Source organism: Ideonella flava, assembly GCF_051857595.1.
GTDB lineage: Bacteria > Pseudomonadota > Gammaproteobacteria > Burkholderiales > Burkholderiaceae_C > Ideonella.
The window spans coordinates 504987-559859 of record NZ_JBPZHD010000002.1; the positions used below are offsets into that span (position 1 = coordinate 504987).

At 68.6% G+C, this 54873-nt stretch carries 52 protein-coding genes, 1 pseudogene and 1 riboswitch (2 of these 54 running past the window's edge); of the genes and pseudogenes, 14 read left to right on the forward strand and 39 right to left on the reverse strand.

The genetic code is table 11. The features are described from left to right. Both ACS5PM_RS06005 and ACS5PM_RS06010 read left to right on the forward strand, forming a co-directional pair. Positions 1-926, forward strand: partial view of a CHAT domain-containing protein gene (locus ACS5PM_RS06005; RefSeq protein WP_439386518.1) — the 3' portion only. 1426 nt of this gene lie to the left of the window's left edge; 926 of the gene's 2352 nt are visible here — the last part of the coding sequence; its start codon lies off the left edge, out of view; the stop codon is at positions 924-926. Continuing rightward, entirely contained in the window at positions 923-2185 is a 1263-nt protein-coding gene (locus ACS5PM_RS06010; RefSeq protein WP_439386520.1) for a metallophosphoesterase family protein, read from the forward strand. Before ACS5PM_RS06005 ends, ACS5PM_RS06010 begins: the two co-directional genes overlap by 4 nt. A 202-nt stretch (positions 2186-2387) precedes the next feature. Here the strand turns inward: ACS5PM_RS06010 and ACS5PM_RS06015 are convergent, their stop codons facing one another. After that, on the reverse strand, positions 2388-2801 hold the full coding sequence (locus tag ACS5PM_RS06015) for a response regulator (protein WP_439386522.1): 414 nt from the start codon (positions 2799-2801) through the stop codon (positions 2388-2390). A 227-nt stretch (positions 2802-3028) separates the two neighbouring features. On the opposite strand from ACS5PM_RS06015, the gene ACS5PM_RS06020 reads away from it, so the two are divergent. The 6 genes and pseudogenes from ACS5PM_RS06020 to ACS5PM_RS06045 all read left to right on the forward strand — a co-directional run bounded on the left by ACS5PM_RS06020 (position 3029) and on the right by ACS5PM_RS06045 (position 9066). Continuing rightward, positions 3029-4156: a sensor histidine kinase gene (locus ACS5PM_RS06020; RefSeq protein WP_439386524.1), complete on the forward strand. Its 1128-nt coding sequence runs from the start codon at positions 3029-3031 to the stop codon at positions 4154-4156. 245 nt (positions 4157-4401) lie between these two features. After that, on the forward strand, positions 4402-4854 hold the full coding sequence (locus ACS5PM_RS06025; RefSeq protein ID WP_439386526.1) for a DUF2703 domain-containing protein: 453 nt from the start codon (positions 4402-4404) through the stop codon (positions 4852-4854). A 405-nt stretch (positions 4855-5259) separates the two neighbouring features. Then, positions 5260-7155: a hybrid sensor histidine kinase/response regulator gene (locus ACS5PM_RS06030; RefSeq protein WP_439386528.1), complete on the forward strand. Its 1896-nt coding sequence runs from the start codon at positions 5260-5262 to the stop codon at positions 7153-7155. A gap of 459 nt (positions 7156-7614) precedes the next feature. Then, positions 7615-7686, forward strand: a pseudogene (locus tag ACS5PM_RS06035) (integrase); the annotation flags it as partial. A 353-nt stretch (positions 7687-8039) separates the two neighbouring features. Next, positions 8040-8621 carry a hypothetical protein gene (locus ACS5PM_RS06040; protein ID WP_439386530.1) on the forward strand — a complete coding sequence of 194 codons (582 nt, stop codon included), beginning with the start codon at positions 8040-8042 and terminating at the stop codon, positions 8619-8621. A gap of 10 nt (positions 8622-8631) precedes the next feature. Then, positions 8632-9066: a hypothetical protein gene (locus ACS5PM_RS06045; protein WP_439386532.1), complete on the forward strand. Its 435-nt coding sequence runs from the start codon at positions 8632-8634 to the stop codon at positions 9064-9066. 407 nt (positions 9067-9473) lie between these two features. On the opposite strand, the gene ACS5PM_RS06050 is transcribed toward ACS5PM_RS06045, so the two are convergent. From ACS5PM_RS06050 to ACS5PM_RS06135, 18 genes are all read right to left on the reverse strand, one after another. Further along, on the reverse strand, positions 9474-10733 hold the full coding sequence (locus ACS5PM_RS06050; protein WP_439386534.1) for an aromatic ring-hydroxylating oxygenase subunit alpha: 1260 nt from the start codon (positions 10731-10733) through the stop codon (positions 9474-9476). A gap of 19 nt (positions 10734-10752) precedes the next feature. Further along, positions 10753-11715 carry a PDR/VanB family oxidoreductase gene (locus tag ACS5PM_RS06055; protein WP_439386536.1) on the reverse strand — a complete coding sequence of 321 codons (963 nt, stop codon included), beginning with the start codon at positions 11713-11715 and terminating at the stop codon, positions 10753-10755. Then, a complete protein-coding gene (locus ACS5PM_RS06060) occupies positions 11712-13364 on the reverse strand; it encodes an AMP-binding protein (RefSeq protein ID WP_439386538.1) in 1653 nt (550 codons plus the stop codon). The genes ACS5PM_RS06055 and ACS5PM_RS06060 overlap by 4 nt, the downstream gene beginning before the upstream one ends. After that, positions 13364-14476, reverse strand: a complete 1113-nt coding sequence (locus tag ACS5PM_RS06065) for an acyl-CoA dehydrogenase family protein (protein WP_439386540.1) — start codon at positions 14474-14476, stop codon at positions 13364-13366. Before ACS5PM_RS06065 ends, ACS5PM_RS06060 begins: the two co-directional genes overlap by 1 nt. Before the next feature lie 14 nt (positions 14477-14490). Beyond that, positions 14491-15702, reverse strand: coding sequence for an acyl-CoA dehydrogenase family protein (locus ACS5PM_RS06070; RefSeq protein ID WP_439386543.1), 1212 nt, complete (start codon positions 15700-15702; stop codon positions 14491-14493). Positions 15703-15721: 19 nt separating this feature from the next. Next, positions 15722-17122: an aromatic ring-hydroxylating oxygenase subunit alpha gene (locus ACS5PM_RS06075; protein WP_439386545.1), complete on the reverse strand. Its 1401-nt coding sequence runs from the start codon at positions 17120-17122 to the stop codon at positions 15722-15724. A 103-nt stretch (positions 17123-17225) separates the two neighbouring features. Next, positions 17226-18374 (reverse strand): thiolase family protein, encoded by a 1149-nt coding sequence (locus ACS5PM_RS06080; RefSeq protein ID WP_439386548.1) that lies wholly within the window; start codon positions 18372-18374, stop codon positions 17226-17228. Further along, positions 18371-18904, reverse strand: coding sequence for a Zn-ribbon domain-containing OB-fold protein (locus tag ACS5PM_RS06085; protein ID WP_439386550.1), 534 nt, complete (start codon positions 18902-18904; stop codon positions 18371-18373). The genes ACS5PM_RS06080 and ACS5PM_RS06085 overlap by 4 nt, the downstream gene beginning before the upstream one ends. Further along, complete coding sequence (locus ACS5PM_RS06090) at positions 18901-19632, reverse strand: TetR/AcrR family transcriptional regulator (RefSeq protein ID WP_439386553.1); 732 nt, start codon at positions 19630-19632, stop codon at positions 18901-18903. Before ACS5PM_RS06090 ends, ACS5PM_RS06085 begins: the two co-directional genes overlap by 4 nt. Positions 19633-19690: 58 nt before the next feature. Then, a complete protein-coding gene (locus tag ACS5PM_RS06095; RefSeq protein ID WP_439386555.1) occupies positions 19691-20482 on the reverse strand; it encodes an SDR family NAD(P)-dependent oxidoreductase in 792 nt (263 codons plus the stop codon). Continuing rightward, entirely contained in the window at positions 20479-21291 is an 813-nt protein-coding gene (locus ACS5PM_RS06100) for a 2-oxo acid dehydrogenase subunit E2 (RefSeq protein WP_439386557.1), read from the reverse strand. Before ACS5PM_RS06100 ends, ACS5PM_RS06095 begins: the two co-directional genes overlap by 4 nt. Beyond that, positions 21291-21524 carry a lipoyl domain-containing protein gene (locus ACS5PM_RS06105; protein WP_439386559.1) on the reverse strand — a complete coding sequence of 78 codons (234 nt, stop codon included), beginning with the start codon at positions 21522-21524 and terminating at the stop codon, positions 21291-21293. The genes ACS5PM_RS06100 and ACS5PM_RS06105 overlap by 1 nt, the downstream gene beginning before the upstream one ends. 5 nt (positions 21525-21529) lie before the next feature. Then, positions 21530-22531 (reverse strand): alpha-ketoacid dehydrogenase subunit beta, encoded by a 1002-nt coding sequence (locus tag ACS5PM_RS06110; RefSeq protein WP_439386561.1) that lies wholly within the window; start codon positions 22529-22531, stop codon positions 21530-21532. Continuing rightward, positions 22528-23514 (reverse strand): thiamine pyrophosphate-dependent dehydrogenase E1 component subunit alpha, encoded by a 987-nt coding sequence (locus ACS5PM_RS06115; RefSeq protein WP_439386563.1) that lies wholly within the window; start codon positions 23512-23514, stop codon positions 22528-22530. The genes ACS5PM_RS06110 and ACS5PM_RS06115 overlap by 4 nt, the downstream gene beginning before the upstream one ends. A gap of 124 nt (positions 23515-23638) precedes the next feature. Continuing rightward, positions 23639-24418, reverse strand: coding sequence for an enoyl-CoA hydratase/isomerase family protein (locus tag ACS5PM_RS06120; RefSeq protein WP_439386564.1), 780 nt, complete (start codon positions 24416-24418; stop codon positions 23639-23641). After that, positions 24415-24612 (reverse strand): hypothetical protein, encoded by a 198-nt coding sequence (locus tag ACS5PM_RS06125; RefSeq protein WP_439386566.1) that lies wholly within the window; start codon positions 24610-24612, stop codon positions 24415-24417. Before ACS5PM_RS06125 ends, ACS5PM_RS06120 begins: the two co-directional genes overlap by 4 nt. A gap of 13 nt (positions 24613-24625) precedes the next feature. After that, a complete protein-coding gene (locus ACS5PM_RS06130; RefSeq protein WP_439386568.1) occupies positions 24626-25813 on the reverse strand; it encodes an acetyl-CoA C-acyltransferase family protein in 1188 nt (395 codons plus the stop codon). A 370-nt stretch (positions 25814-26183) separates the two neighbouring features. Continuing rightward, on the reverse strand, positions 26184-26510 hold the full coding sequence (locus ACS5PM_RS06135; RefSeq protein WP_439386570.1) for an antibiotic biosynthesis monooxygenase: 327 nt from the start codon (positions 26508-26510) through the stop codon (positions 26184-26186). Between the two features lie 70 nt (positions 26511-26580). Between ACS5PM_RS06135 and soxR the strand changes: the two genes are divergently transcribed. The 3 genes from soxR (at position 26581) to ACS5PM_RS06150 (ending at position 28572) form a co-directional block, all read left to right on the forward strand. Then, positions 26581-27057 carry a redox-sensitive transcriptional activator SoxR gene (gene soxR / locus ACS5PM_RS06140; protein ID WP_439386572.1) on the forward strand — a complete coding sequence of 159 codons (477 nt, stop codon included), beginning with the start codon at positions 26581-26583 and terminating at the stop codon, positions 27055-27057. Between the two features lie 445 nt (positions 27058-27502). Next, positions 27503-27865, forward strand: coding sequence for a CidA/LrgA family protein (locus ACS5PM_RS06145; protein ID WP_439386574.1), 363 nt, complete (start codon positions 27503-27505; stop codon positions 27863-27865). Further along, the gene (locus tag ACS5PM_RS06150) at positions 27862-28572 is read left to right on the forward strand and encodes an LrgB family protein (protein WP_439386576.1); all 711 of its coding nucleotides are present in this window, start codon (positions 27862-27864) and stop codon (positions 28570-28572) included. Before ACS5PM_RS06145 ends, ACS5PM_RS06150 begins: the two co-directional genes overlap by 4 nt. Positions 28573-28810: 238 nt before the next feature. On the opposite strand, the gene ACS5PM_RS06155 is transcribed toward ACS5PM_RS06150, so the two are convergent. The 6 genes from ACS5PM_RS06155 to ACS5PM_RS06180 all read right to left on the reverse strand — a co-directional run bounded on the left by ACS5PM_RS06155 (position 28811) and on the right by ACS5PM_RS06180 (position 34731). Then, complete coding sequence (locus tag ACS5PM_RS06155) at positions 28811-29962, reverse strand: mandelate racemase/muconate lactonizing enzyme family protein (RefSeq protein WP_439386578.1); 1152 nt, start codon at positions 29960-29962, stop codon at positions 28811-28813. Next, a complete protein-coding gene (locus ACS5PM_RS06160) occupies positions 29959-30915 on the reverse strand; it encodes an NAD(P)-dependent oxidoreductase (protein ID WP_439386580.1) in 957 nt (318 codons plus the stop codon). Before ACS5PM_RS06160 ends, ACS5PM_RS06155 begins: the two co-directional genes overlap by 4 nt. Continuing rightward, a complete protein-coding gene (locus ACS5PM_RS06165; RefSeq protein WP_439386582.1) occupies positions 30908-31801 on the reverse strand; it encodes a fumarylacetoacetate hydrolase family protein in 894 nt (297 codons plus the stop codon). The genes ACS5PM_RS06160 and ACS5PM_RS06165 overlap by 8 nt, the downstream gene beginning before the upstream one ends. Beyond that, complete coding sequence (locus tag ACS5PM_RS06170; RefSeq protein ID WP_439386584.1) at positions 31801-32949, reverse strand: mandelate racemase/muconate lactonizing enzyme family protein; 1149 nt, start codon at positions 32947-32949, stop codon at positions 31801-31803. Before ACS5PM_RS06170 ends, ACS5PM_RS06165 begins: the two co-directional genes overlap by 1 nt. An 8-nt stretch (positions 32950-32957) precedes the next feature. Further along, positions 32958-33941 carry a Bug family tripartite tricarboxylate transporter substrate binding protein gene (locus ACS5PM_RS06175; protein WP_439386587.1) on the reverse strand — a complete coding sequence of 328 codons (984 nt, stop codon included), beginning with the start codon at positions 33939-33941 and terminating at the stop codon, positions 32958-32960. Between the two features lie 100 nt (positions 33942-34041). Further along, positions 34042-34731: a GntR family transcriptional regulator gene (locus tag ACS5PM_RS06180; RefSeq protein ID WP_439386589.1), complete on the reverse strand. Its 690-nt coding sequence runs from the start codon at positions 34729-34731 to the stop codon at positions 34042-34044. A 241-nt stretch (positions 34732-34972) separates the two neighbouring features. On the opposite strand from ACS5PM_RS06180, the gene ACS5PM_RS06185 reads away from it, so the two are divergent. After that, positions 34973-35245 (forward strand): hypothetical protein, encoded by a 273-nt coding sequence (locus ACS5PM_RS06185; protein WP_439386591.1) that lies wholly within the window; start codon positions 34973-34975, stop codon positions 35243-35245. Here ACS5PM_RS06185 and ACS5PM_RS06190 read toward each other — a convergent pair. From ACS5PM_RS06190 to ACS5PM_RS06245, 12 genes are all read right to left on the reverse strand, one after another. Continuing rightward, entirely contained in the window at positions 35212-36477 is a 1266-nt protein-coding gene (locus tag ACS5PM_RS06190) for a choice-of-anchor tandem repeat GloVer-containing protein (protein WP_439386593.1), read from the reverse strand. The genes ACS5PM_RS06185 and ACS5PM_RS06190 overlap by 34 nt on opposite strands. A gap of 146 nt (positions 36478-36623) precedes the next feature. Beyond that, positions 36624-37040, reverse strand: coding sequence for a TolC family protein (locus tag ACS5PM_RS31980; RefSeq protein ID WP_500684344.1), 417 nt, complete (start codon positions 37038-37040; stop codon positions 36624-36626). After that, positions 36946-38322 carry a TAXI family TRAP transporter solute-binding subunit gene (locus ACS5PM_RS06200; protein WP_439386597.1) on the reverse strand — a complete coding sequence of 459 codons (1377 nt, stop codon included), beginning with the start codon at positions 38320-38322 and terminating at the stop codon, positions 36946-36948. Before ACS5PM_RS06200 ends, ACS5PM_RS31980 begins: the two co-directional genes overlap by 95 nt. Before the next feature lie 409 nt (positions 38323-38731). Then, positions 38732-42346, reverse strand: coding sequence for an urea carboxylase (gene uca, locus ACS5PM_RS06205; protein ID WP_439386599.1), 3615 nt, complete (start codon positions 42344-42346; stop codon positions 38732-38734). Between the two features lie 81 nt (positions 42347-42427). Further along, positions 42428-43066 carry an urea amidolyase associated protein UAAP2 gene (locus ACS5PM_RS06210; protein ID WP_439386849.1) on the reverse strand — a complete coding sequence of 213 codons (639 nt, stop codon included), beginning with the start codon at positions 43064-43066 and terminating at the stop codon, positions 42428-42430. A 24-nt stretch (positions 43067-43090) separates the two neighbouring features. Further along, positions 43091-43789, reverse strand: coding sequence for an urea amidolyase associated protein UAAP1 (locus ACS5PM_RS06215; protein WP_439386850.1), 699 nt, complete (start codon positions 43787-43789; stop codon positions 43091-43093). Between the two features lie 102 nt (positions 43790-43891). Next, a complete protein-coding gene (locus ACS5PM_RS06220; RefSeq protein WP_439386601.1) occupies positions 43892-44740 on the reverse strand; it encodes an ABC transporter ATP-binding protein in 849 nt (282 codons plus the stop codon). Between the two features lies 1 nt (position 44741). Continuing rightward, positions 44742-45524, reverse strand: coding sequence for an ABC transporter permease (locus tag ACS5PM_RS06225; RefSeq protein ID WP_439386603.1), 783 nt, complete (start codon positions 45522-45524; stop codon positions 44742-44744). Positions 45525-45531: 7 nt separating this feature from the next. Further along, the gene (locus ACS5PM_RS06230) at positions 45532-46539 is read right to left on the reverse strand and encodes an ABC transporter substrate-binding protein (RefSeq protein WP_439386606.1); all 1008 of its coding nucleotides are present in this window, start codon (positions 46537-46539) and stop codon (positions 45532-45534) included. A 64-nt stretch (positions 46540-46603) separates the two neighbouring features. Then, positions 46604-46716, reverse strand: a riboswitch (guanidine-I (ykkC/yxkD leader). A 377-nt stretch (positions 46717-47093) separates the two neighbouring features. Continuing rightward, positions 47094-48539, reverse strand: a complete 1446-nt coding sequence (gene adeC / locus ACS5PM_RS06235; protein WP_439386608.1) for an AdeC/AdeK/OprM family multidrug efflux complex outer membrane factor — start codon at positions 48537-48539, stop codon at positions 47094-47096. A gap of 1 nt (position 48540) precedes the next feature. Next, positions 48541-51696 (reverse strand): efflux RND transporter permease subunit, encoded by a 3156-nt coding sequence (locus ACS5PM_RS06240; RefSeq protein WP_439386610.1) that lies wholly within the window; start codon positions 51694-51696, stop codon positions 48541-48543. A gap of 20 nt (positions 51697-51716) precedes the next feature. Further along, entirely contained in the window at positions 51717-52904 is a 1188-nt protein-coding gene (locus ACS5PM_RS06245; protein WP_439386612.1) for an efflux RND transporter periplasmic adaptor subunit, read from the reverse strand. A gap of 112 nt (positions 52905-53016) precedes the next feature. Between ACS5PM_RS06245 and ACS5PM_RS06250 the strand changes: the two genes are divergently transcribed. Then, positions 53017-53619 carry a TetR/AcrR family transcriptional regulator gene (locus tag ACS5PM_RS06250; protein ID WP_439386614.1) on the forward strand — a complete coding sequence of 201 codons (603 nt, stop codon included), beginning with the start codon at positions 53017-53019 and terminating at the stop codon, positions 53617-53619. A gap of 66 nt (positions 53620-53685) precedes the next feature. Here ACS5PM_RS06250 and ACS5PM_RS06255 read toward each other — a convergent pair whose 3' ends face one another. Next, entirely contained in the window at positions 53686-54009 is a 324-nt protein-coding gene (locus ACS5PM_RS06255) for a hypothetical protein (protein WP_439386616.1), read from the reverse strand. Positions 54010-54119: 110 nt separating this feature from the next. Beyond that, complete coding sequence (locus ACS5PM_RS06260) at positions 54120-54584, reverse strand: Lrp/AsnC family transcriptional regulator (protein ID WP_439386618.1); 465 nt, start codon at positions 54582-54584, stop codon at positions 54120-54122. 93 nt (positions 54585-54677) lie between these two features. On the opposite strand from ACS5PM_RS06260, the gene ACS5PM_RS06265 reads away from it, so the two are divergent. Next, positions 54678-54873: the start of a LysE/ArgO family amino acid transporter gene (locus ACS5PM_RS06265; protein ID WP_439386621.1), read on the forward strand. Its footprint extends 437 nt past the window's final position; the window shows 196 of its 633 coding nt (coding positions 1-196); the start codon lies at positions 54678-54680; its stop codon lies beyond the right edge, outside the window.

Here is a 54873-nt window from a genome sequence, read left to right on the forward strand (position 1 = left end):
CAACCACGCGAGGGATCGAGGACCTGCGGCGCGTGGCCGACAGCATCGCGCAGGTCCATGGCGATGCGGGCCAGCGCCCGCTGATGACGATCTCGGCCGAGCGGCTGCCGCTGCCGTGGGGGCTCGTCTACGACCGGCCGCTGCCCGACGACGGGCCGGTCGACACGGCCGGCTTTTGGGGCCAGCGCTTCCTGATCGAGCGCATCGCGCCGGCCGTGCTCGGCAAGGTGCCGGGTCGTTCGCTGTGCAGCACCGACGAGCCCGGCGCACAGCTCGTCGCCTGCGTGAACGGCCACCTGGACGATCAACAGCGCGTGGTCGCGGCCGCCCGTCAGGTCGAGTTCTTCGAGCAGCTTGCACAAGGTGCGCTGGCAAGCCGGCCCTTGGTGACGACGCGCGACGATTTCCAGCGCTGGCTCGTGGCCGACCGGGGCGAGAGCCGACTCGTCTACTTCTTCTGCCACGCCAACTCGGCCCACACCATGGACGAGCGGTACTTCCAGTCGCGCGAAGCCTCGGACGCCGGCACCTGGCTCGATCTCGACGCCGACGAACGACTGCGCATCGACATCAACTGGCTCGCCGACAAGCGCGACGCGCCGCTCGCCGGCCAGCCGCTCGTCTTCCTGAATGCATGCTCGACTGCCGAGGGTGATCGCGAGTTTCAAAGCCCCTTCTTGACGCAGTTCATCCGCGGGTACGACGCCCGTGGCCTGATCGGCAGCGACTGGAAGGTGCCGACCGTGTTCGCCGACGAGTTCTCGCGGCGCTTCCTGCGCCGGTTCCTGCTGGCGCCCGGTGCCAGCGTGGGCCAGGCCCTCGCCGCGACCAGCGACGAGTTCATGGCCGCCGGCAACCCCTTCGCGCTCATCTACGCGATCTACGGCCGCAGCGACATCGTCGTCACCGAGGAGACAACACCATGATCGGCTACGTCATCAGCGACCTGCACATCGGCGGCGGCGACGCCGACCCGAAGCTCGAGGACTTCTTCCAGGACGAGGCTTTCGTCCGCTTCGTCGACGGGGTGCGCGGGCCGGACGCGACCCTGTTCATCAACGGCGACTTCATCGACTTCGCGCAGATTCCGCCTTACGACGTGCCCGCGCCGCGCCACCTGCTGTGGCCCGAAAGCGCGTCGCTCGAGAAGCTCGAACACGCCTGCCGGGCCCATGGCGCCTGCTTCGACGCGCTGGCGCGCTTCGCCCAGACCGGCGAGCTCGTGATCCACATCGGCAACCACGACCTCGACCTGGGCTGGCCGGCGGTGCAGCGGCGCCTGTCACAGCGGCTCGGCGGCGGCCGGGTACGTTTCGAGCTGCGCTCGTCGCGTTGGCATGGCGTTCACATCGAGCATGGCCACGAGTTCACGCCCGAGAACGCGCTCGAGGCCCCCGAGGTCTGGAAGCACCGGTGGGCGGCGCCCGGCCAGCAGGAGGTCGAGTATCTCGAGCGGGTCTGGGGCACCGACTTCATGCTGGAGTTCTACAACGGGCTCGAGCGCGAGTTCCCGTTCGCCGACAACGCGAAACCCACGGCGACGGTCGCGTTTCACGGCCTGCGCCAGCGCTGGATCGGTGGGCGCGAACTCGTCCGGCTGGTGCTGTTCCTCAAGCGGCGAGGCGTGCCGTGGAGCGGGTTGTCTTCCGCATTGCTCGGCGACGAGAGCACCGTCGACAAGGTCGTCGACGGCATCGACGATCGCGAATGGCAGACGATGCTCGAGACGCGCCGGCGCGAAGATGCCGAGTTCGAGGCCGAGATCATCACCGCCGCGGCTACCCTCAGCCCGGATGAACGCGCGATCCTGGCCGGTCCGAGTGCGCCGCTGGGGGTCGCCGGCCAACTGCCCGGCGGCCCCGGCGCGACGCTGGGCTTGTTCCGCGACGATCGCGAGCACCGCGCCGCACGGGACCGCATGAGCGAGGCCGGCGTGACCCACGTCGTCTTCGGGCACACCCACGATGTCGTCGACGGCGAGTTGCAGGGCACGCTGTTCAATCCGGGAACGTGGATCCCGTCGCTTGATCTTCGTGCCGACACCGTCCAGGCCAAGCTGCGGGCGGAAGGCGGCCTGTCGCTCGAACTCCTCGGCGACGACCGGTATTGGGTGACCGATCGGCGGGCGGTCGAGATCAGGCCCAATCCGCCCCACTCCGCTCAGGTGCGGCTGCTGCGCATCTGAGGTGCAGCCGCAGCGCCGACGGTGGGGCCGGTGGTCCGTCGACCCCATCACTGACGAGGGTCAACAGAGGCGACTTCAATGGGAACCATTGGGCGCGCATCGCTGGCAACGCAGACGGCCGCGCAGGGGTAGGGCGGATCTTCCTGGTGCTGCTCTGCGGTGCATCCCGGGCATCTGCGGGCCCCCGTAGGAGGCCAGCCGTCTATCGGCGCCCAAGTGCTGCGTTCGCCACAGACACAAGTTCAGCAAGTGTCTCCGGCAGCATCGGCTTGGTGAAGAAGTCGTCGAACCCCGCTTCGATGCAAAGCCGACTGTCTTCCGGCTGACCTCGACCGGTCAGACAGACAAGCCTTGCGGAACTGCGCACCTGGCCCGCTCGGAAATGTCGCGCCATATCGCAGCCGTTCATGTCCGGCATCTCGAGGTCGATCAACGCCACATGGGGATCGAACCCAGCCGCGGTGGTCAGCCCCTGCGCACCGTCAAATGCGATGGCCGTCGCGCATCCCATCGCTGCCAAGAGCGCGCACAGTGCTTCGGCACCATCCACGTTGTCGTCAACAACAAGCACTCGTAGCTGAGGAGCTGCCCGGTGCGTCGTGACATTTTCGGCCATTGGGACTCGCACGGGGCGAGCAAAGTAGGTTGCGTTATGAAGTCCCCGGGCAACCATCATGCCGACTGGCACTCAAAACCCCTGCTCTGTACGGTAGAGCACATTCTGCGAATGTCGTGGAGGAGGATACTGCGGCGGTGTTGTTCACGGCCGCTGCGCCGTGGCTGGAACAGCCTGCGAACGCTCTTCTCGCACCGGGCGGCGAGCCTTTGACAAGGGTGCCCTGAATGCACAGTTTTCTGGCGAACAACCGCGACGAGCTCATAGCTCGGTGCAAGGCAAAGGTGGCGCAGCGACCCAAGCGGGCCGCCACGGCTGAACAGTTGGCCAACGGCATCCCGTTGTTCCTGCAGCAACTGACGAGCACGCTTGAGGCAGAGGAAGAGGGCGACATCGCAGGAGGCGAGCGGATTTCCGGACCAGCAGGCGGAGACAAGATCGCGTTGTCCGAAATCGGCGTGAGCGCGACCGCGCATGGCAAGGAGCTCATGAAGCTCGGCTACACCGTGGACCAGGTCGTTCATGACTATGGGGATCTCTGTCAAGCCATCACGGACCTGGCCGTGGAGCGCGACGCCCCGTTCTCCGTCGATCAATTCCGAACGCTCAACCGGTGCCTCGACAATGCAATCGCCGACGCGGTGACCGAGTTCAGTGCCCAGCGCGACACCACTGCTTCGCTTCGGCATTCGGCCGATGAAAACGAGCGTCTGGGGGTCCTGGTTCACGAGCTCAGGAATTTCCTGCAACCGGCGATGATGGGGTTCGCTGCCCTGGAGTCAGGAGCGGTGCCCATTGGTGGCTCCACGGGAGCGCTGGTCAAGCGCAGCCTGGTTTCGCTGTCAGGTCTACTCGAACGCTCACTAGGGGAAGTGCGGGCCAAGGCCGGCGCGACAGACCAAACCCATGCGTTCTCGCTTGCTGAGTTCATCGCGGACGCGAGGAGCATCGCGTCGCTGGGCGCTACTGCGAAAGGCTGCGCCTTCGCGGTGCCTGAAGTGGACAGCAGCATAGGAATCGCGGGAAATCGAGACCATCTATTGGCGGCTCTGGTGAATCTGCTTCAGAACGCGTTCAAGTTCACTCACCCCCATACAGAGGTCACGTTGCACGCCTACGGCGAAGGAGACCGCGTTTTGATCGACGTCAAGGACCACTGCGGCGGACTTCCCCCGGGATTCGCCGAGAAGATGTTCAAGCCCTTTACGCAGGGCAATGTCGACAGAAGTGGGTTGGGGCTCGGCCTTTCTATCGCCAGGCGAACCGTCGAAGCCGACCGCGGGAGTCTGACGGCGCGCGACGTGCCGGGCATCGGTTGCGTATTCACGATCAGCCTTCCGCGCTACTCGCTGTAGCGAGCCGCGTGACTCCCTTCAGCGCAATCCAGATGCTCCATCCGCGCATCAGTGGCGGGGAAAGCGAACTCGGCCGCCTCGTATCGCGCCCCCGCGGCCTCGCACCGTGCCATGCAGCGCACACTTGATCAAGGTCAGTCGCTGCGGCAGACGTGGTCGTATCCTGTTTCGGTCCTTCGTATTCGATGCTTTGAAATCCCGTTCGTGATCGAGGCGATCTGAACCACGACGAACGAGGAGTGCGCATGAAGCCCCTGCCCATTCTCTGGAAGCGACTCGTTGACCAAGGCGAGACCTGTCCGCGCTGCGGCTCGACCGAGCGCAACGTCGCGGCCGCCGTGTCCAAGCTCGAATCTGCACTGCAGCCGCTGGGCATTTACCCCGTGCTGGAAACTCGAGCCATAGACGACGCCACCTTTCGCGCGGCGCCGGCCGAGTCCAACCGCATCTGGATCGGTGGCAAGCCCATGGAGGAATGGCTGGGCGCGCAGGCGGGCACCAGCCCGTGCTGCGAGGTCTGCGGCGACCTACCTTGCCGCACGATGGAACTCCACGGCCAGACCTACGAGACCATCCCGGAGGACCTGATCGTCAAGGCAGCCATCATCGCGGCATCGCAGTTGATCGCCCCTGGCGCCACCCTATCCGCATCCTCGTCCTGCTCGACGAGTTGCGGCTGCATCCCAGCTCCCGGCTGATGCGCTTGGCACCCCAACCCTGCGCGCTCATCACCGGCATCCTTGCACCACCTCCTGCGGCGCCAACATCTTCTCGCCCCCCTTGGCCAACCACGACCAACGGGGTGCGCGCAACCGCGTGCGATTGCGCCGCCAGCAGCAACGCGCGCACCGGATCGCGCACGATCGAGGCCGTCGCCTGCACGGCCAGCTGACGCGAAAGCGTTTGGTCGCGCAGGGCGCTGACATCGATCGCTTTGCATCGCGGGCTTTGCGGCGCGGCTGAAAGCGCTTCGCAGATGCAGTGCAATGGCCGGCCAAGCGCCCGCCCAGGCCCCGAAGTGGGCACGCCGGTTGCCCGCCTCCTCCTACAGCAGCGCCAGCCTGCGTCAGGGTCGACTGAAATGCCACGATCGGTCGTGCACCATGGATCCGAACCAGGCTTACCGTTTGATCTACGAGAACCTGCCGCAGGGGGTGGTGCTGCTCGATCGTGACGGTGTGGTGCTAGCGCTCAACCGCGCTTCGCTGGCGGTGCTGGCCAATGCGCTGCAGGCCCCCACCGGCGTGGGCCACAACCTGCTTCCTGGCCTGACGCAGCCCCATCGAAATGCGCTGCGACACCTGATCCACCGCGTGTTCAACGGTGACACGGGTGCGCTGCAGTTCGAACTCGGCGCCCCTGGCGGCCCCGCACGCTGGCTGGAGCTCCACGCTGCGCCGATGTGTGACGCCGCGGGGCGGCTGCTCGCGCTGCTGGGCGTCGTGCGGGACGTCACCGAGGCGCGAGGCACGGTCGAAGCCCTGCGCACCAGCGAAGAACTGCACCGGCTGCTGGCCGAGAACTCCAACGACCTGATCACGCTGCGCGAGATCGACGGCACGCCCATCTACGGCAGCCCGTCGTTCGCGCGCCTGATGGGCCGCTCGCCTGCGGAGTCGATGGAACTGCTGTTCGAGCGCTTCCACCCGGAGGACCAGGCGATGGGCCGGCGCGCCTGGGAGGAAGTGGTGCACGGCACGCCGCGCTACACCACCTTTCGCTATCAGCACCTCGATGGCCGGTGGCATTGGCTCGAGGCCTGGGGCACGCTGGTGCCCTACGGCGGGCGGCCCTGTGTGCTGAGCGTGAGCCGCGACGTCACGCGCCGCAAGCAGGCCGAGGATCTGCTGCGCGAATCGCAGAAGATGGAGGCCATCGGCACGCTGGCCGGTGGCATCGCGCACGACTTCAACAACGTGCTCGCCGGAATCCTGGGCAATGTTTCGCTGGCCCTGGAAGACCTGGACCCCGCGCATCCGGCATGCGCCCGCCTGCAACAGATCGAGAAGTCGGGCTTGCGCGGTCGCAAGCTGGTGCAGCAGATCCTGGCATTCGCGCGTCGCCAGCCCAAGCGGCTGGTGCAAACGGCCCTGGGGCCGCTGGCGCGCGATGCCGTGGACATGTTGCGCACGACCCTGCCCTCCAGTGCGCAGCTCGCCCTGGTGCTTCACCCGCAGCCGGTGCACGCCGTCGTCGACCCCACGCAGGTTGCCCAGGTGGTGATGAACCTCGTCACCAACGCCTGGCAGGCCCTGCCCGATCGCACGGGGCGCATCGAGGTGGGGATCGAACCGGTACTGCTCGACGCGGCGCATGCGCAGCGGCTGGGATGCCAGGCGTCGGAAGGACACGCCCATCTCTGGGTGCGCGACGATGGCATGGGCATGGACGAAACGACCCGCGCGCGCATCTTCGAGCCCTTCTTCACCACCAAGGCCCCCGGGTCCGGCACCGGGCTGGGCCTGTCGGTGACGCGCGGCATCGTCGCCGAGCACGGAGGCTGCATCCTCGTCGACAGCAGCCCCGGGGCGGGCAGCACCTTCCATGTGTACCTTCCCGCGTGCGAGACGCCCGCCGCCGCCGGCGAACCGACCGCGCTGCGCGAAGCCGCCCACGCGCAAGGCGAACGCATCTTGTACGTGGACGACGACGACGTGATCGTGATGATGGTCGAGGCGATGCTGCGCCGGCTCGGCTACCGCGTGTGCACCTGCAACGACGCGCAGCAGGCGCTGGAGCTGGTGGGCAGCGATCCGGCCGCGATCGATGTGGTGGTGACCGACTTCAACATGCCCGTCATCTCGGGGCTTGAGGTGGCGCGCGCGCTGGGCCGTATCCGCCCTGGCCTCCCGGTCGTCATCGCCTCGGGCAACATCACCCCGCAACTCGAGCGCGAAGCCGCGCTGGCCGGCGTGCCGGCGCTGCTGCAAAAGCAGGACCTCGCCGAAGAGCTTGGGCCGATGCTGCAGCGGGTGCTGCACCCCGCGGCTCCTGGCTGATCGCGCCGGGTAACGCCGCCTCAAGCCGTCAGATGAGCCGCCGGACGAACCGGCGCGCAGTTGCTGCCCTCGCGTGGCCGTCATTCGCCAGGACCTCAACCAGCCACCAACGCCCGCTGCAGCGCCCTGCAGCCTCGTCTGCTCTGCGGCGAGCTGTTCGATCTCGACCGGCTTGGTGACTTGAATGGCGATGCCGCCGGCACAGGCAGCTGGCCCAGGCGCTATCGCTCGTACGGAAGCGGAAGCGAGGCGCGCGACAACCGCATTGGACGACTTGAGGTGTCGATGCTCGAAGGCAGGCGTCGAGGCCCGGGAGCGGAATGCCAACCGCTTCGGCCGTTATGCCCCGGCCATGCCTTCCAGCGCCACCGCAAATCGCACGAGAGGTCCGACCTCGGTCTGCACGAACAGTCCGCGCGCCGGAGAATGGTCCAACCTATGACTGAAGGCCATAGGTTCGGTTCGACCGTCCGCTACCTTGGCATCGAAGTCGACGACGCTCTGGAGATCTCCGAGCAAACAGAGATCTGAACTCGGCCTGACTCGGTGGCGCCTCGGTCCGCACGCCGTCGGCGGTCCTCAAGGGCAGCTTCAGGGCAGCGCCGCAAAGTTACGGACCCGGCCATGAACAGTCGCCGGTGACTGGCTGCTTCCGTGCCATCCGATTCAGCGTCAAGTAGCGTTGAGTGGAAGCGTTTGACGTTGTCGAAGACATCTGTATGAACCTCGCCATGAGGTGCGGCCCCTTTTGCGGGCGAGCAACGCTTCGGCGCAGTGAAGTAGCACTTCTCGCACCGTTGGCTGCGCTGAGAAGTCCCCGGCGCGTTGCCGGTAGAACGCTCGGCCGTGTAGCATCTGAGGCGCACCTCGACAAGGGAGCCTCGGTGTCAGATAAAGCCGACCTGATCAAGGACGTCGTCTACAAGGAATACGAGCGCCTTCAAGGCGGAATCGACGCCGTCGTTAACGGCTCGTTCACGGACTTCGCCACGCTTTCCGTCTTCGGCGCCATGTTGGCCTGGAAGCCCATAACCGACCGACTGACATCGACCAAGGACACCTCGACGTCGCCCTTCATTCTGTGCCTGGGCTTCAGCACGATGTTCGTCGTGCTCGCGATCATCGCCACCCGTGACCTCATGAAACAGGCGATCGTGTTCTACGCAATCGGAGAGCTCAAGGTCTATGAGGACGCCTTGCGTTCAAGCTTGGCGCCCGACGGCCAGGAGCTCTTTCGCTCGAGCTCGAATTTTGGGGCCTGGTTCCGGGAATCCTTCATCCCGATCTCGACACACTTCCGTCTCCTTGTTGTCGGCTTAAGCTTGAGTTTTCCGCTGGTTATTCTCTGGCCGCGCAGCCGCCGGGCTGCTGCCGGTTTTATCGGAGTCGCAGCGGTGTGCCTGGCGGTCTACATAAGCGCGTTGTCCCAATTCTTCGCGCTCACGCACAAGGTGATCGGGCCATGAGGAGCCTGGCATGCGCACCTACCGCAACATCATCATGCTGGTTGCCTGGGTGTTGCTTTGGTTCTCGCTCCTGCTCTCGGGAATGTCCTTCGACTCGGCGCCGATCGACTTGGTGAGGCAAACCCTGGAGGCGACCGGCCTCTGGTCAGATTGCAAGGGCTACGACGACCCGCTTTATTGCTCTTCACCCAAGGTGCTGTCGCTCTTGGTCTTCTGCGGCATCCTCGGAGCCCTGTCATATCCGGCATTCGACTCACCAAGGCCCATGCGCTGGGTGACTGGAGTGGCGTCGACCATCTTCGCTGGCTATGTTGCGATGAGCCCGGCCCGCTTTGAGCAGCCCTATACCGTCTTTGTTCTCGTATTCCAGTTCATCTGCATGGTAGCCGGTGGCTACGGCGCCTCGCGACTGCTGGCATGGTGCATCAGGCGCGAGAAAGCGTGATCGCTGGCCAGGCTACCAAGCCTTGTTGTTGGCCATCTCCGAGGACGGGGGCATCGACGTGCACGCTGACGCGACACAAGGGGAGGCGATCTGCGCTCTCCAGGTGGCTGTCGATGAATACCAGACCGGCCTGTTTGGTGAACGACTGTTTTGTGCCGGCGAACTCCACGCGTTGAAGGTCGGCTCAGGGTCGACTCCTGCCGGTCATACTCGGCGAGAGCAGTCGCTCGCGACGACGCCGGGGCCCGGGGCCCGGGGCCGCTGTCAGGCTGCGTCGCCAGAGCGACGAAGCGGTTAAAGGCGTCGAGCGGCCGCGCTGCGTCGATGTACTGGCGCCCGGCATCGCCGGCGGCTGCACGGTGGCTGCCAGCGTCGAATGGGACGCACCTGCGCCGCCTGCTGATGGTTCACGCCATCCCATCGCGCACCAGCGGCGCCTGCTCCAGCGCCTGGCCGACGCCGCGCGCGAAGGCCTTGTGCATGTTGTGCAGCGCCGGCTCGTTGCGCCCGAAGGTGTTGAAGCTGCGCAGCTTGCCGTTCAGGCTCTTCATCACGTTGGCGCTGACCCAGTAGTCCTCCTTGTCGACGATCTCGCGCACGAACTCGAAGTGCTGCTGCGGGCTGTTCACACCCCAGCCCGCTTCGGGCTGGGTGCTGCGCCAGAAGCAGCGGTAGCGGGTCAGGTGCTCGCCCACCTCCTTGCCCGGGTAGAGCTGGAAGAGCTCCACCGCCGCGGGCGACACCAGCAGCGAGATGTTGGGGTAGATGAAGTGCACGAGCTGGAACTCGTTGAAGAGGTCGTCGCCCCAGTCGGCCTCGGGCACCTCCTTCAGCCGCTTGATGGTCAGGTTGGGGAAGGCGACGCGGTGGTTGCGCCGGTCGGGCCCGAAGAAGTGCACCAGCGAGAGATTGCCGATGGACACATCGCCCAGCGAGGCCTTGTGCAGCGGCGTGAAGTGGTAGCCCTCGCAGAAGGTGTCGAGCGCGAGCTTCCAGTTGGACTTCAGGTTCCACTCGTGGGTGCCGACGAGCGTCGTCTGGCCCAGGTTCCAGGCGGCGAACAGGGCTGCGGTGTCGCCGAGGATCTCGTCGATCGAGAAGCGCAGGCCGGGCTTCAGGCCGACGAAGATCAGGCCGTACTTCTCTTCGACCGGCAGCCGCACCAGGTCGTAGAACTGCTTCTCGATGGGGCCGAAGCTCTTTTCCTCGTAGACGTTGCGCAGCTGGCCCTTCAGGTCGAAGCCCCAGGCGTGGTACGGGCAGGTGATGGACGCGGCCTTGCCGCTGCCTTCCTTGAGACGTGCGGCGCGGTGGGTGCAGGCGTTGAGGAAGGCGTGCACCTGGCCCGCCTTGTCGCGCGTGAGCAGCACTGGCACGCCGAGCTCGTCGAAGGTGCTGTAGCTGCCGGCCTCGGGCAACTCGCTGCTGAAGCCCACGAGCTGCGGGCTGTCGCTGAAGATGGTCTTTTTCTCGCGCTCGAAGAGCTCGGGGTCGGTGTAGATCGCCGTGGACACGCGCAGCACCTCGGGCGCGCTGTCGGTGGTGCCGGCCTCCAGGTGGGCCAGCACGGCCTTGACGATGTCGACGTAGGCTTGTCTCTCGGTCATCGCCTCGCGCCGGGCGGCCTCCTCGCGGGGCAGCGAACGGGTGTCGGTCTGGGGGTTCATGTCTGCTCCTGGTCGTGTCTCACAGATCCAGCACCAGGCGCTCGCCGCGGGCGCGCGAGCAGCAGGGCGTGAATTGGTCGTTGCAGCGCTTCTCTTCGTCGCTGAGGTAGCTGTCGCGGTGCTCCGGCTCGCCTTCGAGCACAGGCGTCAGGCAGGTGCCGCACACGCCTTGCTCGCAAGACACCTGCACCTGCACGCCATGCGCGCGCAGCGCCTGCGCCACGGTCTGCCCGGCCGGCACGGTGAGCGTGCGGCGACTGCGCGCCAGGTGCAGCTCGAAGGGCCGGTCGAGCTTGCCTTCGGCGGCCGGCGCAGAGAAGCGCTCGAAGTGGATCTGCGCCTCGGGCCAGCCTTGCTCGCGGGCGCTGCGGCAAACGGCATCGATGAAGCCGCCGGGGCCGCAGACGTAGACGTGGGTGCCGGTGTCGGCGGGGGCCAGCACGGCCGGCAGGTTCAGTCGCTGCGCGGCGGGTCCATCGTCGTGGTGGAAGTGAACCTGGCCGGCAAAAGGCGCGGACCGGATCCGCCGGACGAAGGCCGTGCGGGCGGCCGAGCGGGTGCAGTAGTGCAGGGCGAAGTCCGCGCCGGCGCCGGCCAGGCGCTCGGCCATGCACAGCAGGGGCGTGATGCCGATGCCGCCGGCCAGCAGCAGCGTGCGCCGGGCCGGCACCAGCGCAAAGTGGTTGCGGGGCGCGCCGATGCGGATGACCTGGCCCTCGGCCAGTTCGTCGTGCACGGCCGCCGAGCCGCCGCGCGATCGCGGATCGCGCAGCACGCCGATCAGGTAGCGGTGGGTTTCGGCCGGGTCGTTGCACAGCGAGTACTGGCGCAACAGGCCGCGGGGCAGTTCCACGTCGATGTGTGCGCCGGCTTCGAAGCGGGGCAGCGAATCGCCCGCGAGCGGCGCCAGCTCCAGCAGCGCGATGTCGGCCGCCTCCATCGTCTTGCGGGCGATGCGCACCTGAAGGGTCGTTCCGCTCATGGCGCAGGTGCGGCGAGCCGCTGGCGAATGTCGAGACGCAACTGGTCCTTGCGGACCTTGCCGGAGGCGGTGCGCGGCAGCGACGGCACGAGCACCAGCCGCTCGGGGTACTTCTGCTTCGCCACGCCCGCGTCCGCCATGCAGGCCAGCACCTGGTCGAAGCTCAAGGCCGCACCGGGCCGCAGCACGGCATAGGCGCAGACCGTCTCGCCCAGGCGCTCGTGCGGCATGGCCACCACCGCCGCCTCGGCGATGGCCGGGTGGCGGTGCAGGATGTCCTCGATCTCCTTGGCGCTGACCTTCTCGCCACCGCGGTTGATCAGGTCCTTCTTGCGGCCGGTGACGATGAGCGCGCCCTCGGGCGTCAGCACGCCGAGGTCGCCGGTGGCGAAGAAGCCTTGGTCATCGAAGCTCTCGGCCGATTGCGCAGGGTCCGCGTAGCCCAGGGCCAGGGCGGGGCCGCGCACGCAGATCTCGCCTTCACGGTCCGGCGGCAGCGCGGCGCCGTCGTCGCTGTTGATGCGGACCTCGTAGTGCACCACCTCGCCGTCGGTGAGCGCCGCCAGGTCCAGGCTGCCTTCGCCCACGAAGCCCAGCGTGACCAGGGGCGCCTCGCTGGAGCCGTAGACGCGAAACGCGCGGCCGTTGCTCAACACGCCGGCAGCCCGGCGGATCAGGGCCGGCGGCACCTCGGCGCCGCCGCAGGCGAAAAGCCGAAGCGTGGGCAGGCCGGTACGCTGGCGTCCGGCTTCGTCCAGCAGCTCCTGCAGGAAGGGCGTGGCACCCATGCTGGCGCTGACCTGCTCGCGCTCTATCAGCCGCACCGCCTCGGCCGCATTCCAGCGCTCCATGAAGACGGTGCGCGTGCCGCAGATGAAGGGCAGCTCGATGCCATAGCTGAAGCCGGTGACATGGGTGACGGGCGAGGCCATCAGCACGGTGTCGCCCGGACGCTGCCCCCAGTGCGCGAAGGCCCGGCGCAGGGTGACGGGGGTGGTGTTGTGGCTGTGCAGCACCCCCTTGGGCCGGCCGGTGGTGCCCGAGGTGTAGAGCAGCAGCTTGACGGCATCGGGATCGACGCGCGGCCGCGCGGCCAGCCGGCGCTGCTCGCCCACCAGGGCTTCATAGCTGTCGTCGAGCTGGGGGTCGGGGGAGCGCACCGAGGCGACCAGGCGCAGGGCCGGCAGCTGGGGGGCGAGGCGCCGCATCATCGCGGCGTGGTCAAAGCCGCGCTGCTGGGCCGTGAAGAACACGGCCTTGGCGCCCGCATCGGCCAGCATGTAGGCCACCTCGGCGTCGCGGTAGATCGGCACGATGGGCGCGACCACCAGGCCCAGCAGCGCGGCCGCGAGATCGATCACCACGGCCTCGCGCCAGTTCGGCAGCTGGAAGGCCACCACGTCGCCGGCCACGAGGCCGCGCGCCTGCAACGCACCGGCCAGGGCATACGCCTCGCGCAGCAGCGCGTCCACACGGCTGGCCTCGCCCTCGAACACGTGCGTGATGCGCCCAGGCTCCTGCTCGGCCATGGCCTCGGCCAGCTCGGCGACCGTGCGATCGAGCCACGCCCCGCTGTCGCGGTAGCGCGCCACGGCGGCGGCCGTCTGCGGGTTGGGCCAGCGTGGCGCGGTGCAGGGTGGGCTGCTCATCAGCATGGTGAACCCAGGGCCAGCCCGGGCGAGGCCAGCGACAGTTCGGTGAAGCGGCGCAAGTGCGGCTCGCGCCCGCCGAACAGGGCGTTGATGACCATCACGCGGCGGAAGTGGTGGCTGACCTCCAGCTCCTCGGTGATGCCCACGCCGCCGTGCATCTGCACGGCCTCGTTGGCCACCCGGCGGGCGGCCGCGGCGATCCAGGCCCGTGCGCCGCTGACGAGGCGGCCGCGCTCGGCCATCGGCAGGGCCATGGCCTGCTGCGCGGCGCGCAGCAGGGCGCGCGACTCCTCCTGCAGCAGGAACAGGTCGACCATGCGGTGCTGCAGGGCCTGGTTGCTGCCCAGCGGCTTGCCGAACTGCTGGCGGACCTTGAGGTAGGCGCAGGTGGCATCGACCAGTCTGCGGATCACGCCCAGGCCTTCGGCGCACAGCGCCACCGCGGCTTCGTCGTGGGCGTGCGCGATCGCGGCGGCGGCATCCGACGCCTCCAGGCGCTCGACCGGCGCATCGTCGAAGAGTAGCGTGGCCGCACCCCGGCCGTCGACCAGGCGATAGGCGCGGCGCTGAACGCCGGCAGCGTCGGGCGCGACGAGGCACAGCGCCGGAGCGCCGCCCGCATCGGCGTCGTGCGCGCTGACGATCAGCCTTCCTGCCACGTCGCCGTGCAGCACGTTGACCTTGGCTCCGGTGAGGCGCCGGCCGCGCAGCTCGCAGGCGCCGCCCGGCGCGTCTTCGCAGGCATGGGCCAGCGTCAGCGAGCCCTCGGCCAGGGCGGGGAGCAAGCGGGCCTGCTGTGCGGCGTTGGCGCTGCGAAGCACGAGGCCGGTGCCGAGCACCGCGCTGGCGAGCCACGGCTCCATCAGCAGCCGCTCGCCCACGAGCTCCATCACGGCGCCTATGGCCGCAGCGTCGGCATCGATGCCACCCTCGTGTTCGGGCAGGCGCAGCGCCAGCCAGCCGAACCCGGCGTAGTGCGACCAGGCTTGAGCGCTGAAGCCGTTCGTGCTGCCGAGGAAGGCCGCGCGCTGGGCGAAGCCGTAATGCTCGGCCGCGTAGCGCGCCACGCTGTCGCGCAGCATCTCGATGGTGTCTCGGTCCGTGGTCATTGATGCGATCGCACTCATAGGCCCAGCACCGCCCTGGCCAGGATGTTCCGCTGCACCTCCGAGGAGCCGCCGAAGATGGTGGCGGCGCGGTTGTAGAGGTGCTCCTTGACGATGCCGCCGGCGTCGTCCGGGCCCAGGGGCGGCAGGCCGGCGTCGTGCAGCGCGGCCGTGTCGTAGGCGATGCCGGCCGGGCCCAGCGCATCGACCAGGGCCTCGGCGATGTCCTGGTACAGCTCGGTGCCGCGGACCTTGATGAGCGCCGCTTCGGCGCCGCTTTCCGCGCCGTTCATCACCGCCTCCATCGCCTGGTAGGCGGCGGCTTCGAGGGCGAGGAAGCGCAGCTCGAACTCGCCCAGGCGCTGGCGCATGGAGGGTTCGTCGATCAGCCGGCCGCCCTCGGGAGACGGCGTGTCGGCGGCCAGCCGCTCTAGACGCCGCAGGACGTGCCTGGCCATGCCCACGATGGCACCAGCGGTGCGCTCGTTGCGCAGCAGGAACTTGGCGTGGCTCCATCCCTCGCCTTCTTCGCCGACGAGGTTGGCCACCGGCACGCGCACCTCGTCGAGCCAGACTTCGTTCACGTGGTGGTAGCCATCCATGGTGCGGATGGGCTTGACGGTGATGCCGGGGCTGCGCATGTCGATGAGCAGGAAGGAGATGCCGTCCTGCGGCCGCGGGCCGCGGCTGGTCTTGACCAGGCAGAACATCCAGTCGGCCCATTGCGCGTAGGTGGTCCACACCTTCTGGCCGGTCACGACGTAGTGCTCGCCTTCGCGCCGCGCCTCGGTGCGCAGGGCAGCGAGGTCGGAGCCGGCGCCGGGCTCGGAGTAGCCCTGGGCCCAGAACTCCTCGCTGCTGACGATGGCCGGCAGGAATCGATCTTTCTGCGCCTCGGTGCCGTAGGTGTAGATCACCGGCCCCACGTACTTCACGCCGAAGGGCAGCACCCAGGGGCAGCCCTGGCGCGCCAGCTCGTCCTCGAAGGCGAAGCGCTCCAGGGCCGACCAGCCTGCGCCGCCGCAATCGCGCGGCCAGTGGCCGACCAGCCAGCCCTGTCGCTGCAGCAGGCGCAGCCACTGCAGGTAATCGGCCTTGGCCAGCACCTGGTGGCGCCCGGCCTTGCGGCGCAGCTCGGCGGGCAGGGTCTCGGCGCAGAAGCGCCGGATGTCTTCGCGCAGCCGGGCCGCCCCGGCGTGGGCTTGTTCGAGGGGCGTCGATTTGCTCATGGCGTTGCGCTGCCGTGGTTCACTCAGCCCCGCCCAGGCCGAGGTACTTGTCCAGCGTGAGGTGGTGGTGCCGGATGCGGCTTTCCTGGTAGCTCGCCAGGCTGACTTGGCCGCGCTGGCTGGCCCGCATGCCCTTCATCATGAAAGGCAGGTTGCGCATGTCCTCTTCGAACACCGGTCCCAGCGCCCCGATCTCGGGCGCGGCGGTGAAGGGCTGGTCGTCGGCGAGGCGGTTCAGCGGTGCGGCCGGCGGGCAGGGGCTGCCGGCGGGGTACCGGCCCAGCAGGTAGACGTCGAACAGGCAATGGTCCTGGTCGTCGCCGTCGGGGATGACGCGGTAGACGATGTTGCCGAAGTAGCCGGCCCAGACCTGGAAGTTGGGGAACACCGAGTAGAGGATCGCGTCTTCCAGCTCGGCCAGCGTGGCGTCCGACAAGTCCGCGCCCGCCGCCGCTGCATAGGCCTGCCGGTTGAGCTCGCCGACGTACTTTCGTGCCGACATGCCCTCGGGCAGGGCGTGGCCCGAGCCGTCGGTCTCCGACATGCGGCCGGACAAGGCGAGGATGTCGTTCAGCGTGGTCGTCTCGTCGACGCCGCCGAGGTTGGGGCTGACCACGCCCATGGGCGTGATGGCCCGGGCGATGTGGTCGCCGAACACGTCGTACTGGCTGTCCACGTCGCCGGTGAAGGTCAGGATGCCGGGGTGGGTGGCCTTGGTGTGCATGGCCTCGAAGAAGGCCTCCTGCGCCACCTTCCAGTTGCAGGCGATGCGCCGCTGCACGTGGGCGATCGAGACGGAGCGGTCCATCAGGTAGCGCTCGAAATGCGCGGGCAGCACGCCGAGGTGCTCCAGCAGCGTCGGCGCTTCAGGGTCGAAGTTGATGAAGACGAAGCCGGCCCAGCTCTCGACGCGCACCTGCGGCAGGTCGAGCTTGGTGTCGTCCAGATGGGGGAAGTCCCAGGCGCAGGGCTTGCTCTTGAACCGGCCCTGGAGATCCCAGGTGAAGCCGTGGAACGGGCACTTCAGCTGGCCGGCCGTGCCGCCCTGGTTGCGCAGCGTGCGGCCGCGGTGCAGGCATGAGTTGTAGAAGCCGCGGATCGTGCCGTCTTCGCCGCGCATCAGGATCACCGAGCGGTCGACGATGTCGTAGACCACGTGGTCGCCCGGGCGGGGGACTTCTTCCTCGCGCACGACGAACTGCCAGGCCTTGGGCCAGAGCTTCTCGGCCTCGAGGCGGTGGAAGGCGTGAGACGTGTAGCGCGCGACGTCCAGGTCCTCGTTGCCGAACTTCGGCGGCGCCGGTTGCAGGAAGGCAGGCACCTCGACGGTCTCCTGCGCCAGCAGCTCCTGGAAGCGCATGGGGTTGCCGGCCGTCTCCGGCGGGCGCACGAAGATCTGCGGTTCGATCGGCTTGTTCATGGCTTGTCTCCGTAGGGCCGCCCCAAGGAGACTGATCCCCCTCGGGGGGACCAGGCCAGGGGCCTGTTGGGGGTCAGGTTCATCCGGTTTCGCCTGGGTGGGGTCAGGTCTGAAGAATCGTCACGGCGCTCACGCCGGGGGCGCCGTAGACGTGCGTGTAGCCCAGGCGCGGCCGGCCCGGCACCTGGCGCGCGCCGGCCTGGCCGCGCAGCTGGGTGCACACCTCGACGACCTGGCGCAGGCCGGAGGCGCCGACCGGCTCGCCATTGGCCAGGCAGCCGCCATCGGTGTTGATGGGCAGGCGGCCGCCGATCTCGGTCTCGCCGCGTTCGAGCAGCGCGAGCTGTTCGCCGTGCTCGCAAAAGCCGTTCTCGGCCATGTGGATCAACTCCGAGCCACTGTCGGTGTCCTGGATCTGGATCACGTCGATGTCGGCGGGGCCGACGCCGGCCTGCTCGTAGGCGGCGGCCGAGGCGGTCACCGTGGGCGCCGGGACGCCGAGCGCCGCCAGGCCGGGGCTGAAGACCTCGAACGAGCCGTGGTGGCGGGTGCGCATCAACGCGGCCTTCACGAGCACAGGGTGGCGGCTGTACTTGTGCGCCGAACGCGCGCTGCACAGCACCAGCGCGGCACCGCCTTCGGCCGGGCTGCAGAACATGTACTTGCGCAGCGGCAGGTTGACCGGCACGGAAGCGGCGATCTGGTCGGCGCTGATCGCCTGCCGGCGCCAGGCGTGCGGGTTCAGCGCCCCGTTGCGAAAGGCACGCTCGGCCACCAGGGACAGCACGCGTTCGGGCAGGCCGTGCTCGTGCAGGTAGCGCTGCGTCTTCAAGGCGAAGAACTGGGTTGTCAGCATCAGGCCGGTCTGGCCGTACCAGTCTTCCAGGCCCCAGTCGGCGGGCTGGGCGTTGAAGGCGCCGCGGGGGTGCTTGTCGAAGCCGACCGCCACGCCGATCTCGGCCACCCCGCTGCGGATGGCCGCCACCACGCTGGCCAGGGCGCTGCCTCCCGTCGCGCAGCCGTTGGCCACGTTGACGAAGGGCACGCCGGTCAGGCCCAGCAGGTTGGACAGCGCATCGGCGTTGCCGGCGTCCTGGCTGCCGCCATAGGCCACGCCCACCGCGCTCCACGGTACGCCCGCGTCGGCCAGGGCTTGGCGCACGGCAACGGCGCCCTGGTCGACGCCGGACAGAGCGTCGGTGCGGCCGAAGGGGTGCAGGCCGATGCCGATGATGGCGACGTCGTCGGTCATGAGGGGGTGCTGTCGGGGACGGGTTCGAAGGCGAAGGTGTGCACGGCTTCGCCGCCCGGCAGGTGGCGGTAGGCCTCGAGCGTGAGCCGCATCGGCATGCCGATGCGCAGCCGGGCCGGGTCGGCCACGGTCAGGCGGGACTCGACCTTGAGGCCGCTTTCCAGTTGGACGTAGCCGACGCCATAGGGCTGGAAGCCGGCCTCGCCGCCGTCTGCGCTGCTGCCGTCATACGGCGGCTTGGGGCGAAAGCCCTGGATGGTCCAGGACCAAAGCCGTCCGCTGTGCCCCAGCGCGGTGTCGTCCAGCTCGGTGCCGCTGCATCGCGTGCAGCCCCGGGCCCGGGGGAAATACAGCTCGCCGCAAGCCACGCAGCGGCTGCCCATCAGCGACCAGGCGCCGTCCTGCAGGCGCAGCAGATGAGGGGCCAGCAGCACGGGCGGTGGTGTCGTTCTCTCAACAAACGATAATGTCTGTTTGTTTTCAAACCGGGCAGAAAGCACGCCGGCCGGCAGATGCAGGCTCCCGCTCATGCCGCCTCCTGCCGCGCCGCGAGGCCGCGCTGCAGCGCCTTGGCACCGTGGGCCTCGGCATACGCGCGCTCGAACTCGGTCTGCGTGGTCTGGGCCAGCAGGTCGATGAGGCGCTGCAGCCGGGCCCCCTTGACGTAGCCGACCGGGTCCACCGCGACACCCTGCAGGGTGGAGAAGATCAGGTCGCGCAGCACCTCGGCGGCGCCCTGCACCTCGCCCCAGAAGGGGAAGTGCTCGAGGATGCTGGATGAGACCTTGGCGTCGAGCGCGCGCTCGAGCGGGGCCATGGCGGCGCTCAAGGTCTTGTCGGCGCGGGCGCCGCGCTGCAGCTCGTGCAGGGCGATGAACGAGGGCTTGGCGTAGTACTTCTGCAGGTGCACGATGGTGTCGCGCATGTCTTCGTAGCTGGGCAGCGTGCCGGCGGGGACCTTGACCTTGCCGAGCGTCTCGTCGTATTCCTTGGCGCGCAACTCGGTGATGTACTGCGCCGCGGCGGTGAAGACGGCGGCGCGCGACTTGAAGTGGTGCGTCATCGCGCCGCGCGACACGCCGGCCTGCTGGGCGATCTTGTCGGTGGTGGTCTGCGCATAGCCCAGCTTGATGAGGCACTGCATGGTGGCTTCGACGACCTGGGTCTGGGTGAGCAGGCTTTTCTCGGCTTGCCAGGTGCCGTCGGCGGTGTCGCGACGGCGGGCGGGGCGGGTTCTCTTGGTGGCGATGGTGGGCATGGGCAATGGCTTCATGCGGCGCACGTCAGGCAGCGCCCTGGCGGGCGGCCCGGCGGGCTCATGACAGGCGAATGGAGTGCCCATAGTCTACGGTCAGCACCGTGCCGTTCATGTAGGAGGAGGCGTCGCTGGCCAGCAGCAGCAGCGGGCCGTCCAGCTCCTCCAGCCGCCCCAACCGGCCGGGCGGCAGGGCCGCCACCTCGGCCTTGCCCATGTCGGTCTCGAAGAAGGGGTTGGTCATCTCGGTGGGGAAGTAGCCCGGCGCGATCGCGTTGACGCGGATGCCGTGCGGCAGCAGGTCCAGCGCCATGTACTGCGTCATGTGGATCATGGCGCCCTTGGTGGTGCCGTAGTTGACGAACATTGCCTTGGCCAAGTGGCCGAGGATGGAGGCGATGTTGATGATCGAGCCGGGCCGGCCCCGGGCGATCAGGCGCCGACTCATCTCGCGCGCCACGTAGAACGGGGCCGAGAGGTTCACGTCGAGCACCGAATCCCACTGCTGGTTGCTCATCTCGGCAAAGGGCGCGGGGGCCGAGAGGCCGGCGTTGTTGACGAGCACGTCGACCGTGCCGAACCTGGCCTCGATGGCATCGAAGCCGGCGCGCATGGAGGCGTGGTCCGTCACATCCATCACGCAGGGCATGGCCTCGCCGCCGGCGGCGCGGATGGCCTCGGCCACCGCCTCGACACGATCGGCACGGCGGGCCACGCAGGCCACCTTCGCGCCGGCGGCCGCGAGCACGGTGGCGAAGCGTTCGCCGAAGCCCGAGCTGGCGCCGGTGACCAGGGCCACGCGGCCGTCGAGGGAGAACATTCGGGCGGGTGAAGCTTGGCTGGGTGTGGTCATGGCAGCTCGAGGGGCAGGCTGGTGGACAGGGGCTCGACCAAGGTGGCCGGCTGGGCGAGGGCATCGGCGACGAGGCGGCAAAAGCGCGCGGCGTCGGTGCCGTTGATGACGCGGTGGTCGTAGCTCAGCGAGAGCGGCAGCACGGTGCGGCTTTGCACCTGGCCGTCGACGAGCGAGAGCCGCTCGGCGGTGCGGGTGACGCCGAGGATGGCGACCTCGGGTGCGTTGATGATGGGCGTGAAGCCCGTGCCGCCGATGGCGCCCAGCGAGCTGATGGTGAAGCAGCCGCCCGACATCTCGACCATCGGCAAACCGCGGCCTCGGGCCCGCTCGGCCTTGTCGGCCAGCTCGGCGGCCAGTTCGGCGAGCGACTTTCGGTCGCAGTCGCGGATCACCGGCACCACCAGGCCGCCGGGCACCTCCACCGCCACGCCGATGTGGAAGTAGCGCTTGAGCACCAGCTTGTCGCCGCCGGCATCGAGCGAGGCATTGAAGCGCGGCATCGCCCGCAGCGCGTGCACCACGGCCTTGATGAGCAGCGGCACGAGGGTGAGCTTGATCTGCTGCTCGGCAGCGACGCGCTTGCGCCAGGCCTCGGCCGCATCGATGGGGGCCTCGTCGTGATGGGTGACGTGCGGGATCTGCGCCCAGTTGCGTGCCATGAAGGCCCCGACGAGCTGCTGGGTGCGCGTCAGTGCGAGGGTCTCCACCGGGCCGAACCGGGCATGGTCCACGGCCGGCATCGGCGGCAGGCTGGCCGGCCAGGCAGGAGCCGGCGGCACGGTGGGGCGGACCTCGTCGAGAGCCATCAAGCCACCTCGGCGATCGTGCCGATCACGGTGCCGACTTCGTAGACTTCGCCGGCGCTCCTGAGGATCTTCAGCACGCCGGCCACCGGCGCTTCGATCTCCTGCACCGACTTCTCGCTTTCCAGCGCGTACAGCGGGTCGCCCTTGGCGACGCTGGCGCCGTCGGCCACCATCCATTCGACGAGGTTGGCTTCGTTGACCGAAAAGCCGAGCTTGGGCAGCAGGATGTCCATGGTGGTCACTTCAGGGTGTCGAGCACGGCTGCCTGGATGCGCGCCGGGGTGGGGAGGAAGGCCGATTCGAGCGACTTCGAAAAGGGCACCGGGGAGCGCGCCGCGCCGACTCGGCCCACCGGGGCCAGCAGGCGGCCGAACAGCTGCTGGTGCAGCCTCGTGGCGATCTCGCCGCCCACGCCGAAGTCGACCTGCGCCTCATGGGCCACGACCGCCCGGCGCGTCTTGCCGACGGAGGCGGCGAGGGTGGCCATGTCCAGCGGGGCGATGGTGCGCAGGTCGATCAGCTCGACCGACACGCCGTCCTTCGCCAGCGCATCGGCGGCGGCCGTGGCCTCGAGCAACGTGCGGCTGTAGCTGATCAGCGTCACGTCGCTGCCTTCGCGCAGGACCTTGGCCTGCCCCAGCGGCACGCGCACGCCGCGCTCGGGCGCCTCGCCCGGGGCGAAGTACAGCGGCAGGTTCTCGATGAAGACGCAGGGGTCGTCGTCGAAGATGCACGACAACAGCAGGCCGTAGGCATCGGCCGGGTTGGAGGGCGCGACCACCTTCATGCCGGCGGTATGGGCGAACCAGGCTTCGAGGTAGTCGGCGTGCTGGCCGCCGGTGCCGAAGCCGGCGCCGGTGGCCGTGCGGATGGTCAGCGGCACGTGCGTCTGCCCGCCGGTCATGAAGCGGAGCTTGGCCGCGTGGTTGACGATCTGGTCCATCGCCACCGCGGTGAAGTTCATCAGCATGATCTCGGCCACCGGGCGCATGCCGCCCAACGCCGCGCCGACGGCCGCGCCCATGATGGCCTGCTCGGCAATCGGGGTGGACTTGACGCGATCGGTGCCGTACTTGGCCGACAGGCCGGCGGTGCACTTGAAGACGCCGCCGCCCTGGGCGTCGGCGATGTCTTCGCCGAGCACCAGCACGCTGGCGTCCTGGGCCATGGCGTCGTCCAGCGCGAGCTGGATGGCCTGGACCATGTTGATCCTGCGGGGCGTCGAGGCGGGCGCGTTCATGCGAGGGTCTCCATCGCGAGCACATCGATGCCCAGTTCGGATGCATCGGGGAAAGGGCTGTCCAGCCCGAAGCGCACGGCCTCTTCGAACCGGGCCTGGTTGGTCTGCTCGATGTCGACGAGCGCCGCATCGCTGGCGTGCCCTTCGGCGATGAGCCAGGCGCGCAGGCGCGGCAGCGGATCGGCCGCCTGCGCTGCAGCCATCTCGTCCTTGGGGATGTAGTGGCTGTCGTCGCCCAGCAGGTGGCCGCGGAAGCGGAAGGTCTGGGCATCGAGCAGCGTGGGGCCGGCGCCGGCGCGGGCGCGGGCTATCGCCTCCTTCGCCGCCGACCACATCGCCAGCGCGTCGTTGCCGTCGACCTCGACTCCCGGCATGCCGTAGGCGATGGACCGGTCGGCGATGGTGCGCGAGGAGGTGCCGAGTTCGTACTTCGTGTGCTCGGCGTAGCGGTTGTTCTGGCAGACGAAGACGACCGGCAGCTTCCACACCGAGGCCAGGTTCAGCGCCTCGTGGAAGGCGCCGATGTTGGTGGCGCCGTCGCCGAAGTTGCACACCGTGACCTGGCGGGTCTTCTTCAGCTGCGCGGCCCAGGCCAGGCCGTTGGCGATGGGCAGGCCCGAGCCGACGACACCGGTCGTGACCGGCAGGCCGGAGGCGACATGCGTGATGTGCATCGGCCCGCCCTTGCCCTTGCAGGTGCCGGTGGCCTTGCCCATGAACTCGGCCACGAAGGGCTTGAGCGGGATGCCCTTGGCGAGCTGGTCGTGGATGCCGCGGTAGGTGGTGACTACGGTGTCGGTGGGCAGCAGGTTCACCGAGATCGCGGCGGGGATCAGCTCCTGGCCGCGCGGCGAGTAGTACGGCGAGGCGATCTGCCCGGCCTTGATCAGCTCGATGAAGCGGTCGTCGGCGCACTTGATGAGCGTGGCGATGCGGTAGATCTCGATCAGCTCGGCTCGGCTCGGGGTGCTTGTCTCTGGCATGCCGTTCACCTTTTTGAAAATACAGACAGATCTGTTTGTTTTGAGTGTAGCGAGCGAGGTCCCGGTGTGCGCCAGGGTTTGCCCGTAGCCTGGGAAATCAGTGCTGCCGCACCGCTGGTGGGGCTCAGCGCCCCTCGTAGCGCGGTGCGCGTTTGGCCAGGAAGGCTTCGACGCCCTCGTGAAAATCCTGTGTGCCGACGCAAGCCTCAAAGGCTGCACGTTCGGCGCCGAGTTGCGTGGCCAGGTCGCGCGACCACGATTCGCGCATCAGGCGCTTGAGCTGGCCCAGCGCCACTGGCGCGCCGGCTGCCAGGCGGGTGGCGAGCCGGCGCGTCTCGTCGGCCAAGCTGTCCGCCGGCACCACGCGGTTCACCAGGCCGAGTTGCAGCGCCTGCGCGGCGTCCATCGTGTCGCCGAGCAGCGAGATCTCGAGCGCACGCCGCAGGCCGACCAGGCGAGGCAGGTGCCAGGAGCCGCCGAGGTCGCAGCTGGCGCCGAGCTGCGCATAGGCGAAGCTGAACCGCGTGCCCTCGGCTGCCACGGCGAGATCACAGGCCATGGCCAGGCTCAGGCCGGCCCCGGCCACGGCGCCGTGCAGGCTGGCGATCACCGGCGCACGCATCCGGACCAGGCATTGCAGGCCTTCGTGCAGCGGGTCGATCAGGGTTTCGGCGATGGCGTGCGGTGCTTCGCGGAACTGCGCGATGTCGCCGCCAGCCATGAAGGCGCGGCCTTCGCCCGAGACGACGACCACGCGCACGCTGCTGTCGGCTTCGAGCGCCAGGCAGGCAGCGCGAAAGGCCAGCGCGAGTGCGCCGTCGGCCGCGTTGAGCACGCCGGGGCGGTTCAGTCGCAAGTTCGCGATCGCTCCATCGCGCTGGAGCAGCACCGGCGGAGTACTCACATGGGCTCCCGCCGCTGGCCGCCGACAGCGGCCAGTCCCTTGGGGTGGCTCACTGCGAGCTGATGACGGCGGAGCATCACTCGGCCTTGGGGTGGCTGGCGCGCGTCGTTTTCCATGGGCACGATCTGGTGGGCGAGGAAACGGCGGGTGTGCTGCTGCTGTTCGCGCAGCGGAGCAGGCAGGTCGGAGTCCATGGCGGCGGCCCGCTCAGAGGCGCTCGAAGATGGCCGCGATGCCCTGGCCGCCGCCAATGCACATCGTGACGAGGGCGTAGCGGCCGCCGGTGCGCTGCAGCTCGTGGATGGCCTTCACGCTGATGAGCGCGCCGGTGGCGCCCACCGGGTGGCCCAGCGAGATGCCGGAGCCGTTGGGGTTCACCTTGGCAGGGTCGAGGTCCAGCTCCTGCGTCACCGCGCAGGCCTGGGCTGCGAAGGCTTCGTTGGCCTCCACCACGTCCATCTGATGGGCCTTCAGTCCGGCACGCTGCAGGGCCGCACGCGTGGCCGGCACCGGGCCCATGCCCATGTAGGCCGGCTCGACGCCGGCGTGGGCATAGCTGACCAGGCGGGCCAGGGGCCGCAGCCTGCGGGCATGCGCCGCGTCGGCCTCGGCCAGTACCAGGGCGGCAGCACCGTCATTGATGCCGGAGGCGTTGCCGGCCGTCACCACGCCGTCCTTCCTGAACGCGGGCTTCATCGCCGCGAGTTGTTCCAGGCTGACCTGGCCGCGCACGTGCTCGTCGGTGTCGAAGCTCTGCGGCGTCCCGCGGCGCGAGGGCAGTTCCACCGGCACGATCTGGCCCTTGAACCGGCCTTCGGCGATGGCGCGGGCCGCGCGCTGCTGGCTCAGAAGCGCCAGCTCGTCCTGCATGGCACGGGTGATGCCGTGGCGCTGGGCCACGTTCTCGGCCGTGATCCCCATGTGGAACTTCTGCCAGGGGTCGTGCAGGATGCCGTTCATGTAGTCCAGCAGCTGCGCGTCGCCCATGCGGATGCCCCAGCGGCCGGCGGTCATCAGGTAGGGCCCGCGGGTCATGGCCTCCGCCCCCGCGCCGATGGCGAAATCGGTGTCGCCCAGCGCGATGGCCTGCGCCGCGCAGACGACGGCCTGCAGCCCGGAGCCGCAGAGCCGGTTCACGTTGTAGGCCGGGGTCTCGATGGGCACGCCGGCATCGACGGCGGCCACGCGGCCGAGATAGGCGTCGGCCGGCTCGGTGGGGATGACGTTGCCCATCACCACCTGGCCGATGAGCGAGGGGTCGACGACGCCGTGCCGCAACGCACCGCTCACCGCGGTGGTGGCCAGCTGGCGCAAGGGGACTTCCTTCAACGCGCCGCCGAAGCTGCCGATGGCCGTGCGGGCGGCCCCCAGGATCACGATTTCACGCCTTGCCATGCATTGCTCCAGTACGTCCGTTCGGCGGCCCCGTGGCTCGCCGACGCTTTCAGGCTGTGCGCAGGTTATCAAACAAACAAACAAGATGGTTTGTTAAAAGATCGGCAAATACCCTTGACGGCGACCTGCGTGACCGAACGCGGTGACGGCTTCTCCGAAGCTGTCGTTCGTCGCCCTGCGATGGCAGCCGGTATCAGGGGCCGACTGCATGTCTGCTGCTCAAGGGGTCGGACTGGCGCTGCCGACCCGTAGCCGACTTCGACCTACCGAGATTGGACGCCGCAAGGCTGACGCTCAACGTGAAGTCAAGCGACCGGAGACAGCCGCCGCCAAACGCCGAGATTCAGAAGGTGCGCAGCGCGGTGCAGGACTAGCCGAGCGCCCTGCTGTAGACCGCCAGGTTGCCGCGCACACCGAGACTCTTCATGAAGGCCGGTGGGTCGAAGCCTTCGCTTGCATAGTGCGCCCGCATGGTCGCCTTGGCCCGTGCCATTGCTTCCGCGCTGGCCCATTCGACGATGGTGACGACGTTGAACTCGCCCGGGCCCTCGGTCTGTGTCAGCACGAGGTTCTGCCTGCAGCTGGGCTGCCTGGCAAGCAGGCGATCGACGTTGTGCACGCGCGCGAGGAAGGCGCTCAGCGAGGCGGCCGGAACAGCGAAGCTGTCGACGCGGAACAGCGAGGTGGATACGGACATGCGTTGAACTTTCGATGAAGTGGTGAGTAGACTCTAGAACCTCAACTAAAGTCGAGGTCAAGAGGTGCGTATGAACGATCCTTTGGAAGCAGCCGGCATCGCCCCCAGGCTGAGCGTGGGCGAGGTTGCGCGGCGCAGCGGCGTGGCGGTGTCGACGCTGCATTTCTACGAGGCGAAGGGGCTCATCGCCAGCCGGCGCAGTGCCGGCAATCAACGCCGCTACGCGCGCGACGTGTTGCGTCGCGTCGCCTTCATCCGCGTGGCGCAGCACGTGGGCATCCAGCTGGCGGACATTGCCGCGGCACTGGACACCCTTCCCGCGAGCCGCACGCCGAACCGCGAGGACTGGGCGCGACTGTCCAGCACCTGGCGCGTGGGGCTCGACGAGCGCATCGCGCAGCTGAAGAAGTTGCGCGACACGCTCGACGACTGCATCGGCTGCGGCTGCCTGTCCATCGATCGCTGCCGGCTGCGTAACCCGCTCGATAAGCTGTCCGCGCAGGGGCCGGGCGCTCAGCGCCTGCTCGTCAAGCCCGCCGGGGACTGATTCGCCAGCGTGTCGCACAGCACGTCATCGAGCGGCGTGGAGCAGCTGACTGAGTGTGATGTCGAAGAAGCTTCAGCCCCGCGATGACGGCGGTGCCGGGCGAGCGCCCGACCGTGTCGGCCAGCTTGCGAACGCGCGGATGTAGCCTTTCCCGTGAGGCCATCCCGCGCATGTGCATGTCGTCGATCATGCCCGACAGCAGCCGGTGGTGGCCGACGGCACATGGCCGGGACCGTGAATCCGAGGGACGGCACGACAGCTGACGCACGCGGGACCGCCGTGCCAGCCAGCGGCTCTTCACGGCAACGTCTGCGAACTGGAAGTCCCGGCCAGGTGCAGTCGGTCGCGTTTGGCGGCTGTGGGGTACCCTAGGATTGATGCATCGGAAGCTCGCGCACTGGGTCAAGCGAGCGCGGATGTCCAGCGAACAACCCGGAGCTGTTGCATGAATGCCCTGCGTGGACTGGCTGTGCTACTCGTCTTCCAGGCCATCGGCGAGACTCTGGCGCATGCACTCGCGCTGCCATTTCCAGGACCCGTCATCGGCATGCTCCTGTTGATCCCGGCGCTACGAGTTCCGCAGCTTTGCGAGCCCGTCAAGTCAGCTGCCGAAGCCCTGCTGGGGCATCTGTCGTTGCTGTTCATTCCGGTGGGCGTCGGGGTGATCACCCACCTCGACATGATTTCCAACTACGGGGCTCGCCTCCTGGTCGTCATCGTCGCCTCGACGTGGATGGGGATGGCGGTCACCGCAGTGCTGTTGAATGTCCTGCTGCGCAACGCAACCTTCTCAGGAACACCCGAGTGAATGACTTCGTGCAGTTGTGGGTCTACCTCGCCTCGACGCCGCTGTTCGGCCTGACGGCAACCCTGGTCGTCTATGCCGTCGCCAGTGCCGTCTATGAGCGATTCGCGCGCGCGCCCTGGGCCAATCCAGTGCTCTGGTCGGTGGTCATCCTCGGCATCCTGCTCTCGGCCACGGATACGGCCTACCCCGTCTATTTCGCGGGTGCGCAGTTCATCCACGTGCTGCTCGGGCCGGCGGTTGTGGCGCTCGCCTGGCCGCTCTGGCAGCGTCGACGGGAACTGCGCCGGCGTGGCGTCGCCTTGACCATCGCGGCACTGGTCGGTGGCTCAAGCGCGGCGGGCGCCTCGGTATCGCTCGGATGGGCGCTTGGCCTGCCGGACGACGTGCTTAGATCTTTGGCGCCCAAATCCGTGACGTCGCCGGTGGCCATGGGTATCGCGGAGCGAATTGGCGGTGTGCCCGCGTTGGCGGCAGTCTTCGCGATCCTGACCGGCATCGTCGGAGCCTTGTCGGCCAAGTACCTCTTCAATTCGCTGAGGATCAACTCATGGGCCGTGCGAGGCTTCGCGCTGGGGACCACTTCGCATGGCATTGGCGCCGCCCGTGCATTGCAAGTGGATGCCGAGGCGGGGGCCTATGCAGGCATAGCACTCGGACTGCAAGTGCTGTTAGCGTCACTCCTGTTACCGCTTGCCTTCCTGCTCTAGCGTCGGTGCAAATGTCGTCTTCCCCGTAGAGCGTCCAATGCGCTGGATGACGATCATGGTCGCCATCGTTTCGATCTCCAGTCCGCCCTCGGACGGTAGTCGGCCATGACCAGCCGTTGGAAGGCACTGCAGGTGGACGTTCAAGTTGGCCGCGTAGGCGAAGGACTTGATTGCTTCGCAGCGTCAGGACGCCAACTCCAGGATCGCAAATGCAATCGAGCGACCGCGCGGCCCCCGTTCAGACGTAGCAGGGACCGTCAATGAGGGGGTGGTCGGCGATGAACGCAGTGTCGATCGTCAGGCCGATGCCGACGCCTTCGGGCGGCCGCACGCAGCCCTGGTCATCGAGCGCGTACGGCAGGCGGTCGGCGAGCGCGTCACGGAACGGGTTCAGCGTCGTGACGTCGCCTTCGAAATAGCCGGGGTTGTCGACCGCGCACAGGAAGTGGATCGACGCCGCCATGTTGATCGCGGTCGCCGACGTGTGCGGGTTCACGGTGAGCTTCTGGGCGCTCGCCATCGCCGCGATCCGCATCGCCTCGGTGAGGCCACCCGTCTTCGACAGATCGGGCTGGACGAAGCCGACGTGGCCGTCCTCGAGCAACTGGGCGAACTCGTAGCGCGTGTAGTGGTTCTCCCCGGCGGCGAGCGGCACGCGGCCGAGCGTCGCCGCAGTGGCGTAGGCGCGTCGATCCTGCGGCGGGAACGGCTCCTCCAGCCAGCCGACGCTGCACTCTTCGAACGCCGGCATCACGCGGCGCACGTCGTCGAGCGTGTAGCTGGTGTTGGCGTCGACGAGCAGCTCGATGCCGTCGCCGAGCGCCTCGCGGACAGCGCGGACGCGCGCGACGTCGCGCGCCGCGGTGTCGCCGACACGCAGCTTCAGCGCGCGGTAGCCGCTCGCGACGTGCCGGCGCGCCTCGTCGACGAGCTTCGCAGGCTCCTGGTAGCCGAGCGCGATGCCGCCGGCGTAGGCCTTGATGGGCTTCGCGCTGCCGCCGAGCATGCGGTACAGCGGCCAGCCGGTCGCCTGGCAGCGCAGGTCCCAGAGCGCGAGGTCGAGGCCGCTGAGCGCGAGCGCCGCCGCCGCGCCCATGCCGTGGCTGGCGAGCTGCATCTTGTAGATGCGCGCCCAGACGCCGTGGACGTCGAAGGCCTCGAGGCCGACGGCGAGCTCGCGCAGCGTCGTGTCGACGAGGCGCGCGACCGCGCCCGGGCTTCGGCCGTGGTGCGCCTCGCCCCAGCCGACGTGGCCTTCGTCGGTTTCGACGCGCACCAGCACGGCGTCGCGCTTCACGCTGCGACCGATGCCGAGCCGAACCGAGTGCTCGGGCGGCACCGGGAACGAGATCGGTACTGCGCGGATGTCGGCGATCTTGGGGGAGTTCATCGGGCGTGGACCTCGGGGTTGACGACGTTCGGAGGGTGTTCGCCGCGCAGCAGCGCGAGCATCGTCTCGACGGCGCCGCGGCTCATGCCGAGCAGGCTGGTCGCGGTAATGCCGGCGACGTGCGGCGTCAGCAGCAGGCGCGGGGTGGAGAAGACGGGGTCGTCAGCCGTCAGCGGCTGGCGGTCGTGGACGTCGAGCGCGGCGCCGCCGAGGCGGCCGGCGACCAGCGCCGCGAGCAGCGCCGCGGTGTCGACGACGGCGGCGCGGGCGACGTTCACCAGCAGGGCATCGGGCTTCATCGTCGCCAGCGTCGCCGCGTCGACGAGGCCACGGGTCGCGTCGTTCAGCGGGCACGCGAGAACGACGACGTCGGCCGTGGCGAACAGCGTCGCCTTGTCGGCGGCGACGACGCCGGCAGGCAGCGCCTCGGGCCGCCGCGTCAGGCCGAGCACGTCCATGCCGAGCGCGGCCGCGATCGCAGCGACGCGCGCGCCGACCGCGCCGACGCCGACGATGCCGAGCGTGCCGCTGCGCAATTCGATGCCGGTGTCGGCGAGCGGGCGGGCGGTGGCCCAGCCGTCGGCGCGCAGTCGCGCGTCGAGCTGCGCGAGGTTGCGCCGCAGCTGCAGCATCGCGGCAATGCAGTACTCGGCGACCGCGGTGGTGTTCGATCCCGGCAGGTTCGCGACCGCGATGCCGCGCGCGGTCGCCGCCGCGACCGGGATGAGGTCGAGGCCGACGCCGTGGCGCACGACGGCGCGCAGCCGCGGCGCGTGGTCGAAAATATCATCGGGCAGCTTGTTGCGGACGATCAGCCCGTCGGCGGTGCCGATCAGCGATGCGAGCGTCGCCGCGCTCGCATCGGGCGCGACGATGACGTCGCAGTGCTCGGCGAGCACCGGTCGCATCGCCGGGTGGATCGTGTCGGTCAGCAGGACGGTCGGCCTAGCCATGGAACGGCTCCCCCGCGGCGACCGGGTTGACCAGGCGGCCGAGGCCTTCGACCTCGACCGTGACCGTCGCGCCGGGACGCAGCCAGGCCTCGGGGCGATGCGTCGCGGCGACGCCTGCCGGCGTGCCGGTGGCGATGACGTCGCCCGGCTCGAGCGGCACCCAGCGCGACGCCGCCTCGATCAGCGCCGGTATGTCGAAGACGAGGTTCGCCGTTGTGCCGTCCTGCAGCGGGCGGCCGTCGATCTCGAGCCGGATGCGCAACGCGTGCGGATCGGGCAGTTCGTCGGGCGTGGCCAGCCAAGGGCCGAGCGGCGCCGACGCGCGCAGGTTCTTGCCGCGCACGAAATTGCCGCCATCCTCCTTCACGAAGCTGCTCCCGCTGACGTCGTTGTGGGCGACGTAGCCGGCGACGTGGCGCATCGCGTCGGCGCGCGACACGCTCAGAGCGCGCCGGCCGATGACGACGGCGAGCTCGGCCTCGTAGCCGACGTTGCCGGCGTCGGGCGGCACGCGGATCGGCTCGCCCGGGCCGACGACGGTGCTGCCGGCACGCACGAACAGCACCGGCGCCGCCGGCGCCGCCATGCCGCGCTCGGCGAGCGCATCACTGAAGTTGAACGCGGCGCCGACGATCTTGCCGGGCTTGAGCGGCGCCAGCAGCGTGACCTCCGCGAGCGGCCGGATCGCGGCCTCCGGCAGCGGCGCCTCGCCGAGGCGCTGCGCCCATGCCTGCAGGCCCTGCTCGACGAAGGCGTCGACGCTCGCCGGCGTGCCGCCGAGCAGAGAGGCGCACGCCGGGTGCGACAGGTCGGCGACGCGGTCGACTCCGAGCAGCACGCCGGCGACCGGGCGGCCGTCGCGGCCGCGGAACGTGACGAAGCGCATCAGCGGACTCGGTAGCGGTCGAGGATGCTGCGGTCGATCTCGATGCCGAGGCCCGCGCCTGTCGGGATCTGCACCTTGCCGCGCTGCTGCACGATCGGCTCCTTCGCGAGCAGGTCGCGGAAAGGGTTCTCGCACTGCTCGAACTCGAACATCGGCGGCACGGGCCTGAAGCTCGGCGGCTGGTCGGGCAGCGCGGCCAGGAAGTGCAGCGTCGCGGCGACGCCGATCACTGAGCCCCAGGCGTGCGGCACGCACTCCACTCCGTGCGCGGCGGCGAGCGTCGCGATCTTGCGGCATTCGCTGATGCCGCCGGCGGCGCAGACGTCGGGCTGGATGATGTCCATTGCCTTGCGCACGACGAGGTCGCGAAAGCCCCAGCGCGTCATCTCGTTCTCGCCGCCCGCGACCGCCATATCGAGCGCACGGGTTACCTCGACGTAGCCGTCGACGTCCTCGGGCGAGATCGGCTCCTCGAACCACTCGATGTCGAGCTTCTCCAGCTCGCGGCCGATGCGGATGGCCTGCGGCACCGTCATGCAGTGGTTGGCGTCGACCATCAGGCGGACGTCGGCGCCGACCGCGTCGCGCACCGCGGCCACGCGGCGGATGTCGAGCTTCGGGTCGCCGAGGCCGATCTTCATCTTCACCGCGGTGAAGCCTTCCTCGACGTAGCCCTGCGCTTCCTCGACGGCTTCCTCGATCAGCCGGTCCATGTCGATGAAGTACAGGCCGGTCGCGTAGCAGGTGACCTCGGTGCGGTGGGCGCCGCCGATCAGCTTGTGGATCGGCCGCCCGCAAGCCTTGCCGACGATGTCCCAGAGCGCGATGTCGATGCCGCTCAGCGCCGCCGCCGCCATCCCCTTGCCGCCGTAGTCCTTGATGCGGTTGTAGAGGTCTTCCCAGATGACCTCGACGTCGAACGCGTCGCGGCCGACGATGCGCGGCCCGAACTGCGTCTCGATGTACGCCTTGGCGACCGCCGATGGGCCGTAGCACTCGCCCCAGCCGACGATGCCGTCGGCGGTCTCGATCTCGACGATGCACGAGCCGCGCTGCTTGTAGAGCCAGCCGCGCGACGAGGTGAACGGCCGCTCCACCGGCGCCGAGACGGCGTGGCAGGTGACCTTCTTGATGATGCTCGGGTTCATGGTCATCCTCACTTCTTCTCGGCGACGAAGATCTGCTTGCCGACCACGGCGAGCGACTTTTCGACGCTGGCGATCTCTGTCGCGAGCGCCGGGCCGGTGACGTCGTCGACGAGTGCGCCGCCCTGCGCCGCGACCGCCTTGAACTCGGCGTTCTGGATCGCCTCGCGGAACAGCTTCGTCAGCTTCACCCGCACGTCCTCGGGCACCTTCGCGGGAGCGACGAGGTAGGCCATCTGGACGAGCGGGCCGTACGGGAAGACGTCGTAGCCCTTCTCCTTGAAGGTCGGCACGTCGGGGAACACCTTCAAGCGCTCATTCGCGAAGACGCCGATCGGCTTCACGAGGCCGCCGTCGATCTGCGCCTTGCTTTCGCCCGGCTTCAGCACCGCGGAGTCGACCTGCTTGCCGGCGAGGTCGGCCACGACCTTGGCGCCGCCGGTGTACGGGATGACGTTGACTTCGGACCCGGCGACTCGGCCGGCCATCACGGCGAAGATGTGGTTCAGGTTGTTGCTGCCCGGCGTGCCGACCGAGACCTTGCCCGGGTTCTTCTTCACCTGGGCGACGAACTCGTCGAGCGTGCCGAGCGGGCTGCTCGTCGGGACCAGCAGCGTCAGCGGGTCGGTCGTCACGCGCGCGATCGGCGTGAACTGCTCGCTCTTCAGCGGCGTCAGGCCCTGTGCCATCAGCGCCAGGGTCGAACTGGTACCCATGCCAATCGTGTAGCCGTCAGCCGGCGCGTTCGCGACCTTCTGCATGCCGATCGAGCCGGTCGCGCCGGGGACGTTGTCGACGATGACGCGGACACCCTTCTTCATCAGGATGTCAGCGAGGGCGCGTGCCGCGATGTCGTTCGAGCCGCCGGCGTTCCACGGCACGATGAGGCGGATCTCCTTGCTGGGGAACGTGTCCTGGGCGAAGGCGGGGGCGCCGACGGTCAGCGCCACGGCGGCAGCGGTGGCGCAACGGAGGAAGCTGTGGCGAGAAATCATCGGCTTTTCCTGGAGTGGATGGCCAATGTTATAACAAATAACTTTGAAATACGGGAAAGCCCTCCCCTGCGGTGGGACACCGCCAAGTGTCAGGACCGGGTTAGGACCGGGCGCGCTCGAGCAGCGGGACGATGTCGTCGCGCGCGCTCTCGATGTCGGCGCGAATCGCCGCTGCCGCGCGCTCGCCGTCGCCGCGTCGCAGCGCCTCGACGCAGGCTACGTGGAGAGGAAAGCGCTTCAGCCCGGGGACGTATTCAGGCAGGCCGAGCGTCAGCGTCGGCGCGCAACGGATCCAGGCGATCTCGATGATCTCCAGCATGATCGGCATCCGGCACAGCGCGTAGACACCGAAGTGGAAGCGGTGGTGCGCCTGCAGGTAGGCATCCGGGCGCTTCTCGTCGAAGGTCGATTCCATCGCTCGTAGCGACTGCTCAATCTCGGCCAGTTTCGCGGGCGTGACGTTCGGCGCCGCCGCCACGGTCGCGCTCGGCTCGAGGCTCGCGCGCACCGCCATCAGCTGGCGGAACTGGTCGGCGCTCAGCACAGGCACCGTCGCGCCGCCGCCCTGGCCGACGCCGCCGCGCTCGAGCACGCGCTCGGCGATCAGCCGGTTCACCGCGTCGCGCACCGGCGTCAGGCTTATTCCGAGGCGTTCGGCGATGTCGCGCAGCACAATGCGCTGCCCGGGCGCCAGCCGGCCTTCCATCAGCGCCGTGCGCAGCGAGGCGTACGCGCTGTCCCACAGCGTGTTGCGTTCCAGCGGGACCAGTGGCGGCAGGGTCGTGTTCACAGTCGACAAGGGTAACCGAGGCCCAGGCCGCGGGGCCTGAACGACGAACCGCGGCCAGCTGCGTGTGGATTCCGCCCCGCACGCGCGCAAGGGGTCCCGCCTCGTGACCAATGCATCGGCATCCGCCATGGCGCCTGCCTCTCACCCTGTCGGGTTCGCGGACGAACGCCGGGCTCGTCGGCCTGCCCTATCGGTCTGGCACCTCGTGCAGTGCGGCCTTGCCGTCATCGAAGGGGCTGCGATGTCGGCGCCGCGCCCCAAGAGCGACTGGACGGTGGCGACACTGGGTTCCACAGTGGCCGGCGTCAACGCCGTGCGACTGCGTGACGTCCGCGCTCTTGTCGAGCAGCGTCTGCACGATCCCGGTGTGCCCACGGCCGGCGGCAACGATCTGCGCGCTGTCGTCGAGCACCGCGCCAATTCCGGATCGGATGGGCCACAGGCGGTCGGCGACAACCTGTGCAAGAGAAGACAGTCCGCTCACGCTCGGGTCAGCGCATACATCGTGCCGTGACCGCGCATTCGCCCCGAGAAACGGGTGGTCCCGATGAGCCGACCCTGGTCATCCTCGATCAAGGGGGCCACTGGGTCTGCACCGCCCGTGAGATGGTCGAAGACGTGAACCACCTCGGTTTTCCCGTCAAGCGTCATGCGGACGATCGTGCCGTCTTCGAGCCGGCCCCAACCCTGGCTGAGCGTGATGTACACGGTGCCGTCGCTCGCCTCGAGCATGCCTACCGGGAGCTCGCCGTCAACGAATCGATTGAACTCATGCAGCCATTCCACGCGACCCTGCTCGGTCAATCTGAAGAGCGTGCCTGAGGCGGTCTCGCCACCGACGAAAGTCGTGCCGAAGATCTGGCCATCGCGTGTCTGAATCAGCCCGCCCGTGGGGTTGCGGGCAGGCCCGGTCCATTTGTGAACCATGGCCATCTTGCCGGTCAGGTCCATCTTGAATATCGTGCCCTTGCCGTAGTCGCTTCCGTCTGAATGGTCGCCTCCGTGGTACGTGGTGCCGTAGAGGAAGCCATCGCGGCCTTCCAGCAGGGCGCCCGCAGGGTGCGAAGGGTGCGATTCGCCGCCCCTGAACGAGTGGATGACCTTGAAACCACCGCCAGGCTTGAGCCGAAAAACCGTGCCGTGGTCGTACAAGCCGCCTTGCCAGGTGGTGCCGTAGAAGCAGCCATCCGAGGTCAGGATGAGCGAGCCGAGCGGATTCGCGCCGCCGCGGCCGCCCGTGAAGGTGTGCACCAGCTCGAATTCGCCGGGGTGGTTGATGCGGAAGATGATGCCCGCGCCGAATTCGCCACCGAAGAAGTGCACGCCCCACAGCCGGCCGTGGCCTTCCTCGATCAAACCGGGCCAACTCATTGGCCATTGCGCCCCGGTCGCATCGAAATCATGCAGCACCTTGCAGTGGCCATCGGGCTTCTTGCGGTAGACGGTGCCTTTGCCCCAGCGGCCACCGTAGTAGCTGGTGCCGTAGAAGTTGCCGTCGCTTGCGAGGCAGACAGGCGAGATGATCCAGCTCGGTCCGGGCGGGTTGTGATAGTCGCCCTTGAAGTTGTACAGCGTGGTCTGAATGAACTCGCCGGTTCCATCGGCCGTGCTGCCAACTGCCGCTCCGGAGTGCAAGCCGGCCAGCACGCCCGCCGCGGCCTGCGCGGCGACTCCCGCCCCGCTGCTGATGAAGCTTCGCCTGCTGATCATCGCATCCCCCATTTCCCCACGGTTGGGCGGAACCACATGCAATTGCGCCGCAGGCCAGGCGAGCCTGCAAGCAGGGATATCACCTCCCGAGAAGCAAGGCTCCTTCGCAAGAAGGCGAACGGCGACGCTGCCATCCCTGCGCTGGCCGCGATCGACCGGATTGAGTCTTGTCCTGCCCGTCGTCAGACGCTCTCGAACGTCACCAGGTTCGTCATCCGCGTCAGCCGGGTGCCGATCGGGTTCTGCTGCGCGGCGTAGAGCGAGCGCTGCGGATCGAGCATGGTGAGGCAGCTGTCGACGCCGCGCGAGTAGCGGGCACGGGACAGGTGGTCGCTCCCGCCGGTGGCATCCACCAGCGATTGCTGCGACTGCAACTGCTCTTGGATGGTGCCGCGCTCAGCCACTGCTTGAAACGCGTTTCCCACCTGAAATACTTGGGCGCATGCCCGGGGTAGGACTGGATGGCGAAACCGACAGGCAGCACGCCGCCGCGCCGCTCGTCGATCAGGTCGGTCCGTCCGTTGGCCGGGACCGCTGTGCCAGCAGGCGCTTGCGCACCGCATAGATGTTGTTGCGCAGCGCGTAAAGCTCCTCGGCATAGGACAGCGGCACCGCAATGCGGTGGGTGACACGGTCCAGCTCGTCCAGCTCGTCGAGCAGGGCGTCGCGCTCGGCTGTGCCGGTTTCCAGCTTTGCTTCCACCTCGCGCAGTCGCGCATACCAGCGGAACACGCGCGAGCGCACGCGGAAGGTGTAGAGCGGCGGCACTACGCGCGACAGCGGCAGCATCAGCACCAGCAGGCCGCCGACCACCAGCCACATGCGTTCCAGCAGATTGCCGGCCCAGAAGGGCAGGTAGCGCGCCCAGGCCGGCGGCGTGCCGTTGATCGCGCGGTCGCCCTCGGCGCTGACCGGCAGCTCGCTGGTGCGGGTGTTGGGGAAGTCGCGCGTGCCGTTGAACCAGCCGGCCTCGCTGTGCTGGCCCAAGGCCGCCTGCGCGAACAGCTGGCGCAGGGCAGGGTGCGTCTGCTCGCGCGCCAGCAGTGCGGTCGTGGTGGCCAGCAGCGGCACGTCGTGAGGCGGCAAATCGGCCGCCAAGTCGACCACACCGCGCGGCAGACTCACGGTGGACAGGAAGGGCAGGTGGCGCGAATAGGCTTCGTTCTGCTCGAAGGCCATCAGCGCAATGGCCGGGTCGCGCAGCAGCGCGCGGATCAGGCCGGCCTGCGGCGCCGAGATCAGCACCGCGGCGTCCAAACGGCCCTGGCGCAGGGCCGCGCCGGCGTCGTCGGGCGCCAGATTGGACAGCCGCAGATCGCTCGGCTTCAGCTGGTTCAGCGCCAGCAGCTTCTCAACTATCTGCGGGACACCGCTGCCGTCCTGATCCACATTGACTCGCAGGCCGCGCAACTGGGCCAGGCGCTGCAGTTCGCCGCCGGGCTGGCGGCGCGCGATGCCGAGATCGCGGCGATAGAAGATCCAGATCGGCTCGTAGAACAGGCTGCCCAGCGAGACGATGCCGGCCTCGGTATCGGCCGCCGGATCGGCCATGCCGCCGCGTACGAAGCCCACATCGGCCGTGCCCGCGCGTAGAAAGGCCAGATCGTCCTGTGCGCCTTCGCTGGCAATCAGCTCCACCTGAATGTGCTCGCGCGCCAGTGCCTTCGCATAGCCCTCACCGAAGCCGGCGTAGGCACTTCCGGCCGGGCCGGTGGCCAGCCTCACCTGGCGCGGCGGCTGCGGATCCAGCCACCAGTAGGCCGCTGCAAGCAGCCCTCCGCCAAGCAGCAACAGAGGGCCCATCGAGACCATCATGTCGCGCAGGGTCTCCAGTAGCAGGCGCAGGCTGCGGGTGGCATGCCATTGGTGAAGTGGGGTCATGGCTTGCCATTTTGAGCGGGCGAGGTCTGGGCCTGGGAGTGGCAGACTCGCGCGCACTCCTGGGCGCCCGGATGAGCAGTGGCTGCAAGGGTGAGCATGATCGTGATGCCGAGGCATCGCATGGGTTGGGCCCTTTGCCGATGGAGGACCGGCCCATCGTATTCGAGGCGTGCTGACCGGACTGTTGCGCCCCCTTTCGCTGGCAGAGCTGCCGCTCACCCGGCGGAGTCGGCTGCAGGCAGGGTGCTGTCTGTCGGAAATGGAGGGTGGCTGACGCCGGCGACTGAAAGTCGGCGTTCATCGGTCGCGCGACTGGTTCTGATGGTGCTGTTGCCCTTCAACCGCGGGCGGCGCGGTCACAAACCGTCGGCCAGTCGAGCAGTCATCCGTTGCCCTTGCGCGCAGCGCCTCAGCCGCGCAGCAGCACCACCACGTCCTGCCCTGCTGCCACCTGGCCGCCCTCGCGGCAACCCAAGCGCAGGACCGTGCCGCTGCAGGGCGCGCTGACGCTGAATTCCATCTTCATCGACTCCACCACCAACAGCGGCGCGCCTTCTTCGACGTGCTCACCTTCTTTCACCAGCAGCTTCCACACGCTGCCGGTCACCTGCGTGGCGACGGCCTGCGCACCCTCCGGTAGATCGCCTTGCGGTGCGGCGGCCGGCGACAGGTCTTCGCTCAGGTACTCGGCCTGGCCGGCAGCTCGCCAGCGTTCACGCTCGGCGTCAAAGGCCGCTTGCTGGCGTTGTTTGTGTCTTGCGATGTCGTCGGCGTGCGCGGCGAGCATGGCTCTGTAGTCGTGCAGCCGGAACGTGCCGGTTTCGATCTTCAATCGGTAACGCCCGGCGGGGAAATCGCGGCGGATCTGCAGCAACTCGTCGGGTGACACCGGGAAAAAGCGCACTTGGTCGAAGAAGCGCAGCAACCAGGGCTTGCCGGGCTCGAACTCCAGCGCGCCGCTGGTCGCATCGCGCCAGCGGTTCCACATCTGCAGCGTGCGGCCGACGAACTGGTAGCCGCCGGGCCCCTCCATGCCATAGACGCACATGTAGGCGCCGCCGATGCCCACGGCGTTCTCTGGCGTCCAGGTGCGCGCCGGGTTGTATTTGGTGGTGACCAGGCGGTGCCGCGGGTCGACCGGTGTGGCCACCGGTGCGCCGAGGTAGACGTCGCCCAGGCCCAGCACCAGGTAGCTCGCATCGAACACGATGCGGTACACGTCGTCCATCGACGCCAGCCCGTTGATGCGGCGGATGAACTCGATGTTGCTCGGGCACCAAGGCGCATCGGGGCGCACCGACTGCATGTACTTCTCGATGGCGAGCCTCGTGGCTGCGTCGTCCCATGAGAGTGGCAACCAGACGGTGCGCGTGGGCACCTCCAGGTCGTCGGTGCGCGGCAGGACGTGTTCGGCGGCCAGCAGCTGCCGGAGCAGCGCCTCGCGCGGCAGGCGCTGCGGGTCGTAGTGCACCTGCAGCGAACGGATGCCCGGTGTGAGGTCGACCACGCCATCGAGTTGCAAGTCCTGTACGGCTTGCATCAGCGCGTGGATGCGGAATCGCAGCTCCAGGTCGAGCACCATCGGCCCGTACTCGACCAGCAGGTAGCGGTCGCCGGCCTGGCGGATCACCATGGCGGGCAGGTCGGCGCCGGCTTCTTCGCTCAGCAGCACGGGCGTCATGGTGGATGCCACTTCGCTCGCGTGAACGCCATCAGGCAAGACTGGCAACGGCGATGTCAGCGTGCCGACCAGCGCATCTTGCGCGGCCTGCAGGTCCGTCGCCTGCGCGAGCGTGAGGCACTGGAAGCGGATGGTGTCGCCCGGCCGCAGCTGGCCCAGCTTCCAGCGCTCGGCCGCCACCACCACCGCGGGGCAGACGAAGCCGCCCAGGCTCGGGCCGTCGGGACCGAGGATCACCGGCATGTCGCCGGTGAAATCGATGGCGCCGATGGCATAGGCGTTGTCGTGCAGGTTTGACGGGTGCAGGCCGGCCTCGCCGCCGTCGGGCCGCGCCCACTGCGGCGTGGGCCCGATCAAGCGCACGCCGGTGCGGCTGGAGTTGTAGTGCACCTGCCAGTCGGTACCGAAGAAGGTGCCGATGTCGTCGGGCGTGAAGAAATCGGGCGCACCGTGCGGGCCGTAGAGCACGCCGATGTCCCAGTGGTGGGTGTAGGGCGGCACCTGGTCTGCACCGAGGCTTTGCACCGCATCGACGGCCTCGCTACCCACATGCAGCATGTCGCCCGCGCGCAGCGTGCGCCCGCCGTGGCCGCCGAACTGGCCGAGGGTGAAGGTGGCGCGGCTGCCGAGGTAGGCGGGCACGTCGAGTCCCCCTCGCACCGCAAGGTAGGTGCGCGCGCCGCCCCCTTGCACCGGTCCAAGTTTGAGCACGCTGCCTGCAAGCACTTCATGCGATGTCCACAGGGCGAGTGGGCTGCCATCGAGCGTGCAGGCCATGGCGGCGCCGGTGATGGCGATGGTGCAATCGCCGTGGAAGCGCAGGCTCGGCCCGGTGAGGGTGCATTCGAGCGCTGCGGCCGAGGCAGCGTTGCCGACCAGCCGGTTCGCCAAGCGCATCGCCAGGTCGTCCATCGGCCCCGAGGGCGGCACGCCCACGGCCCAGTAGCCGACGCGGCCGGGCCAGTCTTGCACGGTGGTCTGCACGCCGGGTTCCATCACCTCCAGGGCCTGCGGCCGCCAGCACAGCTCGCCCAGCGTGCGGGTGATCACGCGGCCGTCCGCGAACACTGGGGAAGTTGCCACCGCCCGCAGGTAGCGCAGGTTGGTCTCGATGCCGGCCAGCCGTGTCGCGGCCAACGCATCGCGCAGCTTGGCGACGGCCGCCTCGCGGGTGTCGGCGGTGACGATGAGCTTGGCCAGCATCGGGTCGTAGTGCGAAGGCACGTCGGTGCCGGTCTCCACCCAGCCGTCGACACGCGCGTCGGTGGGGAAGGTGACTTCGGTCAGCACGCCCGCGCTGGGCTGGAAGTTGCGCGCCGGGTCTTCGGCGTACAGACGCACCTGGATCGATGCGCCGCGCGGCGTGGGCGCCGTCATGTCGAAGGCCTCGCCGCGCGCGAGCTTCACCATCCAGGCCACCAGGTCGACGCCGGTCACCTGCTCGGTCACGCCATGCTCCACCTGCAGGCGGGTGTTGACTTCGAGGAAGTAGAAGGCACCGCTGGCGGCGTCGAGCACGTACTCCACCGTGCCCGCCGAGCGGTAGCTGACCGCCTGGCCCAGGCGCACGGCGGCCGAGAGCAGGGCTTCGCGTGTGGCGGGGGCCAGGTGCGGCGCGGGCGTCTCTTCGACCACCTTCTGGTTGCGTCGCTGCGCCGAACAATCGCGCTCGCCGAGGGCTACCACCCGGCCGCGACCATCGCCGAACAACTGCACTTCGATGTGGCGCGCCTGCTCGACGAACTTCTCCAGGAAGAGGCCGGCGTCCTTGAAGTTGGCACGCGCCAGGCGCTCGACGGCCTCCCACGCCGCCGCCAGCTCGGTGGCGTTGCGCACCAGCCGCATGCCGATGCCGCCGCCGCCGGCGGTGCTCTTGAGCATCACCGGGTAGCCGATGCGCTCGGCCTCATAGGCCGCTTCGCTTGCATCCGCCAACAGCCCGCTGCCCGGCAACAGCGGCACCGCGTGCTGCATCGCCAGTTCGCGGGCGCTGTGCTTCAGGCCAAAGGCGCGCATCTGAGCGCCGGTGGGGCCGATGAAGGCGATGCCGGCGGCCTCGCAGGCATCCGCAAAGGCGGGGTTCTCGGACAGGAAACCGTAGCCGGGGTGGATGGCCCCTGCGCCGGTGGCCCGGGCCGCAGCGAGGATGCGCTCGGCATCGAGGTAACTCTGCGCCGCCGGCGCCGGGCCGATGCACACGGCCTCGTCAGCCAGGGCCACATGGCGCGAATCGGCATCGGCCTCGGAGTACACAGCCACCGACTTCAGGCCCAGGGCCCTTAGCGTGCGGATGATGCGGCAGGCGATGGCGCCCCGGTTGGCGATCAATACGGTGTCGAACATGGGAGTCACCTGGAGGTGAGGGCGAGTCGTCCCGCCGATTCAGGTGCACGGCCGGGTCGTCCCGACCGGCGAGGCGCGGCCTCAGTCCCAGAGCAGGAATTCCACCGGCGTCGGGTTGTAGCCGTTGCACGGGTTGTTGAGCTGCGGGCAGTTGCTGATCAGCATCCACACATCCATCTCGGCGTACATCTCCACGTACTTGCCGGGGGCCGACACGCCGTCTTCGAATTTCAGATCACCGGCCGGCGTCACCGGCACGTTCATGAAGAAGTTGATGTTGGGGAAGAGGTCGCGCTTGGTGAGACCGATGTCGGCCTGCTGCAACGCGGTGAGAAAGTTGTCGCGGCAGCTGTGCATATGCTTCTTCTGCAGCGCGTAGCGCACCGTATTGCTCTCGCACGAGCAGGCGCCGCCGAGCGTGTCGTGGCGGCCGCAGGTGTCGGCCACGATGCGCAGCATGGGCCGGCCTTCGCTGGAGACAAGCACCGAGCCGGTGGTGAGGTAGATGCCGCCCTGACGCAGCATGGTGTCGGGCGCGCTGTAGTGCTCGGCCGTGTCGTGGCGGTTGAAGAAGAGCGCGTCGATCGCCTGGTTGCCTTCGAGGTCGACCATGCGCAGCGTCTGGCCTTGTTTGATCTCCAGCACGAAGGGCTCGCCCGCGGCCACGGTGTAGCGGGCGCTGGCGCTTGCCAAGGTGAGCGGGCTTTCCTTGAGTTGCATGGCGGTCATGGGGGATGTCCTTCGTCAAAGCGCCAGCATCTCGGCGTTGTGCAGCGCGCGTGCGTTCTCGGGGCGGAAGGCGCGGCAATAGTCGTCGGCCGGCGCGGGGCCGCTGCGCCATGCGGCCAGGCCGATGGCGGCGGGCGCATAGTCGGGCGACGGGTTCAAGGGGTGCGGTGCGCTGCTCAGCGCCAGCAGCACATCCATCTCGAAGCGCAGCTCCACCGCAGCGCCTGCCTTCGCGTGGCCGGGCACGAAGTGGAAGCGGCCTTCGTCGTCCACCACCACCTTGCTGAAGAAGTTGACCGGTGCGATCAGGTCGCGCCGCCCCAGCCCGTGCTTGCCAATCTCGATCAGCAAGCCGGTCTTGCCCGAGCGGTGCATGGCGTTGCGGTGCGCGGCGTAGCGATTCGCGCCGTACCTGGCTTCCATGGCGGCGTCGTCGAGCAGGGCGCCGAAGGGGTCGTGCCAGCCCACATCGTCGCGCGTGATCGAGGCCATGGCGCGGCCCATGTCGCTCATCAGCACATGGCCGCGCGTGTAGTGCGCGGTGTGCAGCGCCTTCACCGTGTCGGGTAGGTTGTAGCGCTCCAGCGGGTTGCGCGCGGCGTAGAGCACGGCGCTCATGTTGGCACCGTCGCCGAGTGCGACCAGGCGCAGACTGCTGCCGCGCGGCAGCAGGTACGACCAGTGGCCGCCGCCAGGCAGGGTGTCTGACCACATCAGCGTGTCAGCGGGCAGGTCGGGTGCAAAGCGCTGCAGGGCGATCGCATCGACCGGCGCGCTGGCCGGCGGATTGGCGGGGATGTCGGTGAAGCTTTCCATTCATGTCTCTCCGTGTTTTGACGAGGCCTGCTGGCTGAGCTTTTCCAGCAGCTCCAGATCGGTCTTCATGCCCGATGTCTCGCGAATGCGTTCCAGCACCTGGCGCTTGAGCTGCAGGAACTCAACCGACAAGCGCATGTCTTGCGTGCGCGTGTGTGGCAGCGGCACCTCGTACACCGTGTCGATGCGCCCGGGGCGTGGCGCCATCAGCACCACGCGGTGGCCCAGGTAGAGCGCCTCTTCCACGTCGTGGGTGACGAACACGATGGTGCTGCGCTCCTGCCGGTGCACGTGGGCGATCAGGTCGTGCATCACCTCGCGCGTTTGTGCGTCGAGCGCGCCGAAGGGCTCGTCCATCAGCAAGATGGGGGGGCGGCTCATGAGCGCACGCGCAATCGCCACACGCTGCTGCATGCCGCCCGACAGCTGGTTGGGGTAGGCGTGCTCCACCGCTGACAAGCCCATCAGGTTGAGCAGCGCATCGGCGCGGCCGGCGGCGGCCTCCACGTCGGCGCTGCTGCGGCCCTCGGTGTGCACATTCAGCTGACGCACGAACTTGACGTTGTCGATCACCGTCAGCCAGGGGTAGAGGCTGTAGTGCTGGAACACCATCGCGCGGTCCAGCCCCGGCCCGGTGATGGGGGCACCGTTCACACGCAGTTCGCCGCAGTCGTGCGACTCCAGCCCCGCCAGCGTGCGCAGCAAGGTCGACTTGCCGCAACCCGAGGCGCCGACCAGGGTGACGAACTCGTTGGCGGCGACGTCGAGGTTCACGTCGACGAGCGCGGGCGTGCTGGCTCCCGCGTAGGTCTTGCCGACACCACGGCATTCGATCAATGCGGTGCCCATGTCAGTGCCTCCCATACAGCCACGGGAACGCCCGCCTGTGCGCGAAGCGAAACGCCTGGTCGATGGCCAGCCCGATCAAGCCGATCAGCAAGATGCCGGCGAAGATCTTGTCGGTCTGCAGGAAGCGCTGCGCCTTCAGGATGGAGAAGCCCAGGCCCGAGTTCGCGGCCACCAGCTCGGCCACCACCAGAAACGTCCAGGCGCTGCCCATGGTCACGCGCAGCGTGTCGAGCAGCGCCGGCTTGGCCGAGGGCACGATCACCTTTTGCAGGATCTCCGAGCGCGTGGCGCCCATGGTCTGCGCCGCTTCGATCTGCGCCATCGGCACGCGGCGCACGTCTTCGGCCACCATCAACACCATCTGGAAGAAGGTGCCCAGGAAGATGATGGCGATCTTGGCGCCCTCGTCGATGCCGACCCACAGCATCACCAGCGGCACGAAGGCCACCGCCGGCATGTAGCGCACGAAGTCGGTGAGCGGCTCCAAGAGCGCCTGCACCGCACGCCAGCTGCCGATGAACAGGCCCAGCGGCAACGCGATCAGCGCCGACAGCGCCCAGCCCGTCACCACGCGCATGATGCTGATGGCGGCGTCGCCCAGCAGACCGTCTTCAGCCCACCACGAGGCGATGCGCGCCAGCACCTTTTGCGGCGACGGCATGAACACCGGGTTCACGCTGCCGCTGGCCGCCAGCAGCGCCCAGGCCAGCAATGGCACCACCAGCCCGATGAACGCCAGCGCGAGGTAGAGGCGACGCGAAATCGCCTGGCGGATCAGCCACATCGCAGGCTCACTTCAGCGCGTCTTGCAGCAGCGTGGCGTCCACACCCTTGGCCGCGTCGGCGGTGCCTTCGATCAGCTTGTGTTCGTTCAGGAAGCTGGCGATGGTGGGGGCCACGGCGACCAGGGACTTGGCGTTCTTGGCATCGAAGGCGGCCTTGTTGGCCGCAGCGTCGAAGAAGGCGGTTCCGGGCAGGAAGACCTTGTACTCGTCGGGCTTCATGCTCACCACCTTGGCCATGATCGGCGCGGCCTCGTCGGGCTTGCTGCGGATGAAGGCCTCGGCCTCGAACCAGGCCTTGATCATGCCGACCAGGTCTTTGCGCTTGTCCTTGATCGCCTTGTCTTGTGCGACCAGCAGGTCGGGCACCAGGCCGGGCATGTCTTTCGAGGTGAAGAGCGCGCGGCCTTTGCCGCTTTGCTGGATCTGGTTGACCCATGGGTTCCACACCACGGCGGCATCCACACGCCCGGCGAGGAAGGCGGCGGCGGCGTCGCCCGCGGGCAGGTTGACGATCTTCACGTCGCTCGGCTTCATGCCGTTCTGGGTGAGCGCGATGGCCAGCACGAAGTGCGACACGCTGTACTGTTCCAGGGCCACGCTCTTGCCCTTGAGCGCTGCAATGTTCTTGATCTTGGAGTTGACCATCAGCGCGTCGTTGCCCGCGGAGTTGTCGTTCACCAGCACCGCCTTGATCGGGATGCCCTTGGCGAGCGGGCCCAGGGTGTCAGACCAGGTTTGCGAGTTGGCGTCAAGCTGGCCCGACGACAGCGCCGAGATCGAGTCGGTGTAGTTGGCGAACCAGACCAGCTTCACGTCCGCGCCGTGCTTCTTGAACATGCCCTTCTGTTCGGCCACGTACCAGGCCACCCAGCCCGGCCAGTCGGACACACCGACCTTGATCTCGGCTTGCGCCAGGCGGGGCGCCAGCAGGGAGGCGGCCAGTGCGACGGCGCCGAAGCAGCGCGCGAGTCGTCCAAGGCTGTGCAGCGACGAAGAGGCAGCAAGAGATGGCATGGAAGCTCCACGGATCGAGGGTTTTGGGGTAAGCACGCAGAGAGGGCGCTTCGAGCGAAGCAACACCTCCCGGGCTTTTGTCCCTCCGTGGAGCCGGGGCCCGAAGGGCCTGCGGCCGGCAGCTCTCGGACCAGACATTGCGTGCACGTCGCAACCGGAACCCTAGCCACCATGAAGAGCGAACGAGTCGCCCTCTCGCAAGGGTTCTAGCAGGAGCTGTGCCAGCGGTTTCAGGCCTTTTCAGGCGGTTCTCAGGCCGGGCGCGCACCAGACGAGCGCGCGGCGCATGGTGTTGAGGCTTGGCGAACGGTCCTGCGCCCCGCCCCGGGTTTCGTCAGGCCACCCCCCGCCCGAACCGGGTGCGGCGCCGCCTGAACGTGAAGCTTGACTGAGGGTCAGGCCGCCTGCAACGCCTGGCCACGTGCAAGCACCCGCGCCGTGCCCAGCCTGCCACCCCAGGTGCGGTCGGGACCTCGGACGTTCTCGACCCCAGCACCTGCGTCTCAATCGCCCCGAGTGGGGCGGCCGGGAGCCGCCGGAGCCCTGGCTGCGCATCACAAAGCGGCGGGGATGGTGGCGACGCGTCCGGCGTTCGGCGTCTCGACCCATCCCCCGCCCATCACCTTGTACAGCGTCACCAGGTTCGTCATCCGCGTCAGCCGGGTGCCGATCAGGTTCTGCTGCGCGGCGTAGAGCGAGCGCTGCGAATCGAGCACGGTGAGGTAGCTGTCGACGCCGCGCGAGTAGCGGGCACGGGACAGCTGGTCGCTCTCGGCGGTGGCATCCACCAGCGATTGCTGCGACTGCAGCTGCTCCTGGATGGTGCCGCGCTGGGCGAGTGCGTCGGACACTTCGCGGAACGCGGTCTGGATCGCCTTCTCGTACTGGGCGACGTCGATGTCGCGGCTGAGGGTGGCGACATCGAGGTTGGCGCGGTTGGCGCCCGCGTCGAACAGGGGCAGCGAGATTTGCGGCATGAAGGTCCAGGCGCCGGAGCCGGCCTTGAACAGGCCCGCGAGGTCCGGGCTGGCCGTGCCGGCGGATGCGGTGAGGCTGATCCGCGGATAGAAGGCCGCGCGGGCCGCGCCGATGTTGGCGCTGGCCGCTTTCAGCTGGTGCTCGGCCTGCAGGATGTCGGGCCGGCGCTTCAGCAGGGCCGAGGGCAGGCCGGCGGGCAGCTCGGGCAGCGTGTTCAGCGAATCGGCCAGCGTCGTTGGCAGCAGTCCGTCGGGCACCGTCGAGCCCACCAGCAGCGCGAGCGCGTTGCGGTCTTGCGCCACCTGGGTGGTGTAGCGGATCGCGTCGACACGGGCGCTGTCGACGCTGGTCTGGGCCTGGCGCAGGGCCAGCTTCGAGGACGTGCCGATCTCGAAGCTGCGCTGGGTGAGCCGGTAGGACTCCCTCTGGCTGGCCAGCGTGCCTTGCGCCAGCGCCAGCCGCTCCTCGTCGGCACCGAGCGTCAGCCAGGCATTGGCCACTTCGGCCACCAGGCTGATCTGCGTGCTGCGTGCCGCCTCCTCGGTGGCGAGGTACTCCTCCAGCGCCTGGGCGTTCAGGCTGCGCACGCGCCCGAAGAAATCGAGCTCGTAGGCACTGATGCCCACGCTGGCGCTGTACTGGCGGCTGATCGATGGCATGCCGGGCGATCGCAGGCCGTCGGCCGTCCGGGTGGCCGTCTGGTTGCCGCCGGCATTCACCGCCGGATAGAGGCCGGCGTCCTGCACACGGTACTGGGCCCGTGCCTTCTCGATGTTGAGCGCGGCCACGCGAAGGTCGCGGTTGTTGGCCAGGGCCAGCCCCACCACCTGCTGCAGGCGCTGGTCGGCGAAGAACTCGCGCCAGCCGATGTCGGCGGCTTGGGTCTTGCCCGCCACGGCGGTCGGTGCAGGGGCGGGGTAGGCGGCAGGCACCGGCATCGCCGGCCGCTCGTAGGCGGGCATCAGGCTGCAGCCGCTCAGCACGGCGGCGCAGGCCAGGGTGATCCAGGTCAGGCGGGTCATGTCAGTGGCCTTCCAGAGAAAGAGGGGCAACAGCGGTCGGTCCGGCATCCGCAGCCTTCTTGTCGGACAGGCGGCGCACGCTCACGAAGAACAGCGGCACGAAGAAGATCGCCAGCACCGTGCCGGTGACCATGCCGCCCACCACCGCGGTGCCCAGCGCGTTCTGCGCGCCCGCGCCGGCGCCGTGGCCGAGCATCAGTGGCAGCACACCGAGGATGAAGGCCAGCGAGGTCATCAGGATGGGGCGCAGCCGCATGCGGGCCGCGGTGATGGCCGACTCGACCAGGCCCATGCCCTTGGCGTACAGGTCCTTGGCGAACTCCACGATCAGGATCGCGTTCTTCGACGCCAGGCCCACCGTGGTCAGCAGGCCGACCTGGAAGTACACGTCGTTCATCTTCCAGGTCAGCAGCGCACCGGCCAGCGTGCCCAGCACGCCCAGGGGCACCACCATCACCACCGAGAAGGGGATGGACCAGCTCTCGTACAAGGCGGCGAGGCAGAGGAACACCACCAGGATGGACACCGAGTACAGCAGCGCACCATGGCCGCTGGCCTCGCGCTCCTGGCGCGAGACGCCGGTCCACTCGTGGCCGATGCCGGGCGGCAGTTCGGCCACGTGGCGCTCGACCAGGTCCAGCGCCTGTCCGCTGGACAGCGTGCCGGGCAGGCCCATGCCGAGGATCTCGACCGAGGGCACGCCGTTGTAGCGCTCCAGCCGCGGCGAGCCGGAGCTCCAGCGGGCCTGGGCGAAGGCGCTGAAGGGCACCATCGCGCCGCTGCCGTTGCGCACGTACCAGTCGTCGATGTCGGACGGCAGCATGCGGAAGGGCGCATCGGCCTGCATGAAGACCTTCTTCACGCGGCCCTTGTCGATGAAGTCGTTGACGTAGCTACTGCCCCAGGCGGCCGAGAAGGTGGCGTTGACGTCGGCCATGGAAAGCCCCAATGCGCCTGCCTTGTGCGGGTCGACGTCGAGCCGGAACTCGGGTGCGTCCTCCATGCCGTTGGCGCGCACGGCGACGAGGCCGGGCTCCTTCCTCAGCGCGTCCAGCAGCTGGTTGCGGGCCTTCATCAGCGCCTCGTGGCCGAGGTTGGCGCGGTCCTGCAGCATCAGGTCGAAACCCGTCGCGTTGCCCAGCTCCGAGACCGCCGGCGGCGCGAAGGCGAAGACCGTTGCGTCGCGCAGGGTGAGGAAGTGGCGCAGCGCACCGTTCGCCACGGCCTGGGCCTTCAGCTCGGGCCGCGTGCGCTCCGGCCACGGCTTGAGCTTGACGAAGGCGAAGCCGGTGTTCTGGCCGCTGCCGGCAAAGCTGAAGCCGGCCACGGTGAAGATCGCGTCCACCGCGTCCTTCTGGTCGACGAGGAAGTGGTGCTCCACCTCCTCCATCACCCTGAGCGTTCGTTCCTGCGCGGCGCCCGGCGGCAGCTGCACGAGGGTGAACAGCGTCCCCTGGTCTTCATCGGGCAGGAAGCCGGCCGGGACCTTCATGTAGACGAAGCCGACGACGAGCACCAGCACCGCATAGCCGGCCATCCAGCGCCCGCCGCGGCCGAGGATGCTGCGCACGATGCCCTGGTAGCCGCGGTTGCTGCGGTCGAACCAGCGGTTGAAGGCACCGAAGAAGCCGGTGGTGGCCAGGTGGTGGCCCTGGGGCACGGGCTTGAGCAGCGTGGCGCACAGCGCGGGGGTGAGGATCATCGCCACCAGCACCGACAGCGTCATCGCCGAGACGATGGTGACGGTGAACTGGCGGTAGATCACGCCGGTGGAGCCGCCGAAGAAGGCCATGGGCACGAAGACGGCCGCCAGCACCAGGGCCACGCCCACCAGCGCGCCGGTGATCTGCCCCATGGACTTGCGCGTGGCCTCCAGTGGGGGCAAGCCTTCCTCGCTCATCACGCGCTCGACGTTCTCGACCACCACGATGGCGTCGTCCACCAGCAGGCCAATGGCCAGCACCATGGCCAGCATGGTCAGCGTATTGATCGAGTAGCCGAACGCAGCCAGCACGCCGAAGGTGCCGAGCATCACGACAGGCACCGCGATCGTCGGGATCAGCGTGGCGCGGAAGTTCTGCAGGAACAGGTACATCACCGCGAACACCAGCACGATCGCCTCGACCAGCGTCTTGACCACCTCTTCGATCGAGATGCGCACGAAGGGCGTGGTGTCGTACGGCTTGATCACCTTCATGCCGGGCGGGAAAAACTTGCTCAGCTCCTCCAGCCGGGCATCGATGCGGCGGACGGTGTCGAGGGCGTTGGCGCCGGTGGCCAGCTTGATGGCCATGCCCGCCGCCGGCTTGCCGTTGTAGCGGCTGACGGTGGCGTAGCTTTCGCTGCCCAGCTCGATGCGGGCCACGTCGCGCAGGCGCACGGAAGAGCCGTCTGCCTGGGTCTTCAGCAGGATGGCCTCGAACTCCGGCGCGGTCTTCAGCCGCGTCTGGGCGGTGATGGTGGCGTTCAGCTGCTGCTGCGGCACCGAGGGCAGGCCGCCCAGCTGGCCGGCGGAGACCTGGGCGTTCTGCGCCTGGATGGCGTTCTTCACGTCCAGCGGCGTGAGCTTGAAGCTGTCGAGCTTGTTCGGATCCAACCAGACGCGCATCGCATAGGCCGAGCCGAACAGGGTGGTGTCGCCCACGCCCTCGACGCGGCTGATGGCGTCCTGCACGTTGGCTGACACGTAGTCGGCCAGGTCGGCCGCGCCGAGCTGGCCATCCTCGGTCACGAAGGCCAGCACGTTGAGGAAGTTGGTGGCCGCCTTGGCGACCTGCACGCCTTGCTGCTGCACCTCCTGCGGAAGCAGCGGCGTGGCCAGCGAAAGCTTGTTCTGCACCTGCACCTGCGCGGTGTCCGGGTCGGTGCCCTGCTCGAAGGTCAGCGTGATGGTCACGCTGCCTGTCGATTCGCTGGTGGACGAGATGTAGGCCAGGCGGTCCAGGCCTTTCATCTTCTGCTCGATGACCTGGGTCACCGTGTCTTCCAGCGTCCTGGCCGAGGCCCCGGGGTAGGTGGCCGAGATGGCGACGGCCGGCGGCGCGATCGTCGGGTACTGGGCGATCGGCAGGATCCTGATGGCCATGACGCCGGCCAGCATCACGATGATGGCGAGCACCCAGGCGAAGATGGGGCGGTCGATGAAGAAGCGAGCCATGGTGGTGTCCCCGGCTTCGATCAGTTCGCCGCAACGCGCACGGGCGCGCTGGCCGGCGTGGCCGCGAGCGGCACGGGGTTGACCACCTGGCCCGGCCGCGCCTTCTGCTGGCCCGCGACGGCCAGGCGATCGCCGGCCTTCAGCCCGCTGGTGACCAGCCAGTGGTCGCCGATGGCGCGGGCGGTGGTGATGCTGCGCGATTCGAGCTTGCCGTCGGCCGTGACCACGTAAGCCACGGGCTTGCCGGTCGAATCCCGGCTCACGGCCGGCTGCGGCACCAGCAGGGCCTGGTCGTTCACCCCCTCCTCGACGACGGCGCGCACGTACATGCCGGGCAGCAGCACGGCGTCGGGGTTCGGGAACACCGCGCGCAGGGTGATGGCACCGGTGCCCTGGTCGACCGTGACGTCGGAGAACTCGAGCCTGCCCTTGAGCGGATAGGTGCTGCCGTCTTCCAGCAGCAGCTTGACCGGGGCAGCCGTCGCGCCGCTGCTCTTCAGCTCGCCTTGCGACAGCGCGCGCTTGAGCTGCAGGGCCGAGGTGTTCGACTGCGTCACGTCCACGTAGATCGGGTCGAGCTGCTGCACGGTGGAAAGCGTCGTGGCCTGGTTGGCGGTGACGAGTGCGCCCGCTGTCACCGACGACTTGCCGATGCGGCCGGTGATGGGCGAGCTGACCCGCGTGTAGGCCAGGTTGATGCGCGCGGTCTCCAGCGTCGCCTTGGCCGCGGCCACGTCGGCCTCGGCCTGCTGCAGCGAGGCCGAGGCGTCGTCCTGGTCCTGCTGGCTCACGGCCTGGATGGCGGCGAGCTGGTCATAGCGCTCGGACTTGAGCTTCGTCGAGCGCAGGTTCGCTTCCGCCTTCAGCAGGGTGGCGCGGGCGTTGTCGAGGCTGGCCTGGTAGCTGGCGGGGTCGATCTGGTAGAGCGGTTGGCCGGCCTTGACCAGGCTGCCCTCCTGGAATTCGCGCGCCTTGATGAGGCCGGTGACCTGCGGGCGCACTTCGGCGATCTGGTAGGCCACGGTGCGGCCGGGCAGCTCGGTGTCCAGCGCCACGCGCTGGGGCTGCAGCACCACCACCCCCACGCGCGGTGGCCCGTCGAGCTCGGGCGGCGGGCCTCCCGGCGGGCCGCCGCAGGCCGCCAGGAGGGCGGCCGAGATCAGGCTGAGAGCGGTGGTGCCGGTCGTGAGGAGGGAGTGGGCAGGCATGGCGGAGATCCTCGGAGGCTCGTGGCTTAAGTGAACTGACGAGTTCAGTATAAATCTTGACTCCTTGGGTGTGTCAAGCAATAATGAACTCATCGGTTCAAATAATCACGAGATGAGAGTCAAGACCGCAGCCAAGCGCGAGGCCATCCTCGAGGTCGCCTCGCAGGTGTTCCAGGAGATGGGTTTCGAGCGCGCCTCGATGGACGAGATCGCTTCCCGCGTGGGCGGCTCCAAGGTCACGCTCTACGGCTACTTCCCGTCCAAGCAGCAGCTCTTCCTGGAAGTGGCGGAGTACATGGGCGGGCGCCAGCTGGGCCCAGCCTTCGAGGAACTGGCGGCCGGCAGCGAAGACCTGCACCGCGTGCTTCGCCGCTTCGGCGAGAAGTTCCTCGCCTTCGTGAGCACGCCTGAGACGATCGGCACCTACCGCATGATGGTGAGCCAGGCGGGCCAGTCCGACATTGCCAGCCGCTTCCTGGAGCTGGGGCCCAAGAAAGGCGAGCAGCAGCTGGCGGCCTTCCTGCAGGCCGAGATGGAAGGCGGGCGCCTGAAGTCCGCCGACGCGAACATCGCCGCGGCCCACCTGATGGCCCTGATCACCGCCGAGGTCCATCAGCCGCTGCTGATGGGTGCGATGCAGCAGCCCACGCGGAATCAGGTCAGGCAGATCGCCGAGCGGGCGGTGGCCGTGTTCCTGGCGGCCTACGGGCGCTGAGCAGGCGCCCGGCGCGCCCTACATCGGCGCCAGGGTCGGCCGGCATCGGCTCGGCGCGAGCACTCGCTAGCGCTGGTTGCGCGGGCCCTGGTTCTGTTGCGGCAGACGCTCCTCGGACTCGTCGCGCACCGGCGAGGAAACCGCCTTGCCGAGCGACTCCAGCACGCCCTCGTCGCGCACCTCGTCGGGGTCGCCGTAGCCGTAGGGCGAGGCGTCGTTGTCGCCATCGTCAGGGGGCGGATGGCCCTTGGCGGCCCGTTCCCTGTCCGGCCAGTCGGCATCGATGGGGCCATCGACGCGATCCACGCCTTGTTCGATGCCACGCGGGGCCAATTCGTCTTCGGTGCTGGGAACGGCGGTGGAAGGGTTGGAAGATTTTTCGGTGCTCATGGGGGCTCCTTGCTCGAGGCCGATGAGCCCATCATGGGCCGGCGCCTGCCGCCCGTGCACCCGGGGACGACGGGTCTTGGCGTAGGGCGAGCCCTACAGCGGCCCCCGGTTCAACGGCTCGTGCCGGGGGGCACCAGGCCCCGCCGCGGGATCGGCGTGGAGAAGACGATCGAGGTCCGGGTCTCGCCGTAGCTGTTGATGGAGGCGAGGAAGCGCTCCAGGTCCTCCAGGCCACGCGTGACGACGGTCATCAGGTACGAATCCGCCCCGGCAACGTGGTGGCACTCGATCACCTCGGCGGCGCGGCGCAGCTTGTCGAGGAAGGCCTTCTTGCCCGGCTGCAGCACGGTGATGCCGACGATGGCACGCACCGGGTAGCCCGCCTTGTCGGCATCCAGCTCGGCGCTGACGGAGCGCAGGATCCCGGCGTCCTTCAGCCTCTTCAGGCGCTCGGCGGTGGCGGGCACCGAGAGCTCGGCGGCGGCGGCCAGGGCCTTCAGCGGTGCACGGCCATCCTCCTGCAGCGCGAGCAGCAGCTGCCAGGCCCTGGTGTCGAGTTGAAGTGTTTCGGTCATCCCAGCCTCTGGCCTGAAAAATGCGAAGCGAAAGCGATTTTGGCCTCACGACGCGGCTGGCCGCCAGCGCCGGCCCTGCCGAGAATTCCGCCCATGGACGCTTCGACCTCTTCCGCTCTCGTGCTGTTCGGCCAATCGCTGCTGATCGGCTTGTCGATCGCCGCGCCGGTCGGCCAGATCGGCGTGCTGGCCATCCAGCGCACGCTGGATCATGGCCGCGCGGCCGGCCTGGCCACCGGCCTGGGCGCCGCTTTCGCCGATGCGGTCTACGGTGCCGTCGGCGCCTTCG

Bases quoted from the DNA above. Each gene is read 5' to 3' on its own strand.
- ACS5PM_RS06010 (WP_439386520.1), top strand. From the start codon at position 923: ATGATCGGCTACGTCATCAGCGACCTGCACATCGGCGGCGGCGACGCC.
- ACS5PM_RS06015 (WP_439386522.1), bottom strand. From the start codon at position 2,801: ATGGCCGAAAATGTCACGACGCACCGGGCAGCTCCTCAGCTACGAGTG.
- ACS5PM_RS06020 (WP_439386524.1), top strand. From the start codon at position 3,029: ATGCACAGTTTTCTGGCGAACAACCGCGACGAGCTCATAGCTCGGTGC.
- ACS5PM_RS06025 (WP_439386526.1), top strand. From the start codon at position 4,402: ATGAAGCCCCTGCCCATTCTCTGGAAGCGACTCGTTGACCAAGGCGAG.
- ACS5PM_RS06030 (WP_439386528.1), top strand. From the start codon at position 5,260: ATGGATCCGAACCAGGCTTACCGTTTGATCTACGAGAACCTGCCGCAG.
- ACS5PM_RS06045 (WP_439386532.1), top strand. From the start codon at position 8,632: ATGCGCACCTACCGCAACATCATCATGCTGGTTGCCTGGGTGTTGCTT.
- ACS5PM_RS06050 (WP_439386534.1), bottom strand. From the start codon at position 10,733: ATGAACCCCCAGACCGACACCCGTTCGCTGCCCCGCGAGGAGGCCGCC.
- ACS5PM_RS06055 (WP_439386536.1), bottom strand. From the start codon at position 11,715: ATGAGCGGAACGACCCTTCAGGTGCGCATCGCCCGCAAGACGATGGAG.
- ACS5PM_RS06060 (WP_439386538.1), bottom strand. From the start codon at position 13,364: ATGAGCAGCCCACCCTGCACCGCGCCACGCTGGCCCAACCCGCAGACG.
- ACS5PM_RS06065 (WP_439386540.1), bottom strand. From the start codon at position 14,476: ATGACCACGGACCGAGACACCATCGAGATGCTGCGCGACAGCGTGGCG.
- ACS5PM_RS06070 (WP_439386543.1), bottom strand. From the start codon at position 15,702: ATGAGCAAATCGACGCCCCTCGAACAAGCCCACGCCGGGGCGGCCCGG.
- ACS5PM_RS06075 (WP_439386545.1), bottom strand. From the start codon at position 17,122: ATGAACAAGCCGATCGAACCGCAGATCTTCGTGCGCCCGCCGGAGACG.
- ACS5PM_RS06080 (WP_439386548.1), bottom strand. From the start codon at position 18,374: ATGACCGACGACGTCGCCATCATCGGCATCGGCCTGCACCCCTTCGGC.
- ACS5PM_RS06085 (WP_439386550.1), bottom strand. From the start codon at position 18,904: ATGAGCGGGAGCCTGCATCTGCCGGCCGGCGTGCTTTCTGCCCGGTTT.
- ACS5PM_RS06090 (WP_439386553.1), bottom strand. From the start codon at position 19,632: ATGCCCACCATCGCCACCAAGAGAACCCGCCCCGCCCGCCGTCGCGAC.
- ACS5PM_RS06095 (WP_439386555.1), bottom strand. From the start codon at position 20,482: ATGACCACACCCAGCCAAGCTTCACCCGCCCGAATGTTCTCCCTCGAC.
- ACS5PM_RS06100 (WP_439386557.1), bottom strand. From the start codon at position 21,291: ATGGCTCTCGACGAGGTCCGCCCCACCGTGCCGCCGGCTCCTGCCTGG.
- ACS5PM_RS06105 (WP_439386559.1), bottom strand. From the start codon at position 21,524: ATGGACATCCTGCTGCCCAAGCTCGGCTTTTCGGTCAACGAAGCCAAC.
- ACS5PM_RS06110 (WP_439386561.1), bottom strand. From the start codon at position 22,531: ATGAACGCGCCCGCCTCGACGCCCCGCAGGATCAACATGGTCCAGGCC.
- ACS5PM_RS06115 (WP_439386563.1), bottom strand. From the start codon at position 23,514: ATGCCAGAGACAAGCACCCCGAGCCGAGCCGAGCTGATCGAGATCTAC.
- ACS5PM_RS06125 (WP_439386566.1), bottom strand. From the start codon at position 24,612: ATGGACTCCGACCTGCCTGCTCCGCTGCGCGAACAGCAGCAGCACACC.
- ACS5PM_RS06130 (WP_439386568.1), bottom strand. From the start codon at position 25,813: ATGGCAAGGCGTGAAATCGTGATCCTGGGGGCCGCCCGCACGGCCATC.
- ACS5PM_RS06135 (WP_439386570.1), bottom strand. From the start codon at position 26,510: ATGTCCGTATCCACCTCGCTGTTCCGCGTCGACAGCTTCGCTGTTCCG.
- soxR (WP_439386572.1), top strand. From the start codon at position 26,581: ATGAACGATCCTTTGGAAGCAGCCGGCATCGCCCCCAGGCTGAGCGTG.
- ACS5PM_RS06145 (WP_439386574.1), top strand. From the start codon at position 27,503: ATGAATGCCCTGCGTGGACTGGCTGTGCTACTCGTCTTCCAGGCCATC.
- ACS5PM_RS06155 (WP_439386578.1), bottom strand. From the start codon at position 29,962: ATGAACTCCCCCAAGATCGCCGACATCCGCGCAGTACCGATCTCGTTC.
- ACS5PM_RS06160 (WP_439386580.1), bottom strand. From the start codon at position 30,915: ATGGCTAGGCCGACCGTCCTGCTGACCGACACGATCCACCCGGCGATG.
- ACS5PM_RS06165 (WP_439386582.1), bottom strand. From the start codon at position 31,801: ATGCGCTTCGTCACGTTCCGCGGCCGCGACGGCCGCCCGGTCGCCGGC.
- ACS5PM_RS06170 (WP_439386584.1), bottom strand. From the start codon at position 32,949: ATGAACCCGAGCATCATCAAGAAGGTCACCTGCCACGCCGTCTCGGCG.
- ACS5PM_RS06175 (WP_439386587.1), bottom strand. From the start codon at position 33,941: ATGATTTCTCGCCACAGCTTCCTCCGTTGCGCCACCGCTGCCGCCGTG.
- ACS5PM_RS06185 (WP_439386591.1), top strand. From the start codon at position 34,973: ATGTCGGCGCCGCGCCCCAAGAGCGACTGGACGGTGGCGACACTGGGT.
- ACS5PM_RS31980 (WP_500684344.1), bottom strand. From the start codon at position 37,040: ATGCCGAGGAGCTTTACGCGCTGCGCAACAACATCTATGCGGTGCGCA.
- ACS5PM_RS06200 (WP_439386597.1), bottom strand. From the start codon at position 38,322: ATGACCCCACTTCACCAATGGCATGCCACCCGCAGCCTGCGCCTGCTA.
- uca (WP_439386599.1), bottom strand. From the start codon at position 42,346: ATGTTCGACACCGTATTGATCGCCAACCGGGGCGCCATCGCCTGCCGC.
- ACS5PM_RS06210 (WP_439386849.1), bottom strand. From the start codon at position 43,066: ATGCAACTCAAGGAAAGCCCGCTCACCTTGGCAAGCGCCAGCGCCCGC.
- ACS5PM_RS06215 (WP_439386850.1), bottom strand. From the start codon at position 43,789: ATGTGGTCAGACACCCTGCCTGGCGGCGGCCACTGGTCGTACCTGCTG.
- ACS5PM_RS06220 (WP_439386601.1), bottom strand. From the start codon at position 44,740: ATGGGCACCGCATTGATCGAATGCCGTGGTGTCGGCAAGACCTACGCG.
- ACS5PM_RS06225 (WP_439386603.1), bottom strand. From the start codon at position 45,524: ATGTGGCTGATCCGCCAGGCGATTTCGCGTCGCCTCTACCTCGCGCTG.
- ACS5PM_RS06230 (WP_439386606.1), bottom strand. From the start codon at position 46,539: ATGCCATCTCTTGCTGCCTCTTCGTCGCTGCACAGCCTTGGACGACTC.
- adeC (WP_439386608.1), bottom strand. From the start codon at position 48,539: ATGACCCGCCTGACCTGGATCACCCTGGCCTGCGCCGCCGTGCTGAGC.
- ACS5PM_RS06240 (WP_439386610.1), bottom strand. From the start codon at position 51,696: ATGGCTCGCTTCTTCATCGACCGCCCCATCTTCGCCTGGGTGCTCGCC.
- ACS5PM_RS06245 (WP_439386612.1), bottom strand. From the start codon at position 52,904: ATGCCTGCCCACTCCCTCCTCACGACCGGCACCACCGCTCTCAGCCTG.
- ACS5PM_RS06250 (WP_439386614.1), top strand. From the start codon at position 53,017: ATGAGAGTCAAGACCGCAGCCAAGCGCGAGGCCATCCTCGAGGTCGCC.
- ACS5PM_RS06255 (WP_439386616.1), bottom strand. From the start codon at position 54,009: ATGAGCACCGAAAAATCTTCCAACCCTTCCACCGCCGTTCCCAGCACC.
- ACS5PM_RS06260 (WP_439386618.1), bottom strand. From the start codon at position 54,584: ATGACCGAAACACTTCAACTCGACACCAGGGCCTGGCAGCTGCTGCTC.